We start from the raw sequence: 55,629 nt of genomic DNA, 5'->3' as shown, positions 1-55,629 counted from the left end.
CGCCGACCAGACATCGGACTGCACGCCCCACTCCTCGGCGAGGATCTGCTGGGCGCGCAGGCCGTCGGGCATGGTCACGCCCGAGACCAGGATCTGGGCTCGAACATCACCGGCATCGCCCTTCTTATAGAGGTAGAGGCCGCGGAGCAGACCTTCGACATCCAGGCCGTCCGGCTCGGCCGGCTGCGACTGCGGCTCGTTGTAGAGGGCGATGTAATAGAAGACGTCCTCGCCGCCGAACTCGTGATGCTGCGAATGCGTCTCGGGATCGGTGCCCGGCAGGGCCTCCTGGTACGTCGAGGTCGACGCGCCGCCGCCGTACATGCGACGCAGGCCGTCCCGCACGATGTGCGCGATCTCGAAGGAGAACGCCGGATCGTAGGGGACACACGCCGGGTTGGTCGATGCCAGCAGCATCGAGTGACCGTCGTTGTGCTGCAAGCCCTCACCGGTGAGCGTGGTTCGCCCGGCGGTTGCTCCGAGTACGAATCCGCGCGACATCTGATCCGCCGCGGCCCAGAGACCGTCGCCGGTGCGCTGGAAGCCGAACATCGAATAGAAGATGTAGAGCGGGATCATCGGCTCGCCGTGGGTGGCGTAGGAGGTGCCGACCGCGGTGAACGATGCGGTCGAACCGGCCTCATTGATGCCCTCGTGCAGGATCTGGCCTACCGAGCTCTCTTTGTAGGCAAGCATCAACTCGGCGTCGACCGATGTGTACAACTGGCCGTTGCGGTTGTAGATCTTCAACGAAGGGAACCACGAGTCCATACCGAAGGTGCGGGCCTCGTCGGGGATGATCGGCACGATCCGCTTGCCGATTTCCTTGTCGCGCAGCAGTTCCTTCATGAGGCGCACGAAGGCCATGGTGGTGGCCACGCTCTGCTTGCCCGAACCCTTGCGGACGGTGCGGTAGGCCTCATCGCCCGGAAGTTGCAGGGGCTTAGCCGAAGTGCGGCGTTCGGGGAGGAAACCGCCCAGATTGGCGCGGCGGCCCATCATGTACTGGATTTCCGGCGCGTCCATGCCCGGGTGGTAGTACGGGGGCAGGTAGGGGTTCTTCTCCAGCTCGGCATCGGTGATCGGGATGCGCTGGACATCGCGGAACGACTTGAGGTCGTCCAGCGTCATCTTCTTCATCTGGTGCGTGGCATTGCGGGCCTCGAAGTGCTTGCCCAGGCCGTAGCCCTTGATGGTCTTGGCCAGAATGACCGTCGGCTGGCCCTTATGCGCCATGGCGGCCGTATACGCCGCGTATATCTTGCGGTAGTCGTGGCCACCGCGCTTCAGGTTCCAGATGTCGCCATCGGAAAGGCCCTTGACCAGCTCCTTCGTCCGCGGATCGCGGCCGAAGAAGTGTTCGCGCACATATGCGCCATCATTGGCCTTGTAGGTCTGGTAATCGCCGTCCGGCGTGGTGTTCATCAGGTTGACGAGCGCGCCGTCGCGGTCGGCCTGCAGTAGCGAGTCCCACTCGCGACCCCAGACCACCTTGATGACATTCCAGCCCGCGCCGCGGAAGAACGACTCCAGCTCCTGAATGATCTTGCCGTTGCCGCGAACCGGGCCGTCCAGGCGCTGCAGGTTGCAGTTGACGACGAAGGTCAGGTTGTCCAGGCCCTCGTTCGCGGCGACCTGGATCAGGCCGCGCGATTCCGGCTCGTCCATCTCGCCGTCGCCGAGGAACGCCCACACATGCTGGTCGGACGTGTCTTTAATGCCGCGATCGTGCAGGTAGTGGTTGAACCGCGCCTGGTAGATGGCGTTCATCGGGCCCAGACCCATGGAGACCGTGGGGAACTCCCAGAAGTCCGGCATGAGGCGCGGGTGCGGGTAGGACGAGAGGCCCTTGCCCGGGCCGCCGTGGCTGTACTCCTGGCGGAAGCCGTCCAGCTGGTCTTCGGTCAGGCGGCCTTCCATGAAGGCGCGCGCGTACACGCCGGGGGAGGCGTGACCCTGGATGAAGATCTGGTCGCCACCGCCCGCGTGATCCTTACCGCGGAAGAAGTGGTTGAAGCCGACCTCGTACAGCGCCGAAGACGAGGCGTAGGTCGAGATATGGCCGCCGACACCGATACCGGGACGCTGCGCGCGGTGCACCATGACCGCGGCGTTCCAGCGGATGTAGGCGCGGAAACGGCGCTCGGTTTCCTCGTCACCGGGGAACCAGGGTTCATTCTCGGTGGGGATGGTGTTGACGTAATCCGTCGAGGTCAGCGCCGGAATCGCGACGTGGCGTTCGCCGGCGCGCTCGAGCAGCCGCAGCATGAGGTACCGGGCGCGGCCCGGGCCTTCGCGGTCCAGCATCTCGTCGAACGAGTCGAGCCATTCGCTGGTTTCCTCCGGATCTATGTCCGGAAGGTATGACGCCACCCCCTCGCGAATCACTCGTACCCGGCCCCCCGCCGGGCGGTTTTTTGCCGTGCCGTTTGTGGGACTCGACGAAGAAATCGGGTGCATCAGGTCGGTCAAGACGTTTGCTCCTCGTACATGGGGTGGGACATCTGATGAGCGTCATTACCCCGGGCATCCGCTGGTTCGCGGTGTACCCGTAACGATTGGTTCTGCGGCGCACCTCACATCCTTGTCGATGGTGCGTCACAGGTCATCATGTCAGCCGGAAATCCAGTACCGTTCTCCAGGGAACCGGCCGAGGCAGGAACGGGGAGGAAGATGAGACTGAACCCGCGTGGGTTCGGACTGGTGTGCGCTACTGCGGCGGTCGGCGCGGGACTTGTGCTAGCGGGTTGCGCCAACACGGTCGAGGGTACTCCGACCGTTGATCAGGCCCAGGTCACTTCGTATCGCGCGGAAGCGACCTCCGCTGCGGCGGCGGCCTCGGCTTCGAAGGCCGCGGCGGCGCAGACGAAGGCGATCGCCGACAACTGCGATCCGTTCCGCACCACCACCGGTACCGCGGTGGATCGCTACAACGATTTTGTGGACGCCCACGATGCCAACGCCGGCGATCAGTCTGCTAAGCGCGACGGCGCCGCCAACGCGCTCGATGACGCGGCGAAGGCGGTCGAGACTCGGGTGAGCGCCTCCGGAACCGACCTGCCGGCCGATCTCGGGTGGAAGCTGACCGATTATGTGTCGGCGGCGCGCGGGTTGGCGGGCGAGGTGCGCAAAACGACAAGCAACTCGTCTGTCGCGGTGCTGAACGACGCGAGTCGCAAGGTCAACGACGCGTTGAACGCCGCGCGAAGCGCTTGTCCGGCTCGTTGATCCGGTCTCACATACGACATTTAGGGTGCGAATTAGGCCGATCGGCTTGCGCTATGGGCTTTTACCATGTTCGCTTGCATCTACCTATTGTCTGGAGTTGAGGAGGAAACCACCGTGGTCGCCGCGGCGGACGCGCAGAACTACGCTCAGAAGCTTGGTATTGCACATGGAATGGCCGTTCAAGAACTGGGCTGGGACGAGGACACCGACGACGAACTGCGGGGCTCGGTGGAGGATGCCATCGGTTCCGACATGCTCGATGAGGAAACCGACGAGGTCGTCGACGTAGTGCTGCTGTGGTGGCGTGACGGCGACGGGGACCTGGTGGATGAACTCCTGACCGTGATCACTCCTCTTGCCGAGGATGGCTACGTCTGGGTCCTGACCCCGAAGACGGGCCATTCCGGGCATGTCGATCCGGCCGAGATCGCCGAGTCCGCCACCCCGGCGGGCCTCACTCACACCTCGTCCGTCAGTCTCGGGGACTGGTCCGGCTCACGCCTGACTCAGCCCAAGACGCCCTCGAAGCAGCGCTGAGGCACTCTTCGCTAAGGTTTTCGTTCGGGCGGCGTTTCACGCTGTTCTTCGCTCGCGCAAGTACTGCGCGAGCGAAGCGATGCGCCGCCCGCGAACGCCGGACAGGATGGAGGGTTTCCGCATGCCGCTCGAAGTCGGCACGGTCGCACCGGACTTCACGTTGAAGGACCAGAACAACCAGGAAGTCACCCTGTCGTCCTTCCGGGGCGTCAAAAACGTCCTCATAGTCTTCTACCCCCTCGCCTTCACCGGCATCTGCCAGGGCGAGCTCTGCAAGGTCCGAGACGAACTCCCCAAGTTCCAAAACGACAACGCAGAAATCCTGGCCATCTCCGTAGGCCCCCCGCCCACCCACAAAATCTGGGCAGCCGAACAGGGCTACACCTTCCCCCTCCTCTCCGACTTCTGGCCCCACGGCTCGGTAGCCCAGTCCTACGGCGTCTTCAACGCCAAATCCGGCTACCCCAACCGAGGCACCTTCGTCGTAGACAAGGACGGAATCATCCGTTTCTCCGAAATGAACGGCCCCGGAGAGCCCCGTGACCAGCAGGCTTGGGAGAAAGCCCTCGCCACGCTAGATTCATAACCCGTTGCCCCGGATCTCCTCCGGATCGACACCGGATCCCGGTCTCCCACCGGGTGACTCCGGGCGTATAGCTCAGCGGTAGAGCACTGGTTTTACACACCAGCGGTCGGGGGTTCGATCCCCTCTGCGCCCACCCTTGAAAACCCAGGTTGCGCCTGGGTTTTCGTGTATCAGCTCCGTTTTGGAAGCAATGCGCGCAGCTACATCTGGTCAGATAGCAGCCCATCAAGCCTTTAAGATAGTCGGACTTTTACGCTGATGCTGTAGATTTGTCAAACAAGCGTACGGCGTCTAGCTCTTGTAAGCTTGTTTGACATTGCTTATCGCAACAGCGAAGAAGGCGGCTTCTGTAGTGGAACGAGACATGCTCGCTCAACTGCTACCGCTCCTGATGCGCGCCGGAATTTACGTCGCTGCTGGGACGCAGAAAGATCTTGTGCTGAAGATGCCAGGGCAGGGATCTACTCGAGTGGATCTGAAGGCGGTTCGGCAAAGGCTTTCCTCGAGCCTGACCAACCAGGTCTCAGCCTCGGGCCGTCGAACCTTGTACGTGGCACCGTCGGCCACTCCCGATGTGATCGCTGCCGCAGCAGCGGGAGCATTCGATTTGGTCACCGACGAACCTGAACAGGTGATTGTCGGCGGGCAGGTACTGCTGCAAGCGGGCAAACATGCGCACCCTTTCGCCGATCGCAGACCCGCGTGGGGACGACGCGCCGTTCAGCGTGTCCTTGCGCTTACCTCCAGGCCCCTGCAGCAGTTCGAACTCGCAACAACAGTTGGGGTCAGTCAGCAAGCCGTTTCCCTTGCCTTGCATAGGCTTTCAACCCATGTCGATCGCACTGCGCGAGGTTGGGTCGCAACCGAGGGCGAACTTGATAGATGGGTACGTGACTACCCGGGTGCCGGCGGGACGGTCAGCTATTGGTACGGACTGGATGATCCTGCGACACAAGCAGCGACTGCCCTGCAGCTATTGGACGAACTGGGGCTAGTCGCTGTCGTGTCAGGCGATCTCGCCGCTGATCAGTACGCACCTTGGCAACTGCCCTCCACCGTTCGCATGTACCTTTCTGAAATCGTCGACTTCACTGTTGTCGGGTTCTCCCCGGCTGAACCCGATGATGCGACGATGACGGTCGTGGTCCCCGAAGATCCCACGGTTGCGCGCGTGGCCGACGCACTCGGCGTCCACTACAACAATCACCAACTCGCCGACGCGGCCATCACGCTGTGGGACCTGCTCAATACAAGCACCGCGCCCACGGCGGGCGAAGCAGCCGATCGATTGCGTACGGCGATCGGCACCGGAGCGTTCGGTGCCTGAACATCGTCGCGCCCAACTCCATATCGCCTCGACGTCCAATGCTGCGGATCGCGGCTTCCTTGCTCTGGCTGACCTTGCTACAGCCACCGTCGAACTACCCGAGGACTGCTACCGCGTCATAGGCGGTCACATGGTGCAGTTGCTGCAGCATGTGTACCCGCTGGACGGTTGGCGATTGCGTGGCACGGCCGACGCGGACGCTGGTATGGATAAGGAGGCGCTCATCGCTGTGGAGCGGCAACTGCATGAGCAGATGCTTGCCCTGGGCTATGAAGCCGAATCTGGCAATCGGTATACCAAGGTCACCGAAAGAGGGCAGCTCGACGTCGACATTCTGGTCGCTTCGTTCGGCGGCTCCAGTCCGAGCGAGGTCGCCGGCCGAGCATTCGATTCGGCGCCCGGCTTGCACTTGGCTGTAGCGGCCGACGCGGTGATTGCCCACGCTACTGTTCAACTGTTGACCGGCGGCACCCTCGAATTCACCGTGCCGGTCCCCGATATCGAGTCCGCAGTCATCCTCAAAGCCCTCGCTTGGCGTAATCGGTTCACAGACAAGGACGTAACCGATCTGGCCACCCTGTTCGAGATCGTTCACCAGCACCGAGACCAGATCCGGACATGGAAGCTGGCGGACCCCAGGCTCACCGGCGCGCGCAAGGAAACAGCCGCAGCGCTCATGATGCTCATCTCCAACATCGACCACGGCAAATGGCGGAGCGCGTTCACTGGATCCGCCAACTACGCGCGCTTCACCGCCCTCGTTCGCCGCCACGTAAAAGTCTGAACCGCCGACCGATCTCGGGCTTGGTTTTACACACCAGCGGTCCGCGGTTTGATCCGACGTGCGCCCACTCCGAAAACCCAGGTCACACCTGGGTTTTCGCGTATCAGCTCTGATCTTGGATCGGATTCAGGTCGGCCGGCAGCCCAGATTATTGCGGGTACCGAGGTTTCGTCGCGTACGCGTAGGCGCAGGGCGGAGAAGGCTCTACCGGGGCGATCCGTCGGGGGGAATGACGGTGTCGCGGGCGGGGAAACGGGCGTCGGCGCGGCGGCCGTGAGCCGCGTGTCAGCGAGTAAGCCGGTTGCAGGACGACTATTCCGTGAACGAGACTCGGAGCCCCGCTTCGGATTTCATCGATAAGGCCGAATCGCCCCGTGGATTGCAGTCCCCGCGGTCAGATGACCGCATACGGGTAGGCTGCGGCGCGGCCTTGGAAGGAGAGGATCCGGAGGTTCTGGACCCGGCCGTCGCGGATCTCGATCGCTCGCCGGATGGTTTCGCTGCCTTCCCAGGCCTCGGGGCCGGCCATCACGATCGGCAGGTACTCCAGCAATGCCTCGGAGTTCTCCCAGGTGGCGGAGTTCCACAGGTATGAGGGGCTGTGGTCGACGGCGTAGTAGTGCAGGTCGTCTCCGATGCTGAGCATCGGGTCGGCGAACGAGGTCGGGCGGGCCCACTCGAAACCCATGCCCTCATCGCAGGAGACGTCGATGAACAGGGTTCCGCGCGCGAACAGCTTCAGATCCTCGTTCTGTACGAACATCAATGGCTCCTCGGTGTCCTGGAGGATGCAGTTGACGACCACGTCGTACTGGGCCAGCATCTCCGCCAGCGGTCCCGGCTCCGGCGCTTTCAGGGCAAGGGTCCGGCTGGGGTTGGCCGGGTCGCGCTGGAAATGCTGCATCCGCACCGACGCGAACGGTGAGGCGACCGCGGAGACGCTGCGCTGGGTCAACACCGTGACGTCACTGATCCCGAGCGCCGAGAGCCCGCGCACCGCGCCGCGGGCGGTGGCGCCGAAGCTGATCACCGCCGCCCGCATCCGCCGCCCGTAGTCACCGCTGGACCCGCGCAGTTGCAGCGCATGCAGGACCGAGCAGTAGCCAGCCAGCTCGTTGTTCTTGTGGAAGACGTGGACACTGAAGTTGCCCTCCTTAGTCCAGTGATTCATTGCCTCCCAAGCGATCAGAGTCAGGCCGCGGTCGATGGCCAGCTGGGTCATCCGCTCGTCCTGCACGCAGTGCGGCCACCCCCAGACGACCTGGCCGGAGCGCAGGTTCTCGAGATCCTCGGCCAGGGGCTTCGGCAGTAGCAGCACATCGCATTCGGCGAAAAGCTGTTCGCGCGTGCGCAGTCCGCCGATCAGCGGCGCAAGGTCCTCGTCGGAGTAGCCGAATCGGTCACCATAGCCGCGCTCGAGAAAGACGCGGTTGCGAAGCGAGGGGTCGATCCGGTCGAGGTGTGCGGGGTGGATCGCCAGTCGGTGCTCGTCCTCTTTGCGGGAGGTCGCGACTACACCGACGGTTAGTTGCTTCACCAAACAAGCTTACGCGTGTATTTGCAGCCTGCTTGCAATAGTTAGCGGTCGCTCAGGACCGCGGGCGTTACTGGGCGGGTTGCCGTGTGCGAATGGTTGCTGGTGCGAGATCAACATCGTTGTAGGCTCGGGCGAAGTGCTGCTCGCTGGGGGAATTGCCTATAGGGGGTGCGATGACATCTGATGACGGTCGAGCGGGGTTGCGATCGGAGATCGGGGCGTTCTACGCCGGGTTCGGGCAGCCGGAGCTGCTGCGGCGTGCGTTCGAGGACGCCGCGCTGGTGGTGGGGTTGGTGGGTGAGGACCGGATTCCCATGTTTCGGGTGCGGGGTATCGACTGGATTTGTGCGTTCACCAGTGTGGAGGAATACGCGCGCTACATGGTTGCTCGCGGTGAGGTCGCTGCTGAGAATGAGTATCGCTATCAGGTGTTGCTCGGCAGCCGGTTGATCGATTATGCGGTGTCGCGATCGGAGTCGACCGGGGTGTCGGTGGATTGTGTGGGTGCGCAGCCGTTCGCGTTTCCGCCCGTGGTGGCGGACCGTGCCGATGAGTTGGGGGTGGGTGCGTGAGTGAGGATTTGAAGGTCGATCCGGCGGTATTGAAGCAGGCCGAGGCCGGGATCACCGCGATTATCGGGGACCTGTCGGATCTGGGGGTCAAGGAGACCGGGTCGATGGGGCGTGGGTTCGCGTTATTGGCGTTGTCGCCGTTGCAGGCGGGGAAGGCGTCGGTGCAGTCGGCGTTCGAGACGTTTTGTGAGCGGTGGTCGTGGGGCGTGCGGTCGCTGGTGCAGGCGGCGAATTCGATGGCGCAGTCGGTGGGGTTGGCGGCGGGGCGGTATCACATGATGGATCAGGCGAACGAGAACACGTTGAAAGAGGTGTATTCGCATCTGTTCTCGGATCCGACATTGACGAAGGAGAAGATCGACGAGCGGTCCTGGGGAGCTACGTTCGCCGACAACGGGTTCAACGCGTTGATGCATCCGGATTACAGCGGGCAGTCGTTTCAGGACATGGTCTACAAAATGAACACCGACGCCCAGGTCATCAAGGCGGTGGGGCCGCAGGCATTGGCGAACGGGCAAGCAGTCATGTCGTCGCCGAACGAGGGCATGGGCTGGAATACCGGTGCCGCGCAACAGGCCGCGCAGATCATGCAGGAGCGGAATCCGGGTGTGGAGGGGGCGGGGCGGTAGATGGGGATCGGGGATTTCATCGACAAGGTCGGTGATGCGATCGAGAACGCGGTCGAGGATGTCGAGACCAAGGCGGGGTCGATCCTGGACAAGGGCGCGCACACGGTCGGGGAGTTGGTGCGCGATGCCGGTGCCGACGGGCTGGCCGATGCCATCGAGGACATCGGCGATCAGATTGCCGATGTGCTGGGCGGGGAGATCACCGAGAAGGAACTCGGGCAAACCAAGGACAAGACGGAACTGATTCGCGGCGAACCGTCGGCGATCCATGATGTGATCGAGAAGCTGCATTCGATGTCGGGCTCGATCGAGTCGACCGGTGATGCGCTCAAGACCATCGATGTGGCCGACTGGACGGGCCGGGGTGCGAGTGCGTTCCACACCGCGTTCGATAAGCAGCCGAAGCTGTGGTGGACGGCAGGGGACGCATTCACGAAAGCTGCTGCACACCTGGACAACTGGTATTGGGCGGTGCAGACCGGGCAGGCCAAGGCGCAGGAGGCGATCGACAAGTGGGAGGCCGCCGACCGGGAGGAGAAGTCCAAGAAGGACGCCTGGAACGCGTTGCCCGCCAAGGACAAGAAGAACAAGTCCCTCACCGATTCCTGGTCCTCGATCCGTGACGAGGCCCGCGCGATCCTCAAAGCCGCTCGCGCCCAACGTGATAGCATCGCCGCCCAGATCGCATCCGGGATCGAGGCGGAAACATCAGAAGCTCCCACCGAGCCGCCGTTCACGCAACGAATGATCGACGATGTCGAAGACCTCAAGGGCGTCTACGACTACGGCAAGGTCAGCTTCAACTCCGGTTTGATCACCAGCTTCTCCTCGATCGTGCAGTTCGCCCGCTCGACCAACATCCTCGACCCGTACAACATGTCGCACCCGGCCGCCTACTTCGGGCACATGGCCGACCTCGGGACCGGCCTGGTCACCGCGGCCGCGGACCCCGGGGCGACGGTCAGCGCGGTGCTTTCCGACGCTCGCAAGAACCCCTTCGAGGCCGGTGGCGCGATCACCGGCAACATCCTCCTGACCGTGGCCACCGGCGGTGCGGGCGGCGCGGCCAAGATGGGCGCCCAAGCTGTCGACGAGATCAACACAGCCACCCGGCTCGCGAAAACGACCACCAGCCTCCTTGAAGACACCCCGGGGCTCACGCCGCGTGCGGTGCCGAAGGTGGAAGCGCCGTCCCTGCCCGGGCGGACAGCACCGGGTCCTGGGCAAACTCTGGACACGGGCGCCGGACTGGAAACCCGTGGTGGATCAGCCCTTCCCGGCGATGCCCGCGCCGGGTCCGCGGTTCCGGCGGATACCCGGGCGGGGGCAGGAGTACCGGGCGAGACCCGCGCGGGAGCTGGAGTACCGGGCGAGACCCGAGCGGGTTCCGGACTTCCCGCGGACACCCGTGCCGGCCCAGCCGCTGCCCCGGAGGGCGGTCCGGCCGCCGGTCCGCACCCGGATGGCGCTGCCCCGCAGGCCAATCCCGGAGACGGGTCAGCAGCACCTCACCAACAGGCCGACAACGTGCACGGTGACTCAGCGCCATCCCACGCCCGACCTGACAGCGATTCCGGTGTGCCGCATCAGGAGAAGCCGGGCGGTTCTTCACCGGATCAACCGCGTGAACAGGTGGATCCGCGACCGCACCCCGCGTCGGACCCTGCCTCGGCACCTCACAATGATCCCAATACGGCTGCACCCCACAATGATTCACCCGGTGAACCGCATGGTTCAGGCGACCCGAACGGGACTGGGGTCGATCACGACCCTGCCCATCCCGGCGATCACAACGGCACCGATCCCGCACAGCCTGAACATAATCCGACGTTCGAGCACAACGCATCGGCAGACCATCAGGCTCCCGACCACGCCCGCTCCGGTCATCCGGAAGACACCAGCGATATCCCCGACAAAACGACCTGCGGCGACCCCGTCGACGTCGCCACTGGTGCGTTCCTGCTCCCCGAAACCGATATCGACCTCCCGGGCGTATTGAGCTTGGTGTTGCGCCGAACCCACCGCTCCAGCTACCGCTTCGGTCGCTGGTTCGGCCCGTCCTGGTCGGCCACCCTCGACATGCGCCTGATTGTCGATTCCGGCGGAGTGACCTTCCTCGGCGAGGAGGGCCTGATGCTGGCCTTCCCGCACGCGGAAGTCGATATCGCCGCGAAACCGGAAGCGGGAGGCCGCAATTGGACGCTGACCCGCACCGAATCCGGCTTCTACCAGGTCCGCGACCCCCGGCGCGAACTCATCTTCCACTTCGCGCCCGAAGCAGATCTCGGCGGCCTCGACGCCCGCCTGGGCAACCTGGCGATCTCCGCCATCACCGACCGTCACCACAACCGCGTCCGCTTCCACTACAGCCCCGAGGGCGCGCCGACCGCGGTCACTCACTCCGGCGGCTACCGTGTCGTCATCACCACCGCCGCTGGCCGAATCACCGCCCTCTCGGTCATCACAGAGCACAACGGCCACCAGACCCCCACACGAATCCGCGAATTCACTTACGCGGCAGGAAATCTGGTCGCCGTCACCAATGCCGTCGACGCGACCACAAGCTACACCTACGATGTTGCGGGCCGCATGCTGTCATGGACGGACTCCAATAACAACAGCATGGTCAACACCTACGACGAGGCCGGTCGAGTGGTCCGCCAGCGCGGCACCTCCGGGGTGCTGAACTGCGACCTGTCCTACCAGGACTTCCCCGACGGCACCGGCCTCCTCACCACCGTCACCAACTCCCTCGGCGCGGTCACCGCCCACGGTTTCGACCGCGACCTGCGCCTCCGCGACCTGGTCAACCCGGTCGGCGCGCACACCCATTTCGACTACAACGCCGAACGTGAACCGTTGAAAGTCATTGCCCCCGATGGGGCGATCACCCGCTACGCCTACACCGGCTCAGGCGATGTCGCCCGCATCGTGCGCCCGGACGGATCCGCGATCGACATCGCCTACTCCTCCCGCAACCGCCCGATAGCGGTCACAGACGCCGATGGTGCCGTTCGTCATCAGGAATGGGACGCCCAAGGCAATCTCACCGCGTCCATCGACGCGGCCGATGTGCGTACCGAGTACCGCCATCACCCCGGTGGATCGGTCGCCGAAATCCTCGAATCAACGGGCGCACGAACTATTGTCGACATCGATGCGGCGGGCCTGCCGATCCGTGTCGCCGATCCCACCGGCGCTACCACGCAGGTCGAGCGCGATGGTTTCGGCCGACCCCTCCAAGTCACAGATCCAGTGGGTGCGGTAACTCGTTTCGAGTGGTCACATGCGGGAAAGCTGCTGCGCCGCACCGATCCTGACGGTTTCGCCGAATCATGGACCTGGGACGGCGAGGGCAACCTGCTCACCCACACCGATCGCGCCGACCACCTCACCGTTCTCACCTACGGCGCGTTCGACCTGCTCGCCTCGCGCACTGACCCCGACGGATCGATCACCCGCTACCGCTGGGATAGCGAACGCCGCTTGACCGCCGTCATCAACCCGCTCGGCCATACCTGGACCTACGAATACGACCAGGCCGGTCGACTGGCGAGTGAAACCGACTACAACGAAGCCACAACCAGTTACACCCATGACCGTGTCGGCCGCATCGCAAGCGTCACCACCGCAAACGGCGAAACCCGCCACCACACCCACGATGTGCTGGGGCGAGTGACCGAAATCGTCGCAGACAGCGACGACTGGCTGCGCTACCGCCACGATCCCGCAGGGCGAGTCATCGCCGCATCCTCCGGAAACGGTGAAACAGCTTTCCACACAATAGATTTCACCTACACCGCAACCGGGCACCTGGCCTCCCAGCGGCTCGACGACCAGGCCGCGATGGAATTCGCCTACGACGCGCATGGTCGCCGCATCGCACGCACCACACCGAACGGTGCCACGACCGCATGGCAGTGGAACCACACCGGACGCGTCCAAGGTATGACCGCCGACAGCCACCACATCTCCTTCGCCTACGACGCGGTCGGCCGACCGACCGGGTGGCGGGTCGGCGAAATCGCTGTCAACCGCGACCTGTCCGAAATCGGCCGTGTCACCGCACAACAGGTCATCGGATTCCCCGCCTCCACCCTCAACCTCGCCCCGACCTCGTCACCCCGCCCGAACCCGCGAGACCTGCGACTCGACACCTACGCCTACCGCCCCGACGGCTACCTCACCACCCACACCATCAGCAATACAGAGGGTCCAGCGCAGCAACGGGACTACACGCTCGACGCGATCGGCAGAGTCACAGCACTCGCCAACAACGGTTCACTGACGACCGCATACTCCTACGACCCGCTGAGCAACATCACCAGCGTCGAATCACCCGGCACCTCGAGAACATCCGACGCGGACGCAACCGACGTGCCCGCCACCAAATCCTCAGTCGAACAGCGAAACTCGGCAACCAACCGCCGCGAGTACCACCGAAACCTACTGATCAGAGACGGCCGCACCCGCTACCACTACGACCCCGCAGGCCGACTCGTCCGCAAGGTCACCACCCGCCTCTCCCGCAAACCCGACACCTGGCACTACACCTACAACGCCTTCGACCAACTCACCGAAGTCCGCACCCCAGACGGACAACGCTGGCACTACACCTGCGACCCCGCAGGCCGCCGAACCACCAAACAACGCCTCGACTCCGACGACGCAGTCCTGGAACGCATTGACTACACCTGGGACGGCACGTATCTGGTCGAACAGACCGTCAACGAGTCGACCACCCGATGGCACTACCAACCCACCTCCCGCGCCCCGATCACCCAAACCACCGACCAGACATCGATCGACCGCGCGTTCCACGCCATCATCACCGACCTGGTCGGTACGCCGATCGACCTCGTCGATCCTGAAACCGCCGAACCCGTCGCCACGGCAACGGTCGATCTGTGGGGCGCGACCTCCTGGCACGGCAGCGCCGACACGCCTCTCCGTTTCCCCGGCCAGTTCCACGACCCGGAATCGGGACTGCACTACAACCTGAACCGCATCTACGATCCCAGCACAGGGCGCTTCCTTACCCAGGACCCTCTTGGCTTGAGTCCAGCTCCCAATCCTGGCGCGTATCCGCATAACCCCACCGTCTGGAGCGATCCGCTCGGGCTCATGCCTGAAGGTTGCCATCAAAGCTCGTCAAGTCCCGATCAGGGCGCGCAACGGGACCCGACGTACGGCAACGGTGGTCACATAGATAACATTTCCCCAAATGATGCGCGTCGCATTCAAAATGCTGCCAACGCTAGAGGTGTGGAAATTCACGTGGTTGGTAGCCGAGCATCGGGAAATTCTCATGCGTTCTCGGACTGGGACTACTTAATACCTGACAGTAATTCGCGCCTACGGAGCAGGATAAAGAGCTCTCTTCCTATGGGGCCTGTCGAACTTGGTTATGGCAGGCGAATAGACGTGCTCACGCATCCGCCAACCGAAGGTCTGCCCTACATAACCTTCTATCCGAACTGAGATGAACTGAGAGGATCGATAATGGAGTATGAGGCAAAAATACTAGACGTATTGGGAAATTATTCCTTGGTTAAGTGGGAAGGGCGCAGGTTTCCTGGCTTGACAATTCAAGGTGACAGTCTTCACGTGTTGCGAGAGGTTCTGGAAGAGGCGGAATTGGAGCTAACTCGCGAAAACGCCGAAGATGCACTCTTCGCTATCCGGGAAGCGCTGGAAACAGTAACCGGAATGGATATTTCATACCGTGAAATGATGGAAAAGAGGGGCTTGGACCTTCCTTATTGATGACTTCGGTATTCAAGTTCAAGGCTTGATTGTCTTAGTTGGAGATTTTGGCGGTCGAACCTGGTGGGTTGTCTTTCCAGAAGATAAAATAAAGAGGTGTGGTCGATAGGATGACTGAAATTAGAGCGGCGATTCCAGAGATATCGTCCAGAGAAGAGTTGGCCCGTTACATCCATGATCTAGCGGCTCGTGTGGAGAACGGATCGATGCCCCTGGAGAACGAGTCTGCGATCGGCTACATGAAGGCTGCTGCTTATTGGATTGAAGCTTGCCCGGGATTCTTTGAGAATTTCGGGATGGAGACTCCCGACAATCCAGATTGGGCGCTCATTGGCATGATCTTCAGTGCCGCCTGCGTCTACGAATGATGTTGCGGTTGTAGAAAATGAGGGCGCATTGTGGAGTATGAGGCAAAGGGGATTTAGTGCCGCGCAACCCTGCGCGATTACCCCGTCCGAAGAACTATCGTGGATAAGTGTCTCGCATGCTGGCACGGTATTTGCCGCGGTGCGATGGCGACTGTTGTGACTTTTCCGTCAGCTGGGTCAGAGCAGCGTGACGCTTACATTGGGTACCGTTTGTTCGGGCGCCTTGGCGAGGCGGGCGTCGAAGGTGATGAGAGCGGCGTCGTGCACGGCTGCGATGGCCAGGTGGGCGGCGTCGTGGACCGAGGCATTGTGGTGCATTGCCCAAACCGACTGCAGCAGAGTGAGATCGGTTCCGACGTATTCGATCTGCATGGCGGTGAGGGCTCCGAACGCCGCGTCGGCATCCTTGGCGGTGAGCCGGTCGCCGAGGACGGCCTTATGCAGGGTGCGCAGCACCTTCAGGGGCATGCGCATGGCATGCACATGTAGAGCAGGCGGATTCGGATTCCTCAGATCAGCGCGGTTCGACCCGGCACTCGGCCGACATTGACCGAGCGGAGGGTCTACTTTTCGGTGGCGATTCACCGGGTACTCGAGCGGTGTGGCGCGCCGGGCTTCGCGGGCGTCCGTAGCAGGAGGTGAGGCGTCGAATGACATATGCGCACACGATGACTGCGCCGTGGTGGCGTTGGAAATGGTTACGGGCGACGGTGCCGCCCATTCCGGTGCCCGATCCGGCACCGACGCCGCCGGGTCCGCCGCCGCGGCCCGACCCGGAACCCGTACCGCCGGAGCCGGATCGGCCGCCGTACCCGTATCCGAGCCCGCCACCGGAGCCGCCGCCGACTCCGCCGTGTCCGCCCGGTCCCGAACCTCTGCCGGATCCGCTGCGACCGCCGGCACCCGATCCCGTGCCACCGCCAGATCCCGTGCCACCGCTGCCGAATGCGCCGAGGGCGCGGTGATGCGGCTGGCATGACCGCGGTGTGAATCTACGATTCGTATTCAGTTGGCACCTACGGTGACCGAGCTGCCGCAGCTGCGGGCGATCCCTATCGGCCTAGGTCGTCGAGGGTGTGGGGTGGCCATGACTGCCACAGTTGTCTTGCCTGGGGGTGGCCGTGGGTCGAGGCTTGCTGCATCCAGTAGCTGGCGAGGTGGAACATCGAGGCTGGGTCGCCGTGCGTAGCGCCGCGACGGAGGAGCTCTTCGCCCTCGGATGGTCTGTCTGTCTCGATGTGGAGCTGGCCGAGGAGGGCGAAGGCCTCGTTCAGGCCGTGGTTGGCGGCCTCGGTCGCCAATTCGATGGGGTAGCCTCGCGTTCCGCCGCTGTTTCTCAGGAGTACGGCGAGTCTGAGCATGGCGTGGGGGTTGCCGCCGTCGGCGGCGCGTGTGTACCAGAGTTGGGCCTCTGCGTGCCGGTTGTGGGCCTCGGCCATCTGGGCTACGCGGAATTGGGCGGAGGTGTCGGCCTGCTCGTGGGTGGGGCAGAGCCAGCGTTCGGCTGCGGCGGTGTCGCCGGCCTGCCAGTAGAGGATGCCCAGCCGTGCGCTCGCCCCCTCGCAGCCGCAGGCGGCCGCGGCCTCCATCCATCCGGTGGCTTCGGTGAAACGCTCTTGCGTGCCCAGTAATTCGGCGAGATCGCTCATTGCGGTGGGGCTGCCTTGTTCGGCTGCTCGCTGCAGCCAGCGTTCGGCTTCGACGGGATCATTGTCCCTGAGTCGGCGTCGGTCGAGTGCTTCCATCGATTCGACGTCGCCGTCCTCGGCGCGGGTGCGCAACTCGAGTAGGGGATTCGGTGCAGTGACCGATGCCGCGATCGATTCCAGTTCCGGCCACAAGGCAGGCTCGTTCGTGAGTGCCATTGCGTGGACCAGCCCGCATCCATTCGGCAGCGCAACGATGAGTTCTCGTTTTTCGCCGGGATCGGAAGGGTTTTCGCGTCGTTGCACCCAAGCGTGACGTTCCCCGAACAGTGGCATGACGGGGCCGTCCGGTTGCGGCGGTGGCAGCACACGGGGGTGATTGCCTACATAGAAGTCGAATATCGTTGTGGTGCCGTTGAACGGGCTCATTCGATGGAGCCGGTATACCAGGAAGTCGGGTCCTGTCTGCAGGGTCGCCACCCATCCGATGGGAACTGTCATCCGTAATTCGAAGGGGTCGTCCGGTTCGGCGAGCGCTCGCACGCCTGCGGAAGTGTCGAGCCGTCGCGGTCCGGGGGCGAGTGTGGCGAGGATCCCGAGTACCAGTAGTCGAACGCCGTCGAAGTCGTGAGCCGTATTCGGCGACACGAGGAAACTCACAGTTTGAATGGTGGTATCCGGTTGCCGTACATACGCGGTCGCGACTTGAACGGCATCGGTGGTATCGATAGGCCGGTCGAGAATCCCGACCACCAACTCGACGCCGGCCTGCCCACGAACCGTTGAAATGGAAACCGGCGGATCCCAATAGCGCATGATCGAATGCGAGTCCGACACGAAATCCTCCGTGTAGTACTCGCAATCTTCCTTCGCGATCACCACCAACCGTTCGTCTCCGCTGTCGAGGACGGCGGTCGATGTCAGTTCCAGTGGTTCGGGACCATGCATCAGCGATTTGGGCCCTACCTGTCCGGCACCTGTTCCCAATGGCATGGCGGCCGTGAGACGCCCCGCCAGGAAGTCGATCGGGACCAGCCTCTGAACATTGTGGCCGTGGTACTTTCGGCCCAGCCCGCCGATCCCCTCCGCGTCGGACATGTACTCGATACTACGCGCCGGTCACCGGCGAGTTCGCTGATTCCGGTGTGCCGCAACCGAGCTCAGCGTTTGATCACGATTCGCGGGTTCACTGTGCGCATGTGTTCGATGGCTCTGTCCGGGATGAGGGCTCGGGGGCATACCGTCGGGCTCGTTGTGGTGACGACGGCGATGGGGCCTCGGATGTTTATCGAGCGGATTATCGAGTAGGGGGTTCGGCTGCGGGAATTCGTGAGTTGGAGTTCGACGGCGTCCGGGCCGTAGCGGACGGTCATGGGGTGGTGGGGTGGGACGGCGACGGCATAGCCTGCGGACATCTGCTTGATAGTCATGATCGACACGAGCGCCAGGAATGCGGCGACCACCGCTGTGAGGGAGAGAGCGAGCGCTAGCGCCTGTCCGGTGCGCCAGACCAGCGCGATGATGGCGAACGCGACGATGAGCATGCTGACGCCGGGGAGGAGGGGGCGTAGGGACTGCCGGGTGTAGGCGCGGGCCATTGCGCGGGCCGTGTCGGGTTCGGCGATGAAGGTGGCGGTTGGGTTCGCGATGCCTGGGATCGGCGGCAGCTCAGTGATATTCGGTGCGGGGGCCGGAGCGTTGCCGCGTGTCGCTGCGGTGATGAGGGCGATGCTCCAGTCCGGGAACAGTTCTCGTGGGAATCCACCTAGCGCGTTCCCTACGCGCAAGATCACGGTATCCGGACGGTCGTTGAAGACGGCCCGGATGCGCGTGTAATGGAACCGTGCCCGGCCCCGTTCGGTGCTCAAGTCGAAGGCCTCGGGGCCGAAACGAACGGCCAGCACTGTGCCGGGTATGTAACTGGCCCGAGCTGTCAGCGCGTACTTCCGCGCTCGGCGTGCGTGGCTCAGCAGCAAGGAAACCCATGCCGACCCGATGACCGCCACGCCCAGCGCGGCACCCTTTCCGCCCAGGAAGAGTGTCAGCACCCCTGCTATTCCGCCCCACAACAGGGCGAACCACAACCAGGTCCACGCACTGCGGAGCATCCGTCCCGCCAGTGCGTCGCCAATCCGCAGGGCCGTGTCCTCGCCAACGGTGAACACCGCATGCGGTTGCTCCAATGCCGGGATCGGCGGCAGCGGGCCGAATTCCGCCACGGCGGTCCCGCCCGAATACTCCGACGGCCGCAGGTTCTGCTCCCAGCCCGGGTACTGCTCAGGGCTGTTTTCACCTTCACTCACGCGCCGAGCCTAATGACACGTCCGCCGAATTGCTGGCCAGGCGGATGGCACACGCGGTGAACCGGACCACGACCTCGGGGGTGCTGTCACCAGTGCACCCGCGCTTCGCGCTAGTCCTGCTCCGTCTCCGCCGAGCCGCCGACTAGTCCCGCCGACGCTCCGGCAGTGCCGGTCTTACAAGTCGGTGCGGCCGGGGGTGTCCAGCGCTGCCAGTGCGGCCCGGCGTAGTTGAGCGACCTGCACGTCGAATCGTGAGTGCCCCCACATGGAGCGCTCTCGGCGTGCGGGCTTGGTGAGAACTGCGGACTCCCCGACCATGGTCGAGTGGAATCCGATCGGGTTCGTCGACATGTGCTTGCCTCCCGGCTTCAGCCCGATTCCACAATGGCCCGCTTGGCGGGAGTACCCACAATCGGCCGAGCCGAATCCGGCCGATCTGTCAGAGCTCTCGTGACAACCGGCCGGTAGCGAGCTCGGGCTGGGTTCGAGTGGGCAGCGGCGCGAGTGCTGACGGCGCGCTGACGGGGCTGGCATGATCGCGGTGTGAATCTACGATTCGGTATTCAGTTGGCCCCGACGGTGACCGAGCTGCCGCAGCTGCGCGCGATGGCCGAGGTGGCGGACCGGGAGGGGCTGGATCTGCTCGGGATTCAGGATCATCCGTATGCGGGTGGGCTGGCTGATACGTTTGCGGTGATTGCCACGGTGTTGGCGGAAACTGAACGGTTGCGGGTGTTTCCGGATGTGGCGAGCCTGCCGTTGCGGGGGCCTGCGATGTTGGGGAAGCAGGCTGCGACATTGGATCTGCTCAGTGGTGGGCGGTTCGAGCTTGCTTTGGGGGCGGGGGCGTTTTGGCCTGCGATCGGTGCCATGGGTGGGCCGGTGCGGTCGAATCCTGAAGCGCTGCAAGCGCTCGAGGAGGCCACCGCGATTATCCGGGCCATGTGGCTGCCGGGGACGAAGGTGAAAGTCGAAGGCGCGCAGTACATCGTGAAGGGTGTGCAGGCCGGGCCCGCGCCCGCGCATCCGGTCGGGATCTGGTTCGGCAGCGTTGGGCCGAAGGCTAATGCGCTCACCGGGCGGATTGCCGACGGGTGGGCCGCGCCGATTCCGCATTATCTGCCGTATGAGAAATGGCAAGGGACGCAGGAGATCATCTCTGCTGCCGCGATCGATGCGGGACGTAAGCCGACCGATATCACCCGGATGGCGCAACTCGTCGGAACGATCACCGATACTCCGGGACCGGTTACGTTGCGTGGCGAGGAACCGATCCGCACCGATGCTGTGGGCTGGGCCCGCATTCTGGCCGATCTCGCCATGGAGACCGGCTTCGACACCTTCGTATACTGGCCGGAATCCGCCGACGACACGCAGCTTCGCCGGTGGATCGGTGACGTCGTTCCCGCCACCCGGGCCTTGTGCGACTGACCATCCCGAATGCCCATTCGCTGTCGATTCCTGCACCGTCACGGCGGCGGCACCTGCCGTAAGCTCGTAAGGTGCAGGAAAGGGTGACACCTCGGAAGGCCGGGCGCGATGACCGCGGCGCGTGAAGTTCCCGATCCGTGGTCGGCCACTCGCGGCACCGTGCACTGGGTTCCCGCCCGTGGATTGGCCAACGGGCTGAACGCCCGTGCTTGGGGAGTTCTCGCCGATCTCACCGAATCACAGGTCTACAGAGTGCTTTTCGCGCTGACCGATGCGGGAATCGCGGGCTACGTCGTACCGGTGCGCGCGACCATCCTCGAGCCTGGCGATCCGGATGTAGCTTGGCGTCTCTGGGTCGATCTCCCGCAGTTCCGCGCGGCGGAAGACTTATTGATGGAGTTGCTGCGCTACGGCCGCCCGCGCCGCCCGCCGAACCCGGCGCAGCGTCGCCGCCGTCGAGTGCCCCTGGTCCGCAAGTCACGGTGAGTGGAGTTCGCGCAGGACACGAGGCCCGGGGGCGCATCGACAGCGGCGGTGAGTTCGGTCAGACGGTGCCGGTCACGGTTTGCTGGGGTGTGGGTTGGGTGCGGCGGGCGGTTCGGGCCAAAAGGTAGGCGGCTGCGGCGGCGGGGATATTCATGAGGACGCCGTAGACGGCGCCGGGGACGGCCATGGTGTCGTTGTGGAGGACCGAGGCGGCTACCGCTATCGCGATGGCGCCGTTGTGGACGCCGATTTCCATGGCTGAGGCTATGGCTTGGTCGGTGTCCACGTTGAGGAGCCTGGGGGCGAAATAGCCTACGGTCAGGCTGATTACGGCAAAGAGCAGGCAGATCGAGGCCAGTTTGCCGATGTTGTCGGTGAGGGCGTCGAAGTTTTTCGCTATGGCTGCCGTGACCACCAAGGCCAGGACTGCGATCGACAGGATTTTCACGTTGCCGCGCATGCGTTCCGACCAGGCGGGGTAGCGGCGGTGGACGTACATGCCGATGGCGACGGGGACCAGGACGATCGCGAAGACCTGGGCAAACTTGTCGGGGCGGATACCGATGGAGTCGGCGTCGTCCAGGAACAAGCCGAATGAGATGGCCAGGACCAAGGGCAGAGTGAAGACCGCGAGCACCGAATTCACCGCTGTCAGAGTGATATTGAGTGCGACATTGCCACCGGCTATGTGGCTGAACAGGTTTGCCGAGGGGCCGCCCGGCGAGGCCGCGAGCAACATCATTCCAGCGGCGAGAGCTCCGGTGAGCCCGAACAGGTAGATGAGACCGAGGCAGACCGCCGGGAGTAGCAGCATCTGGCATACCAGGGCGATCACCGCCGCCTTGGGATAGCGCAGGACACGCGCGAAATCGTCCACGGTCAGCGTCAAGCCGAGTCCGAACATGATCAACCCCAGGGCGATTGGCAGTAGTACCGCGAAAACCGTTGAACCCATGTGGATCTCCTCTTCCGTGCCGCATCAACCCCGGATGAAGACGTTAGTCATCGCCACGGCCGAGCGCGAGCCCGGAGAGATGGTGGCTCTGCGATCCGATAGGTCGTCAACTCGAGTGCGTGCTCTGGCTGACAGAAGTCAAGATGGGACGGCAGCAACCTCCCTGGTTCGCAGACGGACCAATGGTGGGCGGACGCCGCACAGCGGATCATCGCCAATTCATCCGAACTGCCTGCGCTTGGCTGCCAGTGCTGAACGTCCGCGGGCGCTGATCTGCCAACGGCTGCGGTTCAGAGTGGGCACAACCAATCCGCGGGCCATCAACTGGCCCAGAGCATTACGGGTGCTCCAGCCGGTGAGTACGGCCTCATGCTGGATCTGCGTGGCTGACAGCGGTTCGGAGGAGGCCAGCACTCTCAGCACTGCGAACTCTGCGGTCTTCATGCCCCGGCTCCCGTTGCTACATTGCGAGTGAAAGACATTCGTGGACAAACTGTTTCGATATCGGCTAGGTGTTTCATTCGATCGAGGGTCGGAGCATCGAGGTGGGTCGGCGCGGGCGTGATTACGGCGTCCACGTCGGCGGTGCGCGTCGTGTCGATCACGCCGACTGCGGTGTTGTCCGGTGGCCAAACCAGCGCATAGCCAAGAGATCGAGCCAGTCGCCGGACTTGGGCGCTGTCCCATTCCGGTGCGGTGCTGATGTCGTAGTCGATCCATCCGAGTGCGGTCGGTCGGTATCTCATGGTTCGCCCTCCTTGAAATGCAGAACGACCGCCGGAGGCGCTGCGTCGCGAACAATCGACCTGGCGGCGGTGCTGGAGATAGCCTGGCAGTGCAATCAGCGGAAACTGTCCCGTAGCGGGACACATGTCGGACTGAGCCGAAGGCACCGGCGAGGAAATGCGGATGAGCGAAAGTCACGGCTATGACGAAGGCCGATACGTCGGCCGACAGGTTCGCATCATCCGTGCTCGGCGCGGGATTTCCCAACAGGTACTAGCGGACCGGATCGGCGTCAGTCGAGGCGCTATTGCGAAGTACGAGAACGGCGAGCGGCCGGTGGATTCCCGCAAGGTTCTCTACGCCCTGGCGCAAGCTCTCGGGGTCACTGTTGGCGACTTGACCGGACAGGAGCAGGATCGTCTCGACCCATGTGCGAAGGGGTTCCATGCCGCGGTGCCGGCAATTGAACTCGCGCTGTGGACACATGGAAATACGACGCCGACTGGTGATCCGCGCACACTGGGAGAACTTGCCGGGCTGGCACACCAGGCAGCTGAGTTACGCCACGCCTGCGACTACGCGTCGCTCGGCCCCATGCTCGCTCCGATGCTCACCGACTGCTATCGGCATATTGATGGCAAGACAGAGGCAGAGTGCGAGAGGGCTTGGGATGCATTGGCGGCCATAGCGTTCACGACAGCGGCAGCGCTGAAGGCGCGCGGATACGCCGCGCTCGCCTGGACTGCGGTGCAAGAGGTCGAGCGAGCGGCTCAAAACCTCGGCGGCACAGCTGCGGTCGCTGCGGCAGGATTCACCCGCAGTCAGATTCTGCTTTCGCGTCCCGGCTCGTTGCCAGCTGCACTCGAGATCGCTGAACGCGCAGCAGCCCTGCTCGAGCCGCAGGTGAGGACGCGCGGCGAGGTCGAGACCTACGGAATGCTGCACCTCCAATCAGCACTTGTCTCGGCCGCGCTCGGCGGCGATCCCAATGCGCACCTCCACGAAGCAGCCGAACAGGCGGCTCGGCTCGACCACGTACCGGCAGGCGGATCACTCGTCCGCAATGTCACCTTCGGACCGGAAAACGTCGGGCTGTGGCGCATGTCTGTAGCGATGGAACGCCGTGAGTCGGGCAAAGTGCTGGAGTTGGCCTCAGAACTCGACTCCGAATCCATTTCCGTGCAGGGTCGGCGGGCACAGTACTTCGTAGAAATCGGTCGCGCCCATGCTCTGGAGCGTGACTACAAGCAGTCGCTCTACGCATTATTACGGGCCGAATACGCTGCACCGCAGCAGGTTCGAAGCATGAACGTGGTACGCGAACTGGTCGGTCATATGATGCGTACCGCTCGGCGTGACTTGACGACAGGCGATCTCGGACGGCTCGCGAAACGAGTAGGCGTCGCGCCGGCGTAGCTCGCTGAAACCGCCGATACAAGAGCGAACCTGACACCATTGGTGCATGAACGATCAGGGACAGCCAGTCCTGTATGCCGTCGTGACCGGCGCACCCGTCGCTCGCGACGTCGGCACGCTCGTGGACCTGGCGCAGGCTGCCGGATGGGATGTCTGCGTGGTGGCGTCGCCGAACGGTCTCCGCTTCATCGACGCCGACAGGCTGAGCGCCAAGACCGGATATCCGGTGCGCAGCCAGTACAAGGAACCCGACGCACCCGACATGCTTCCGTCAGCCGATGGAATGATCGTCGCGCCGATAACGTCGAATTCACTCGCCAAGTGGGCCGTGGGCATCTCCGACACATTGCCGCTCGGCCTGCTGGTCGAGGCCGTCGGCTGGGGGCTGCCCGTGGTGGCGGTGCCGTTCGTCAACCGAGCACTCTTCGACTTTCCTCCGGTAGGGCAAGCTGCTCAGAAGCTTTCGGAGTGGGGCGTGACTGTTCTAACCGAAGATCCGCCCCACGAGCCGCGTACCGGAGGTGCTTACCGCGAACGGTTTCCGTGGTCGGATGCCTGGCAAGCGCTCCTCGACCATCCCGGACTCACGGCGCGAAAAGTACGCAATGAGGACCAGCCCTGGCAACCGTCCTAGGTTCGGTCTGCTCTGCGGTCCAGTCGTCGAGCGTGGCGTGGCGATAGCCTTGTGGCCCAGCCGAATAGATAGTGATAGCGGTTGGTCGGTTGTGCGGCCAGCAGTTCCTCGATTCGAGCCCACGGGATGACGGCACGGAAGGCTCCGCACTGGCTGGCCAGGTTCTGCCCGGCCGCCTCGACACGAGTCATGGCCTCCTGTAGGCGGATTGGGTCCTCACCCAATGCTTCCGCCAGCCAGAGCAGCCCGGGCGCGCACTTGAACTGGGTGTAGAAGGTTCTTGCATCTTGGCCGGGGTTCGTGCGTTCGTAGTAGCCGGGGCCGTCGTAGTCAGCCAGCCAGCCCAAGAGGTGGTCACGTTGGCTCGGCCACTTCGACTGGGGTCCGGGGTGCGCGTGTTCGTATGCGTCGGTGATCGGTTGTCGCGCCGGGAATCTCTTTATCACTGCTCGAAGTTCTTGTGCCGAAATCGACATTCTGCATCCACTCTGGCCGCTGACGGCGTCCGTTAATAATCCAGGGCGTGTTCTGGTTGGCAGACATCCAGGGGGGACGGCAGATAGCGGACGATGGCGTCCAGGAGTGGGGTCGGGTCGTCGCTTCCGGGGGCTGCGCCGCAGAGGACGGGGACGACCTCACCGATGCGGGTGAGGGTGCGGATGCGGCGGTGTAGTTGAGCGGGTGGGATGTCCCGCAACGGGCCTGCGGGGGTCTGGTCCAGCACGGTGTCGATGAGCGTGCGGTACCAGTGTTCGGCGACTATCCAATGGGGGCCGAAGAACTCGGCGGCGAGCTCCTCGAGGGACCACATGGGGATGAGGTCGATGCTGCCGTCGAAGTCGGGGCCGGTGCCGAGGGGGATGTGGAGCGGCAATGGCACCGCGCCGCGAGTCTCGGCGATGGTGCGGATGCAGCGATCGAAGTCGGCGGCGGGGTGATCGAGGGAGGTGATCACGCACAGCCGGGCGACCTGGTGATCGTCGGCAACGCTCAGCATGGTGTCGAGTCTCGGAGTGCTGTTCGCGGCGTTCACGACTGCGATCAGCCCGTCGGCCACCCGGATGGATCGTTCCAGATCGGCCATGGGGGCGTGGCTCGAGAGCTCGGCCACCCGAATCGTGTGCTCGACACGATCTGTTGCCCAGCGCAGCGACGTGGTGCCGGAACCGTGGAGGAGTCGCTGGGCCAGCCGGGCCGTGTCGGTGGGATGCCCGATGATCGTGACATTGCGGATCGACTGCGGGTCAATAGCTTTGGTGCCCATGGGGTGCGGTGCTCCTCGTTCCGCCCTCACCGTACCTCCGGGTGCGCGGCGAGGGAGCAGATTTCCGCCCCAAAATAGAACGTGTTCCTATAGCGTCGGGGTGTGCAGAAAGAACAACGCCCCGCTGTGGCCGACTGGTTCACCGCGGATGACGGTGTGGTGCGTCTCAAGGGAAGTCGCTGCAATGACTGCGGCACACCGTACTTCCCGAAGAACACGCTGGCCTGCCGTAATCCGCAGTGCGACGGCGCGAAGGACGGGTCCGAGCTCGCCGAGTACCTGTTCTCCACGCGTGGACGGATCTGGTCGTACGCGGATGCGCGGTACAAGCCGCCACCGCCGTACGTGTCGCCGGATCCGTTCGTGCCGTATGTGGTCGCGGCCGTGGAGCTCGAGGTCGAGCAGATGGTGATTCTCGGGCAGGTCGTGCGGGAATTCACCGTGGATGACCTGGCCGTGGGGATGCCGGTCGAGCTCACCGTGGGCACGCTGTTCGAGGACGAGGAAGCCGAGCACACGGTGTGGATGTGGAGGCCGGTCAATGACTGAGACGAATCGCGATATCGCCGTCCTCGGCGCGGGCATGCACCCGTGGGGCAAGTGGGGGCGGAACTTCGTCGAATACGGGCTGGTCGCGGCGCGCGCGGCGCTGGCCGACGCGGGGGTGGACCACCGCGATGTCGGCTATATCGCGGGCGCGGACACCATCCGCAATGGCTATCCCGGGTTCGTCTCCGGTGCGACGTTCGCTCAGGCGCTGGGGTGGTCCGGTGCGCGGATCTCGAGCAGCTACGCCGCCTGTGCCTCCGGCGCGCAGGCCATTGCCAATGCCCGCGCGCAGATTCTGGCCGGGTTGTGCGAGGTGGCGCTGGTGGTCGGCGCGGATACCACTCCGAAGGGCTTCTTCCAGCCGGTCGGCGGTGAGCGGCGCGACGATCCGGACTGGCTGCGATTCCATCTGCTCGGTGCGACCAACCCCATCTACTTCGCGCTGTACGCGCGCCGCCGGATGGCATTGCACGGTGCCACGCTCGATGATTTCGCCGCGGTCAAGGTGAAGAACGCCAAGCATGGGTTGAACAACCCGAATGCGCGGTATCGCAAGGAGGTTTCGGCGGAGGAGATCGCCGCCTCGGCGATCGTGTCGGATCCGCTGCGGCTGCTCGACATCTGCGCGACCAGCGACGGCGGGGCCGCGCTCGTGCTCACGTCGATGGATTACGCACGCCGCCATGGCATTACCGACCCGGTGCGCATCAAGGCGTTGTCGACCGTCACGCCGACATTCCCGAAAACCGTTCTCGATCTGCCGGATTTCGCGACGGACTCCGCCGTGGCGGTCGAAACGCCTTCGCGCACATTCCGTTCCGCCATCGCCCACGCCGCGTACGAAGAGGCCGGGCTCGGACCCGATGACCTGTCCTTCGCGGAAGTCTATGACCTCTCCACCGCACTGGAATTGGACTGGTACGAGGACATCGGGCTTTGTGAAGTCGGCGGTGCGGAAGCGCTACTGCGCAGCGGTGCAACAACATTGGGTGGACGCATCCCGGTGAACCCCAGTGGTGGACTGGCCTGCTTCGGTGAGGCCATCCCCGCACAGGCCATCGCGCAGATCTGCGAGCTCACCTGGCAGTTGCGCGGTCAGGCCGACGGCCGTCAGGTCGACAATGCCCGCGCGGGCATCGCCGTGAACCAAGGCCTTTTCGGGCACGGATCGGCAACCATCGTCACGCGCTGATCCCTGGTTCCAGCGCTACTCTCCGAAAACCCAGGCCATGCCTGGGTTTTCGGCCATCTCCACCCTGATGTTCAGGGCAGATCGGGAGATCGCAGGGCGGAGGCTATGCGCCCGCGAAGGGTCGTCAGGGTGCCGATTTGGGTATCGATGGCGGTCAGGCGTCGCTCGAGGACCGTGCGCGCAGCCGGGCAGGACGGCGTGTCGGGCTGGTCGCCCAGGCAGGGCAGCAGGTCGGTGATCTGTGCGACGGTGAGGCCGAGGCCCAGCAGGGCTTGGATCTGCTGGACGCGCAGAACCTGTCCGAGATCGAAGTCCCTGTAGCCGTTGGTGTCTCGGGTGCTCGTCACGAGTCCGGCGTTCGCGTAATGGCGGACCATGCGCGGGGTTACCCCGGCGTGTTCGGCGATTTCCCCGATCAGCATTGGCTCACCCTTCGGCTTGACCTTGACACCAATGTCAAACCATATCGTCGCGGTATCGCTCCGAACAATCCCCCTGGAGGGCCCGTGACCATAGACATCCACGCCCACGTAACCGACGACCTCGAGCAGCGCCTGGCCGCCGATCAGCAAGCCGGAATAGACCTGACGGTCCTGCTGTCCACCCGGGTACATCCCGAACGCGCCCGCACCCCGGCCGAGGTGCGCGCCGAATTCGCGGCCTTGCAGAACGTGATCGCGGGTACTCCGGTGGATGCGACCGCGTTCACCGGTCCCGCCGAGGAACTGCGCGCCGCACTCGACGCACACCCGGGCCGAGTGGTGGGGATGGCCGCGGCACCACTGAGCCTGGATGCGCAAACCCTCATCGCCTTCGTCGACGAGCAGCTACGGCACCCCGCGATGGTCGGAATCGGCGAGCTCACACCCGCTCCCGGTGCGGGCCAGGCGATTCTCCCCATCGTCCGGCTCGCCGATGACCACGGCGGATTGCCGGTGCTCACCCACGGTTTCGCCCCCAATACCGATGCCGATCTGCGCGCCTACGCCGACATCGCCCGGCGGCATCCCCGTGTCCCGGTCATTATCGGCGCATTCGGCGGACTGCACGCCATGCTCGCGATCGACCTCGCCCGCGAGGTGGACAATCTCTACCTCGACCTGTCCAGCGCCCTGCAAGCATTCGTGCTCGGGGCCGCGATCCGCGAGCTTCCGACCAAATGCCTGTTCGGCTCCAACACTCCCTACGGCGTGCCGACCGCCTCGCTGGCCACCATCCACAGCGTCATCGATGACCGGAGCCTCCTCGCCGCGGTACTGCACGACAATGCCGCCGGATTGTTGAAGCGCTGAACGCGGGCGTCAGGGACTGACGAAATCGGCCGGGTGGCTGACGGTCTCGGCCTTCGCTATCGGCCACGGGGAGTTCTCGGCGTTCAATTTCAGCAGGTCGCAGGTGCGGCTGACTTCGCTGGAAGGGAATGACAATGACCGAGTATGTGACGCTCGAGCATGGACGGCTGGCTTGCGATGTGGTGGGGGAGGGGCCGCTGGTGGTGTTGTCGCACGGGATGGGGACCATGCGGCAGGAGTTCCGGCATCTGGTCGGGCCGTTGGTCGCGGCCGGGTATCGGGTGGTGAATGTGGATATGCGCGGGCATGGGGAATCCAGTCTCGACTGGCCTTCGGAGACGGGGAAGGCGGCTATCAGTCGGACCGATGTGGCGCGGGACTTGATCGGTGTCATAAGGCATTTCGGCGGTCCGGCCGTGATTGTCGGGCATTCGCTGTCGGGTGGGGCGGCGACCATTGCGGCGGCTGAGGCCCCGGAATTGGTGAGTGCGATCGTCGAGATCGATCCTTTCACGCTGGCGCAGAGTTTCCATGTTGGAGCCTTGTTCACCAGTCGCCGGTACCGGCGCGGGATGGTGCGGCTGGGGCTCACCCTGACGATGAAGACCTTCCCCTGGTGGCGGCGGTATCTGGACGTGGCGTACCCGACCAAGCCCGCCGACTACGACGCGTACATCGCCGGACTCGGGGACAAGCTTGCCGAGCCCGGGCGCTGGGCGGAATTCATGAAGACCGGGGAGACCACCCCGGTGGACGCACATGCCCGGCTGGCGGATGTGCATTGCCCGGCGCTGGTGATCTTCGGTGCCGAGGACCCGGATTTCGCCGATCCCGAAGCCGAGGCGAATGCCATCGTGGCTGCGATGCCGCACGGCTTGGGTCGCGTCGAGATGGTCGACAATGGCGGGCATTACCCCCACGCACAGTACGCGGATCGTGTTGCCGTGGTGCTGATTCCGTTCCTGGAACAGCATGTGGCGCGCAACAGGAAGTCCGAGATCGGGCGCGTCGGCTGATGTGGGCGCCGGGACGGGCCGGTCGATCACCGCGGCGCGAGGCGATCGACCAGCCCGTCTGCCGTCACGGTTACCCGTTGACTGTGGCGGCCATGATCGTCGACTGCGATGATGGCGGAATGCCCACGCCGCGCACCATTGTCTTCGTCGCCTACGAGGGCATGCAGCTGGTCGAATTGGCCGGGCCGATGGATGTTTTCGGGTTCGTCAACGCGCTCGCCGCGCAACCGGTGTACCGGCTGGTGACGGCCTCACCGGAGGGGCGTTCGATCAAGGTCGACGGCGGTTTGACCATTGCGGTCGAGCATTCCCTGCAGGATCTGGCGGCCTCCGAGGAGGAGATCGACACGCTCTTGGTCGTGGGTGGCTGGATCTCCGGGCCGGTGTCGGCCGAGGTGGTGCGCGAATTGCCTGCTCTGGCTCGCAAATCCCGTCGAGTGACGTCGGTGTGCTCCGGTGCTTTGCTGCTCGCGGCCGCCGGTTTGCTCGACGGTTACCGGGCAACCACCCACTGGGGTACGACCGATCGGCTGGCGCGCACCTATCCGCGCGTGACCGTCGAGCCCGACCGCATTTATGTCCACGATCGCAATCGCTGGACGTCAGCGGGCGTCGCCGCCGGTATCGATCTCGCCCTGGCCTTGGTCGAGGACGATCTCGGCCGCGAAATGGCTCAGCAGGTCGCGCGCGCATTCGTCGTCTTCACCCGTCGCTCCGGCGGGCAGGCCCAATTCAGCGCTCAACTTCGCGCACAGCCCGCCCGGACTCCGGCCATTCGCGCCGTCCAGCAATGGCTGCCCGACCACCTCGACGGCGATCTGGCGATCTCGGCTCTGGCCGAACGCGCGGGCATGAGCGAACGCAATTTCGCCCGCGCCTTCCGCGCCGAAACCGGAAGCACCCCAGCCGCATTCGTCGAAGACCTCCGTATCGAGGCCGCCCGCCGGCTACTGGAATCCACCGAACTCACCATTACCGCCATTGCCCGCGCGGTCGGCTACCGGCACGGCGAAACTCTCCATCGAGTCTTCACCCGCCGACTCTCCACCACCCCCGAGCGCTACCGCCAAAACTTCGCGGCGGCCCACTAGCGCTCAGCCCTTCATTCGGTGATCTGGATCAGATTGCCGCTGGTGATCTGGAGGGTGTCGTCGCCCAGCGGGTTCCGATGACCCGCATACCCATAAGAGCGATCAACCGGGAAAAGGATTCGCGGACTCGGCCACCTGTTAAGCGGATCGCAAGCCCAGCGGAGGGCGTCGCCGCCATTATCGATTCGGGTGGTGGGATTCCGCCGCCGGTCTGCGCGTGAGGGAGGAAGCTCGGATGGCGTCATTCAGGTTGGCCGTGTGCGGGCTGGTGCTCGGGGCGGCGGTGATCGCGAGTTGTTCGACCGATAGCGCGGAAAAGGTCGATCCCGCAACGAAAATCGCCGCGACCATTCCGATCGAGGGGACGATTCGGCAGGTTGCGGTCGATCCGGAGTCGCATTCGCTGTTCGTCAGCGATTTCGAGGGGCTGGTGTGGGTTGTCGATACGCAGACCGACAAGGTGACCGGCAAGATCGAGACCGGGGACGGGGCACAGGGATTGGCGATGGATCTCGGGTCGCACACCCTGTATGTAGCCAACTATCAGGTCGGGACCGTCTCGGTGATCGACACCATCGACAAGAAGGTCACCGGCACCCTCGACGCCGGTGCCCACCCGGACCGGCTGGCGTTCGACTCGGGGACGCACACTCTCTACGCCAGCCATTTCGGCGGTGAAGACCTCACGGCCGTCGACACACTCACCAAGCAGGTCAAGGCCACCATTCCGCTCGGGGACTACACCAACGATCTGGCGATCGATCCCGGTTCGCACCGGTTGTACGTGGCGAACTTCAATACGGCGAAGCTGAGCGTGATCGACACCCAGAGCAACAGGATCGATTCCACGATCGAATACGGTGGCCAGCCCCGGGGCGTGGCCGTAGCCCCGGATACGCAGCGGTTGTACACCGCGAACGCGAATGGCTCGGTGACGGTGCTCGACGCGAAGACGAAACAGTCGATCGCCACCATGCCGGTCGGCGAGGAACCCGTCCACCTGGCGATCGACGCCGCGGCGCACGCGGCCTATGTGGTCAACAATGACGGCCTCGCGAAAGAGAACGGCGGCGACGGCGGCCCGATCTCAGTGATCGACACCGACAAGAATGCCTCGATCGCAACAGTTCTGGTCGGCGACAGCCCCCAAGCCGTAGCCATTGACCCGACCTCCCACAAGGTCTACATCCTCGTCTTCCTGACCGGCAATGTGACGGTGCTGGAACCGGCCTGAAGAGTAGGGCTTCGGGGGGATTGACAGGAATATGTAGGTCGGTCTACTTTTTCTGACATGGGACAGAAGGGTGCCGAGACGCGGGATCGGTTGCTGGACGCGACGCAGGAGCTGGTTGAGGTCGGTGGATATTTCGGGGCCGGGCTCAATCAGGTGGTTGCGGTCAGCGGTGCGCCGCGGGGGTCCCTGTACTTCCACTTTCCCGGGGGGAAGGACCAGCTGGTCGGGGAATCCGTGCGGCGGGGCGGGCGGGCGATCGGCGATTCCCTTGGGGCGCTTGCTGATTCCGATGTCTCGGCGGCGGAGTTGGTAGCGGCGATACTGCGGTATCTGGGCGATCGGCTGGAGGAGTCGGACTGGCGGAAGGGCTGCCCGGTGGCGACGGTGGCGCTCGAAACGGCCGCTACCAATGACTCGCTTCAGGCGGCGTGCTCCGAGGTTTACACCTCGTGGGAGGACGCCCTGCGGGCCGGGCTGGCTGATCGGCGGGACGCCGAGGATCTTGCCGTCACCATCCTCGCCCTGATCGAAGGGGCACTGCTGCTGGCCAGGGTGCATCGCAGTCGGGAACCGCTGACCCGTGTCGCGCGGCAGATCGCTGTGTGGCTGCACTGACCTGAGCTTCGGCGATTTTGCCGGGCTCTTCTTGTCCTAAGAATATGTAGACCGATCTATTTAGGAGTGGCTATGGACGCGATCGTTTTCGGCGCGACGGGATTCATCGGACGGTCCCTGGTGGCCGAGCTGCTGGGTCGGGGACAGCGAGTGGTGGCCGCTGTTCGGAAGGACACGCTCACTTCGTGGCTCGTCGCCCAAGGCATCGACACGAGCGGGCTGACGATCATTACCGCCGACATCACCGAACCACTCACGGGGTTGCCCGAAGTGCGGGATGTGTACAACACCGCGGCGCGGTACGCGTTCGGGCTGGAAGCGCGAGAAGCGAAGGCCACCAACGTAACCGGGGCCATCAATGTGCTCGAATGGGCCGGAACCCTGCCCGGGCTGCGGCGACTGGTGCATGTGAGCGGGTATCGGGTGAGCGGGCAGAGTGGCGAACCCGACTATGCCGGGCTGGGTGCCTACGAGGCGTCGAAATTCGAGGGCGATCTCGCGGTGCGGTCGCTCGCGCAGGAGCGCGGAATTCCATTGACCATCGCGAATCCCAGCACGGTGATCGGGCCGGGACAGCACATCGGATTGGCCGGTCTGGTCGAGGATCTGTGGGAGGGGCGGCTGCCCGCGCTCCCCGGCGGGCCGGAGGTCTTCGTGCCGATCGTGACGATCGACTATTTCTCGAAGTTCTTGGCGGAGATTCCGGAATCGCCTGCAGGGGAGCACTATTGGGTACTGGATGACGCTACTCCTCGGCTACCCGAATTGGTTCGCACGATCGCCGATCACGTAGGGGTGCGGGCACCTCGGCGCAGCATTCCCGTCGGGCTGCTGCGGCACTTGCCGCGCAAGCTCACCGGCGCGGACCCGGAAACACTGTCCTTCCTCTCGACCGACCGCTACCCGACGGCATCCGCCCAAGCCCTGGCGGCGACTGCCGGTTTGGCGATGCCACCGGCCGCGGATGCCTTGCGGTCCTGGGCCGATGACCTGGTGGCAGCACGCTTCGGCGCTGCACAACCCTGGTTGAGCCCCTCCGGATTCCACACCGTGGCAGGCAGCCGCACCTGGATATCCGGCGACCGACACACCCCCGATCATGTTCTACTGCACGGACTTCCGATGAACGCCGACCTGTGGGCCCCGCTCGCCGCCCACCTCCCCGGCCCGATCCTGGCCCCGGACCTGCCCGGCCTCGGCCGCTCTGCAGCATCCGATCAGCCGATGGACGCATGGCTGGCCGACCTCCTACGCCCGGTCCGCACTCGTCCAGTGCTGGTTGCCCACTCACTGGCCTGCGGTCCCGCGCTTCGCTACGCAGTCCAACATCCGGAGTCCATCAGCAAACTGATCCTGGTATCCCCACCCTTCCTGCAGCCCACCAGTTCTCGGCTATCCCGTTCCCCGCTCGCCATCCCGATCCTGCGTCGCATGTCCCCCGACCGCCTCGCGAACACCCTGGGCCTGCCTCCCGGCACGGAAATCGCCAGCGCCGCAGCCGATCTGCGCCGCCCCGGCGTGGCACGCCGAGTAGTCAAGGCCCTGCGAACTACTCACGCCGACCGTAAACACCTACGCGCCTTACTGAATCAGCTACGCGTACCAGTCGAAATCATCACAGGCTCGGCCGACCCGGTGACCGACCCCATCGACCACCCGATAACCGAGATCACCGCCGCAGGCCACTATCCACAACTAACTCACCCCTCCGAACTCGCCCAACACCTAACCGCCACATTCCAGTTCGCCTGATAACCAACCACCTAGCCCGGCCTGCCCGACACCTGACAGTCGCACCAAACCGCGACCGCAACACGTTCAGGGGGACATGAGGCTGGAAGATCCGGACAAAACCCCGGCTCATGTCCCCCTCGGTGGAAGGGGACGCCGAGCTAGCTGTCACAGGCGGCGGAAGCGAGCTAGCCAGGCGGGCAGGTTGATGGGGTCCGGTTGGAAGGGGAGGTGGGCGCGCAGGGTGGTTTCGGTGAGGGATTCGGTGGCCCAGTCGTCGGCGAAGCCAGTGCGTAGCTGGTGTGCGGTCAAGGACGGCAGCATCTCGTTCAGGTCGAGGTTGCCGTCGGAGAGTTGGGCTTCCATCTGTTCGGCGAGTTCGGCGTGGCCGGTCCGGATGAAGGCGGTCGCCCGATCGCTGATCGCCAGGACGTGGACCGTCGCTCCGGGGCGGCAGGCGCGATGCAGGGCCGCGGCGTAGCGGGTGAGCTCGTCGGTGGTGAACAGGTGGGCCAGGGCCGAGTCGATGACGGTGTCGAATTGTGCGTGGTAGCCGGGCAATTCGAGGGCATCGGCGGTGTCGAAGGTGGCCGGGAGTCCGCGTTCGGCGGCCTTGCACCGGGCGATATCGATCGCGGTGGGGGCCGAGTCGATGCCCGTCACCGGGTGGCCCTTGCTGGCGAGGTAGAGGGCGTTATCGCCGGTGCCGCAACCAGAGTCGAGGACGTCGCCGGTGATTAGACCGGCCGCCTCCAGGGCCACGTAGCTGGGCTGCGGGCCGTCGATGTCCCAGGGGGCGTGGTCGCCGAAGGGGCTGTCGCCACGGTAGATGGCGTCGAAGCTGAAGTCCGTATTGTCGCCGCTGAGGGTGGGATCGTTCATTCCCCCACCATGGCAAGGGTTTTCGTGCGCTCGCAAGGCTAATGTCGCGCAATGATTTCTTGACGCCGGTGAAGGCCCCGCACGGAATCATGCGGGGCGCACCGGGTTTCGCCTCGACTGTTCGGGTGGATCGTGTGCGATATCGAGGTCAAGGTGTCGGGCAGAGAAATCCTGCTGCTGGTGGGGGTACGGGCATGAGTTTCTCAGGGACTGGGACGGGGCGTTCGGGGATTGCGCCGGCTCCGGCGGGGGCTGAGTGCGGGCTCGGCGCGGGAGGTGATCCCACGTCGCCGGAACCCCAGGCCGCGGATGGGTTCAAGGTGAAGATGGCGGCACAAACGAACGCACCGCCAAGCAGGCCGATGAGCTTCTTTTGCGTCATGGGCTACGACGGTACAACCAGCTCAACGCAATTCGAGGAAACTGGAATCAAGATCAGAATGTCAGGAATTGGAAATCCAATGTTTCGGAACGAATTCCACGGGGGCGCAAGGGAATACGTGGTCGGAATAGCGCTATTTCACATGGACGCGCCGAGGAGTTGTGAGGAGATGTGCGAGTACACGATTCGGTAATGGTCCGGCGTGTCGGCTTCACCTGAGCGTGCTCGAGCTGTTCAGTTGTGGTGCGAACACGACCAGGAGGGATGGGTATGACCGCTGCGCCGGGCTCGAAGATCCCAGTGCTTGCCGCGCTCATCATCCTGGCGTCCGCCGCCGTGACAGCGGCCGCCCCGACCGGCAACGCCGCCGGATGCGGCACCGATTTCGCCGACTTTCACGGGGAGTTCACGGCGCAGGAAGACGCGCAGAACTCCCTGCGATTCGACGATGACGGCGGCATCACCTTCCGCAGTCCGCGATACGGCGTAGGGGACGGCATCTACGCGCTGGTGCCCTCCGGCGGGTTCTCGGCCGCCATCAGGATGACCGAGATCGGGGCCGACGACGCGCGCGCGGGCAATGTGACGGGCATGGTCAAGAGCACGACACTCGCCTGCGGGGCACCCAGTTCGCAGGTCACCTCGTTCACCTCGCTCGACCAGAGCAGCAGGCGATTCAACTACACCCGGCAGGGCTGACTCCCACGGTTTCGAGGGCAGAGGAATCCGGGGGTCGCGAATCCTTCCGGCGCGGGCAGGATGATGCATACACTCACGCCCGTTGAAGAATTCGCGTTTCAGATAGTTGGTCGGCGTGCGTATGAAGTCTTGGATGGTTGCGGTGACGCTGGCGATCGCCGCGTCGGTGTCCGGCTCCGGAGTGGGTGCGGCGGACACGGCGCAGGGCAAAGAGCTTGTGGTACTAGGAGATTCGTTCAGCGCGAACGCCTGGGTGCTCCAGGCTCAGACATCCGAATGCCGCCACGGCGACACCTCATGGCCCACACAATTGAGCCGTTTGATGGGTGTTGCGGGCACCGACGACTACCTGGACATGTCGTGCCCCGGAGCCTCGCTCGACACCCCGCCGAACTACACCGCCTCATGGGAGGCCAAGCAGGCGGCTCAGGTCAGCGCCTTCGGCCCGCGCACCAAGGTGGTCGCCCTGCAATTCGGTATCAATGACCGCTGGGGCACACAGGAGACCACCGCCTGGTACGCCCTCCAGCAATGCGTCCTGAACCTGATCCAAGGCTGCGGCACCGACGCCACCACCCAAGGCCGTCTCCCCGATGCGAGCACCATGACCGGAGCGGCCTACGCCGCCCGTATCCGCAACGTGATCGACTACGTCAAGTACTACGCCCCGAACGCACACATAGTCCTGGTCGGCTACCCAGAACTCTTCAGCACCGGCCAGCCCGTCTGCTTCGGCGCCTTCGGCCTCACCCAATTCGTGCAACCCCGAGGCCAAGCCATCCCCGACCTCCTCGACCGCCTCGACACCGCCCAACGCGACGCAGCCCGCCAACTCGCCATCGACTTCTACGACGCCCGCACCGCCACCACCGGCCACGGCCTCTGCACCGACCAGCCCTGGATCAACGACTACCAAAACCCCCAACACCCCACCGCCATACCCTTCCACCCCTCCGAACAAGGCGACGCGGTCCTGGCGAACGGGATCTACGCACAAGCGGGGCACTGACGGTCTGGGCGGCAGGGACGTGATCCGGTGGGTGGGGTGCCTCCGGGGCGGATGGGGTGGGGCAGAATGTTGCTCTGAGATTGCTGATTGATGGTGGGGATGCGGTTGTGGATTCGGGTGAGCTGATGTTGCCTTTGCCGTCGCTGGGGGATTACATCGAGTTTCATCGGAAGCGGCTGGGGTTGACTCGGGAGGGGTTGGGGCGGCGGGCGCATTTGTCGCCTCGGACCATTCAGAAGTTGGAGAGCGGGGAGCGGACGGGGCTCAGCGCGGGGTCGCTGGGGTCGTTGGGGGAGGGGCTGGCGTTGCTGGCCGAGTTGCAGCATGATGCGGACTTCGCGCGGCTTTGGCTGGAGCGGCGGGTGGCCTTCGATCGGTCGGTGGATGAGCCGCAGTACATCTACACCGGGTCGGGGGCGGTGAGTGTGACCATGCAATTGCAGTCGCTGCCGTCGCGAGCGGATCGGCTGCATTTGTGTGTGGGGGTGGTGCGGCCGCTCACGGATGCAGACGTCGCAGGTATTCGTGGTAGAGGGTGACGTAGCCGTCAAGGTCGAAATCCATGTCGGCTTCGTAGGTTCCGGAGATGAAGGTGACGGTGCTGGCCGTGCGGGGGACGTAGCGCTGCGGGGTGAGGGTGGCGGTCAGGGTGGGGACCGCGACGAAGCGCATGGTGTAGTCGCGGGGTGCGGACCCGGGCGGCAGAAGGCCATCGGTGAGAACCGGTAGGGAGTTGAAGAACGCCGAATGCTGTAGGTCGAAGTAGTCCGCGCCGTCGAGGTGATGGTGGATCGGGCCGTCACCGATATCGACGGTGAGGGTGGAACCGGTTAGCTGCCAACGTAGTTCGTAGGCCAGGCCGATCTGGGTGCCGTGGGCGTCGTCGAGGGATTCCACGTAGGCGATCTCCATACGTGGTTCATCGATTCCCTGCCAGATGAAGGTGTGCACGAGATCAGGGTAGGCCCGCGTGCACGGCCTGGTCGGGAGACGGGGAAGCCCCGAGGCCTAGCCTGCCTCGGGGCTTCAGGGTCCGCCCATTTGCGGCACACCGACACGTTTAAGAACGGGTTGAGTTTGAAGTTACGCAGCGCTCTACGTTTGAGCTACGGCCCATCGGTGGCTGGGCCGGCGGGAGTTGAACCCGCAACCTCTACGTGACAATCCGTTCCTTCGATTCGGCGTTCGGCGGTGAATGCTGAAACTGGAGCGATAATGTGAGTTTGAGGGCGCGGTGCCTCTGCCGATTGGGCTACCCCGCCGCGAATGGCGGGGGGAGGATTTGAACCTCCACTGTGCCGCTTGCCTGTCACATTGAACTTCTGATTCAGCTTGCGCTCTTGCGCACCAACGACATTAGTCGCTGTCGCCACCGTCAGCCAAACAAATATCCGAAGACGTTCTCGCCCAGCTTGCGCTGCGTGATTTCGGCATTATTGGCCTCCTCGCGCGCGAACTTCACTGCCTGCTGCAGCTTTTCGATGCGCTCGGTCAGCTCGTTCACCCGCTTGGCGGGCAGCGCGCCGGAGAACTTGATGGTGCGCCAGTAGCCGACCACCACATCCTCGTGATACACCTCGACCTGCGCCGGATGCTTCTCCGTCGCTTCGGCTTTCACGTGATTGCGCGGAATCTTCTTGGTGCGCACCGTCTGCACCGGCTCGGTGGCGTAGCAGTCGGCGGCGGAGTCGTACTCCCAGGATTCCGAGGCGTCCAGCACCGGCAGTTTGCGCACGAAGGTGTGCAGGTCCACCAGCTGCTTTTCCAGGAACAGCAGGTAGGTGACCGGCGCCTCCGGGACCAGGGTGCGCCCGTCCACCACCACATCGGCCTTGGCGGTGCAGTTCGCCCAATCCTTGGTGGCGACCACATCGAACAGTTTGGTCAGAATGTCGGCCGTGGTCGTGAGGACTTCCTCCGACTTCACCTGTACGCGCGTCGATTCGGGCGGCAGCTGCTCACCCTCCTCATCCTTGGGACGATAGGTGCGCGAAATACCGCTCAGCAGCGGGTTTTTGGCCAGCTTATGATGGGCCTCGGTGAGCTCGGAGAAGGTCCGGGACTTGATCCCTTTCTCGACGGCGACAATCTGATTCAAACGTGTCATGCGGGCACTGTATCGGCGATTACTGCACGCAACCAATGGTTTTCGGCCGCTGAAGGCGCTCAGCTCACCGTGAAGGACAGGGTGGGTGCTACGACGCCCGCCTCCTTGCTGGCGTTGTAGGTCAATACATAGGTGCCGGTGCCGGGGGAGGGGACCACGAAGATCGCATTGTTCTTCGGGTTGTCGATGGTTTGATTGCGGTCCAGCAGTTCATTGATCGTGCCGCGGCCATCGGCCACAACCAGTGCGCCATCAGGGGTTTTGACGGTGAAGTAGTCCTCGAAGATATTGAGCCCGCCCTCGGAGATGCCCGCACCGCCGATAATCTTGACGTGCAGGGCCAGCTCCATCTTGCCGTGCTCGTTCTTGGTGTAGCTGGGTTGCAGTGTGGCCCCGGTGATCTGGATGGTGGTCTGATCCTGCACCAGCGTGCCGGTGATGTTCAGCGTCCGCGGCTGCACGCTGGCCACCTTGCCGGAGGCATCTAGCGGGATGGTCGTCTGATTGTCGGAGGCCTGCCCGAACACGACGGCGACGGTGTCCAGCCAGTGCTCGGCATTGTCGAGCGAGTGGATGGAAGTGGTGATCTTGCCGGTGGCCGAACCCTTTCCGGGCACCGCGGGGTTGTCGAAGCTCGCGGCCTCGTCGACGCTCCCGCCGACCTGCAAGTAGCTATTGGTGCTCAGCGTTTTGTTGTCCGTGGTCGTGTTCTTGTAGGTGAGGTCGATCGTGAGCTTGCCCCCACCGAGCTCATCGGGCACCACCGTGGCCTTGTCGACCGTGATGTCGAAGCCCTCGAACCAGCCGGTCTTGCCGATCGTCCGCACGGTCGACTGCTTCTGCTTCCCGCTCGGCTGCGAGGCGCCGCTGTGCCCGGCACTCTGCTGCCCGGCGGGCTGTTGATCGACCGAAGTACTGGTCGCTGCGGGACTCCCGGTCTTACCGCCGCATGCGGTGCCGAGTACGGCCACCGCCACGATCGCGACCGCGCCGACGGCGGTCCGGCTGTGGTTGATCAAAGATCGACGTGGCTTGAACGGTTGTGCGCTCTCGAACTGATACATGATGACGCTGCCTCCCCGAAGTTCGCGCATCTTCAGCGCGGATTCGCAGGAAAATCGCTGGCGGCAGCGACAGCGTTATCCTGCGGAGGTAACTGTCCTCGCCGTGCCGGTTGCCGTCAATCGTTCCCGGCCAGTACCTCGCGAAGTTTGCGAGAGAAGGGCTCGGGCTGCCCCGGATAGCCGAAATCGCCGCCGAGGAATCCGCCGTGGTGGCTGGGGAATACGGCCGCCTTCTGCCCGAGCAGTTCGGCGGTGGCCACGGCCGTGCGGCCGGTGAAGGTGTCGCCGGTTTCCTCGCCCACGCCGATCACGATGCGGGTAGGGGCCGCGGCCAGCGCGGTGAAATCGGGGCGATAGCTGCTGACCGCCCAGGATCGATCGGACAGCAACGGGTCGTCGCGGGAACCGTCGTCCTCGGTGGGCATTCCGAACTGCGCCGGATTCGCTGCGGGCTGGGCGAAATAGGCCTCGGTGTATTCGCCCTCCCAGGACGTCATGGCGATGAAGGCCGCCATTCCGGCATGGAACCCCTTGGCCTGATACGCATCCCGGACGGCGGCGCGGGCACGCTCGGAGGCCTCGGCATCGGGCACGACCGGGATGAGCGGCGGCTCATGCGCCACCAGTGTTCGCACATCGCCCCGATGCGCCGCGACCAGGGCGAGCGCCGTGACCGCACCGCCACTGCTGGCGAACATATCCACCGGGCCCGCGCCGAGCGCCTCGATGAGGGCGTGCACATCCTCGGCCTGCGTGGTCGGCGAGTGGTCGAACCGCCCGTCCTTGCGGACGCTCCGGCCGATACCGCGCGGATCGTAGGTGACCACGGTGCGATCGGGAAAATACGACGCCAAGGTGGCGAAACCGGCTGCCGCCATGGGCTGGCCGATCATGACCAGCGGGGGCAGCCCGGCGGTGGGCAGGGGACCGAGCACGTCGTAGACGAGATCGGCTTCGGCCGTCTCGAGCGTATGAGTCGTCATGACAGTACTGACGAGGTTCGCCTCGGAAACTCATCGGTTCCCCCGCTCGAGACGGCCGATCGAAGCCCCGCGGTTCCGGCTCAGTCGACTTCGACGACCACCGTGTAGATCGCGGCATTTGGAGTGGCGTGCGCCCGCGCCGCGGTGGCCGAGGCCGCCATGGCGGGCTGCTGGGTCGCCGCCTGCCACTGTTCGATGCTGTCCCAATGCGCCACATTGACGAGCTGGAAACGGGTGTCGGTGGACCGCGCGCGATGCAGCAGGACATCCCGGAAGCCCGGCGCGGCCTGCATGAGTTTCGCCCGCTCCGCCCAGTTTTCGGCGAACTCGTCCACTCCGGCGGGGTCGATTTCGAACACATTCATGAAGGTGACGCCGGGCCCGTCCCACTCGCGGTCGGTCGGCGAGGCGAAGTCGTGCACGATGTCGTACAGACCCGTGTTGGGGCGCACGCCCGCCGGAATATCGCGCAATGTCCGCTGCCAATCCGGATTGTCCTGCGACGCGGCGGCCTGTTCGGGGCTGTCCCAGTGTGAGACATTCACGAGCGGGAATCGGGTGACGGGTCGCACGGCGCGGTGCAGCCGGGCATCCCGGAACCCCGGCGCGGTGCGCATATGCTCCACCACCCGCGAGCGCCAGGCCGCGGCGAACTCGTCCCTATCGATCTCGTCGGGCAGTTCGAAAACATTGATGAAAGTGACTGCGGTATCGGTCATGGCTTCGAGTCTTCTCTCTCAACCTTGCTGTAGGTCAATGACTTCCGAGGTTATGGATCGGGGTGTATCGGCTGTTCGCCTCGGCTTCTGATGCGGGCGGCCGATGTGTGTGATCAGGCCTTCGAGGGGCGCAGCGCCCAAGAACCGAGGCCCGCGGCGAAGAACGTCAGTGGTGCCACCGTGGACTTCGCGTCCTTGATGGCGAAGTGGGAGGCCGCCGCCCCGCCGTAGACGAAGATGAGTCCGGCGTACGCCCACTCCTTGAGTCGCGGCGTGCCGGGCGTCACCAGCGTCGCCACGGCCGCGACCTTCGCCGCGCCCATGATGGTGGCGAAGTATTCCGGATAGCCCAGGCGGCCGAGAACATCACGGATGTAGTCGTTTCGGCTGAGATCCCACTGTGCGCCGACGGCCGTCTCGGTGAGCAGTGCGGCCGTCGTGAGCCAGTAGGCGGTCCGGCGGGTCCGGGAACCGACGATCGATTTCGTTGTCATGGGGTGCTCCTGAAGAATTCCGGCGCGAATTGATGTCCATCCCTATGACGGACGGCCCGCCGCAAACGTGACCGGCGGCCGTCCAGCCCCCTGCCGCCGCCGTGCTCGTCGGCGACCTACGCGCGCATCGATCTGACCGGACGCCGCCCGAATGGGTTGCGCTGTCACATTCCGCCCGCGCGCTTCGTCAATGAGGTTGAAGACATCGAGCGTGTGGAGAGGGATGCGATGACCGAGCACGAGGTGCTGGCCCGGATGTTCGAAGACAAGCGCGGCCATCTGAAGTCGGTGGCCTATCGGATGCTCGGCTCACTGACCGAGGCCGAGGACGCCGTACAGGAGTCCTGGCTGCGGCTGGCACGCACGGAGTCCGACGGCATCGACAATCTCGGCGGCTGGCTGACCACCGTGGTCGGCCGGGTGTGCCTGGATATGTTGCGGGCGCGCAAGTCCCGGCCGGAGGATTCCATCGAAGACCATCATCTGCCCGACCCGCTCATCTCATTCGAGGACGAGACCGACCCGGAAAGGCAAGTGCTGCTGGCGGATTCGGTGGGACTGGCCTTGCTGGTGGTGCTGGAATCGCTGAGCCCGGCCGAGCGACTGTCGTTCGTGCTGCACGATATGTTCGCGGTGCCGTATGAGCAGATCGCGCCGATTGTGGGCCGGACGCCGCAGACGGCCCGCAAGCTGGCCAGCCAGGCGCGGCGGCGGGTTCAGGGGCAGGCCCAGGTGTCCGATGCCGATCCGCACCAGCAGCGGCGGGTCGTGGACGCATTCCTGGCGGCGGCCCATGACGGCGATTTCGACGAGCTGCTGCGGATTCTCGATCCGGACGTGGTGTTGCGCGCCGATGCCGGTGCGGACGGAATGCGCGTCTTCCGTGGTTCGCACGCCGTGGCCGGGCTGGCGACCACCTTCCAGCGCATGGCGCGGCTATACGCGGCGCATCATGCGGTGGTCAATGGCGCTGCGGGACTGGTCAATACGTCATCCGACGGGGTGGTGCGGTCGGTATTCGCCTTCACGATCGTGAATGGCCGGATCACCACCATGGATCTGCTCTCGGATCCCGCGCGCCTCGAGGGCATCGACGCGTCGGCGGCGCGGAACTGACGGCCCTTCGCCTGCGGCTACCCCGGGTTTGCGGCCATGGCGTCGCGGACCGAGGTTTCCTGGCGGCCAAGGTATTTCGGGTCGGGTTGGACGATGATCGAATACATGGCCTTGGTGGCGGCGAGTTGATCGCGCAGCCAGCACTTGCGGTAGACGTTCTCGTGCGGCTGGGTGGCGTCGCCGACGCCGGTGGCGTCGATGCCGACCGAACGGCACAGGGCGACGGTGCGCGGCAGACTGAAATCCTGGGTCACAGCAATGGCCTTGCGGACGCCGAAGATCTCGTAGGCACGGGCGCAGGATTCGTATGTGCTGAAACCCGCGTAGTCGAGCGCGATCCTCGCCTCGGGGACACCATGTTTGACCAGGTAGTTACGCATGACCGTGGGTTCGTCATGGGAGGTGCGGCCATTGTCGCCGGTGAGCAGGATGGCCTTCACCTTGCCGGACTCCAGGAGTTGGCGGCCGAGGTCGAGGCGGGCGGCCAGGTAGGGCGAGGGCTCGCCATTGGCGTAGATCTCCGCGCCGAAGACGATGGCGACATCGGAGCCGGGGACGGTGTCTACCGTGTATTCGAAGTTGCTGGTGGTGAAGCGGATCCAGAGGATCGAGCTCAGGCCCACGAGCAGCGCGGCGGCGAGGGCGGCGGCCAGGAGTTTCGCGATGCGGCGCGGCGGGAACCAGTCGAGGGCGCGGGTTCCGGCAGTGCGGGCGCGGGTTCCGGTGGCCCGGGCTCGGCTTGCGGCGGTGCGCACGGCGTCGCGTAATGGCATGGGGTCAGTCTGCTGCAAACTGGCCGTTCAGCTGCTTAAGATCGGCTTGCATTCGAGGTCGGCCGAAGGCTGCCCCGGTAATTCGGGGCATTCGGATTACTCGAATCCGGGTGAGTGTTGCGGGGTTGTTTGTAGACTCGCGCTGAAGTGAACAGATGGCACTTCAGTTCCTGATTCGAGGTATCCATGAAGTCCTGTACCCCAGGTGTATTCGCCGTGCGCGCCGCAACCGCCCTGGTCGGAGGGGTCTTGCTGATCGGCGGGGTCGCGGCCTGCGGGAGCGACAAGGCCTCCGACGGGTCGCAGGGCAGCACGAGCAGCAGCGTTGTCAGCCCGGCCGCCCCGGTCAGCAGTGTGGCGGCACCGGCCGTCACCGTCGCGCCGACCACCACGGTCGCACCCGCACCCGCCGAGGCTCCGGCCGTGCAAACGGCCGCACCCGCACCCGAACCCGTCGCCACCCAACCGGTCGTCAAACCCGCGCCGCAAACCCAGCCCGCGGAGAAACCCGCCGCACCGCCGACGCTCGACGCGCCCGGATTCGAACCGCGCGCGGGGTACTGAGGAAACCGGAGAATTCAGGTGTTCGGCAACAGCGGACGGTGGCTGTGTGCTGCCGCGGTGGCGGTCGCGGCCTCGATGACCGGGGCCGGTGGAGCGGGAGCGGACAACGCCCCCGAGGGTAAAGAGCTGGTGATACTGGGCGATTCGTTCACCGCGAACGCCTGGGACTTCCTGTCCACGGAACTCGAGTGCGTGCACGGAACCACGGCCTGGCCCGCACAATTGAGTGGGCTGATGGGAATCCAAGGGACCGACCAAGTCGTGAACCCGTCGTGCCCGGGTGCGTCCATCGACAGCGGGCCCGGATACACCCTCGCCCTGGAGGCGCGCGACGCCGACAAGGCCGGGGCCTTCGGGCCGCGCACCAAACTGGTGACCCTGCAATTCGGATTCAACGACCACTGGGGCAATTCCGACCAGACGCTGTGGGATTCCTTGCGGGAGTGCATATTCAACCTCGTCGACGGCTGCGGACCCGAAGCCGTTGCCCAAGGCCGCATGACCGACTACACCGGCGTCTCCGGCCCGGCCTACGCCGCCCGCATCCGCAATGCGGTCACCTACATTCGCTACTACGCGCCCAATGCCCGCATAGTCCTGGTCGGCTACCCGGAACTGTTCCCCTCCGGCCAAGACACCGTATGCCTCAACTTCTTCGGCGCGATCCCCTTCATCCAGCCCCGAGGCCGAGCCGTCATCGAATACTTCGACCGCATCGACCAGGCCCAGCGCGAAGCCGCCCAAGAACTGAAACTCGACTACCTGGACGCCCGCACCCTGACCGCCGGTCACGGCCTCTGCTCGGCACAACCCTGGATGAACGGCGTCTTCGATCCCCGCGCCGACATCAACGGCCTACTGTTCCACCCCTCCACCGTGGGTGACCGCGTCGTCGCGAATGCCTTGTACGACAGGTACACCCGATGACCCGCGTCGTCCCGGCGCGCACGAGCACCGCGGAGGGTGCGCTCGCGGGCAATGACCCCGGCCTCGACGCCGCACCGAGCCGCTCCGGCAGCGACCTACCAGCTGAGGCATCCGCGCTCGGTGCGATTGCAAGCGAAAAGGCGGCGCAGGCTGTGGTTGCCGAGGCGCTGCCGAAACATGATGGGCCTGCCACGAATAGCGGACGCGCCGCCGACCGGTCAGCGAGTACAGCCGAGCGGACTGCGAGCACGGCCGAGCGGGTAGCGCGGGGGAGGCCTGCGCTGCCGTCTCTGACTGGCGCGCGGTGGTGGGCGGCGTTCGCGGTGTTCGTCTTGCACGCCTTGGTGTTTCTTCCGGTCTACCCGTTTCAGAAGTCCGAGTTGTTCCGGCATATTCACCAGTGGGTGCCGATGCAATTGGGGGCCGCCGGGGTCACGTTTTTCTTCGTGTTGTCTGGGTTCATCATCTATTGGTCGTTCCGGCCGGGGATGTCGGTGCGCGGGTTCTATCGGCGGCGGGTGCTGAAGATCTATCCGACGCATCTGTTGGCGGCGGTGGCGTTCATTGTGGTTGCGAGCGTGCCGTTGTCGCGGCTGGTGGTGTGGGTGCCGAACCTGCTGCTGGTGCACACCTGGGTGCCGAAATCGACCACGGTGGGTGGGTTGAATGTGCCTGCCTGGTCGCTGGCGGCGGAAATGCTGTTCTACCTGAGCTTTCCGCTGGTGCTGCCGCTGATCCGGCGGATTCCCACGCGGCGGTTATTGCTGGCCATGGGCTTGCTCATGCTCGGCATCGTCGCGCTGCATACGGCGTACTACCTGTGGGTGCCCGGTCCGAAGGGCATTGCGAATGCCTTTGCGCCACGGCTGGTTCCGGGCGATACGTCGCCGTACTTCGAGCTGCATGCCTCACCGGCTTGGTTCGCGCAGCCGGATATCCCGGTGTCGCCGTCGTATTGGCTGAGCTACACCTTCCCGGGCTCGCGATTGCCCGAGTTCTTCCTGGGTGTGCTGGCCGCCCGCATGGTGCTCGAAGGGCGTTGGCGCAATACGCGTCTCACTTTGCCGCTGCTGGCCCTGGTTGCGGCCTATGGGGCGACCTGGGTGGTGCCGGTGAACTACAAGATGTCGGTGCTGCTGCTCGCACCCATGACCGCGGTGGTGGCCACCCTTGCCGCCCGGGATCTGGCGGGGATACGCGGGCTCAATTCGCATCCGCGCATGGTGTGGCTGGGGAATGTGTCCTTCGCCTTCTATCTGATCCAGTTCCCGGTGATGGTGCTCATCACGCGGAACCTGATCGGCGGCAAGCAATTCGGGATACTCGGCTGGGCCGGGTTCGCCGCACTGAGCTTGGTGGTGGCGACGGCCATCGCGGCGGTGCTCTACCACTGGGTGGATCTACCGCTCATGCGGCGGTTCGCCGGTCGCTCGAAACGCGTCGAGCAGGCACCGGCGACCACCTGAGCCCTCAGGCCTGCTGCAAGCCGATCATGGGAAGCATGGTGCGCCGCGCGAATTCGCGGGCGGCCTGCTCATCGCCGAGCGGGATGAGACCCTCGGGCGTGAGCACCAGCGACTGAGCCAGGCGCGCAAAGACTTCCGCGACCAGATCGGCATCGAAGTCGGGGACATTCGCGGATTCCTGGAGTGCGCGCAGCTTTTCGGCGATATAGGCGCGGCCCACGGCGAGAATCGGTCCGGCCTGCGTGGTGAGCTGGGGCAGAATGGTGTCCGGCTCGGTGCGCAGAAGTCGTTGCAACAGTTGGTTGTTCGCCAGATTGATGATGAAGGCGACGAAGATCTCGACCAGCTGGTCGTTCCCGGCCCCGTCATTGCGGGACACTTCCTGCACCCGCTTGTCGATCTCCGCGATGAACTGCTGCGCCTCGCGCACGCTCACGGCCTCGACCAGATCGTTCTTGGATTCGAAGCGCCGATACAGCGTGGCCGGACTGATCCCGGCGCGACGGGCGATCTCCCCCATGCTGGTTCGCTTGATGCCGAAGTCCAGGAAGGCCGACAGCGCGCTCTCCAGGAGCTGTTCACCTTCCGCCCGTGGCTTTTCCAGAATGCGTTGCAGGATGGCGGGCACGGACGGCATCGAGTCTCCAGTCGATCGGTTGGCACTCCGCGACGTTGCGGCGACAGCGCCATCATCATCTCATCGGCTGGACTCTGTTGACGCGTCGGCCATCCGGTGTAGTCCACCGTGCGGTCGCGGGCGGCCGATCAGTGGACGTTCAATGCCGCCATTTCGCGCTCTATCGCATTGGCCGCGAAATCGATGCCGTTGGAACGCAATTCGTGAACCCGACGCTGCAGCGCCTCCATGCCCCCCGGCTGGGCCGCGATATCGGCCACGCTGACCCGCCGTCGGTGCATACCGTCCTGCTCGTACGACACCGTATGAAACCTCCTGCTAGCCCCAGCGCGCACCCCGGCTAGCGGCGGCACAGCCCGGGCCGCCGGGAACGCTTCGCACGATGCTAACAGCGGGTTATATGGTCGCTTGTTCAGTGTGCGTAAGATCACACACCCCCTCGAGTCACACCTCTTGACCCGTCCGATGCATGTTCATGTTGTGCAGGTACACAGCCGCATTCAGCCGAATCCGATCCAACTCGGCTTCGCCCAGCTCACGCCGCACCTTCCCCGGCACACCCGCCACCAGAGACCCCGGCGGAATCACCGCCCCCTCCGGAACCAGCGCATTGGCCGCGATCAAACTCCCCGCCCCGATCACCGCCCCATTCAGCACGGTAGCCCCCATTCCCACCAGCACATCGTCCCCAATCGTGCACCCATGCAGAATCGCGTTGTGCCCCACCGAAACCCCCGCCCCCACGGTGCACGCGAACCCCGGATCGGCATGCAACACACACCCATCCTGAATATTGGTCCGCTCCCCAACCCTGATGTCCTCCAAATCCCCCCGCAACACCGCCGAATACCAAACACTCACCTCGGCCCCCAACGTCACCCGCCCGATCACAGTGGCATTTGGCGCAATCCACGCACTCTCATCAACCTCCGGCACATTCTCACCAAGCTGAATCCTCATCCCCGAAACCTAGCGCCCCCTCACCCACCCCCCCCACACCCACCCCCCCCACACCCACCTCATCACCAAGGGCAATCCGGTGAGCATGCAATGGTCCACGTCGGAGTAGGGCACGGGCGAGCTGGCGGCCAGCCCTTGCCGCTTGATTGCACCGATGCGGCGGATCGGCTTCAAGAGCAGCTGCCCACGGAGTATGTGCGGCGTTGAGGATGCAATGGTGCTGGTGAATCGCGAGTAGGTGGCTGCATGCTCGGCGGGGATGGCTATGCCGCGCGGCGGAATTGGGTGCGGTGGGCTGCGGGGCTGGTGCCTAGGAGGCGGTGGAAGTGGTGGCGGAGGTTTACGGCGGTGCCCAGGCCTGAGGCGGTGGCTACGCGGTCCATGGGGTCGTCGGTGGATTCGAGGAGGAGGCGGGCTCGGTCTATGCGTTGGTGGAGGAGCCATTGTTGGGGGCTGGAGCCGGTGCGGTCGCGGAAGTGGCGGGTGAAGGTGCGGCGGGACATGAGGGCGGTGCGGGCCCAGGTGTCGAGGTCGATGGGGGTGTCGAGATGGGTTCTGGCCCAGAGCATTGCGTGTTCCATGGGGTCGTCTTCCAGGGCGTCGGGGACGGCCACGGGGATGTATTGGGCTTGGGAGCCGCTGCGGTGGGGAGCCAGGACCAGGGCTCGGGCCAACTCGGTGGCGGTGCGGCTGCCCAGGTCGGTGCGGACCAGGTGCAGGCAGCAATCCAGGGCGGCGGCCACACCGGCGGAGGTGATGAGGTCGCCGTGATCGGACCAGAGGGTGTCGGAGCGGACCTGGACGGCGGGGTAGGCGCGGGCCAGATCGGCGGCGGCCGACCAGTGGGTGGTGATCTCGCGGCCGTCGGCCAGGCCGCTGGCGGCTATGGCCCAGGAACCCAGGCAGAGGCCGACCATGCGAGCGCCGCGATCGTGGGCGCGGTGCAGGGCCGCGCGGGTGGGGTCGGAGAGCGGGAGGTCGCGACGCCAGCTCGGGATGACCACGGTGTCCGCATCGTCCATGGCCTCCAGGCCGTGCCGCACCATGATGTCGAATCCCGCTGGGGTGGAGATGATTCCGGGGTCCTCGGCGCAGGTCAGCACGTTGTACGGCGCGGTGCTCTCGGTGCCCGTGCCCATCCGGCCGAACACCAGGCCGGGCACCGACAGGTGAAAGGGGCTGATCCCATCGAAGGCCAGCACGGTCACGGTCTGCATGGCCCGATCTTAGCGATACGAGGCCTTCGGGCCACTATCGCGGGGATGGTCTGCGGGGCAAGCTCATTCCCATGACGAACACGATCGACACCGCCGCTTCGACCTCCACCGTCGAAATCCTGCACATCGGCGGGCCCACGGTGCGCTTCCGCTACGGCAACCTCACCTGGCTGACCGATCCCACGTTCGACGAGCCCGGCGACTACCCGGGGCCGGTCACGCTGCACAAGCTGACCGGGCCCGCCATCCCCTCGGCCGAGGTCGGGCCGGTGGACGCGGTGCTGCTCTCGCATGATCAGCACGCCGATAATCTCGACACGAGCGGGCGGGCATTCCTGGCCGGTGTCGAGCGGGTGTTGTCCACTCCCGATGCGGCCGGGCGCATGGAAGGTGTTCAGGGGCTGGAGAACTGGGAGTCCGTACGGATCGGCGACGTGACCGTGATCGGTGTGCCCGCGCTGCACGGGCCGGAGGGTGCGGAGAAGGTCACCGGCGTGGTCACCGGATTCGTTTTGCAGGGCGAGGGGCTGCCGACGGTGTACGTGTCGGGCGACAATGCCTCGGTCGCGTTGGTCGAGCAGATCGCCGAGCGCATCGGGCGGATCGACATCGCCATCCTGTTCGTGGGCGCGGCCAATGTGGAGCGGTTCGGCGATATCGACCTGACGTTGAATGGGCGCAGTGCGGTCCGGGCCGCCGCGGCGTTGGGGGACGCGGTCATCGTTCCCGTGCACGGTGAGGGCTGGGCGCACTTCTCCGAGACCTTCGAATACCTGTCCCGCAACTTCGAATACGCGGGTCGCGGCGACCAGTTGAGCATCCCGACGCCGGGCGTGCCGCTTGCCATTGCTGCCAAGTAGCCGATGATCGCCGAGGCGGCTCCGCCGGAGCTGTTCACCTCTGCTGCATCCGAGTCCTCTTTCGGCATCCTTCGTGGCGATCATGCTCCCGCTAGGGCTTCGGCTCGAGCGGGAGCCCTGGTCGTTGCTATTGATTCGCTGAATTCGAAGTAGGGTCGTGGCGCTCATGGCGGCGGCGGGGTCGGTGGTCCACGATGGCGGTATGAGGATCGGGGTTCCACGGGAGGTCAAGCAGCAGGAGTATCGGGTCGCGCTCACGCCGGCGGGAGCCGGGGAGCTGGTCCGGCACGGGCACGAGGTGCTGATCGAGGCGGGTGCGGGCATCGGGTCCGGATTCGCCGATGACGGCTATCGCGCCGCCGGGGCCTGGATCGCACCCAGCGCCGGGGAGGTGTGGGACGCGGCCGGGCTGGTGCTCAAGGTGAAAGAGCCCATCGCCGAGGAATATCCGCGCCTGCGGGCGGGACAGGTGCTGTTCACGTTCCTGCACCTGGCTGCCTCGCGGGAATGCAGCGACGCGATTCTGAGCTCCGGGACCACCGCCATCGCCTATGAGACCGTGCGCGGGCGGGACGGGTCGTTGCCGCTGCTCGCGCCCATGAGTGAGGTGGCGGGCAAGCTCGGGACGCAGGTCGGGGCGGTGCATCTGATGTCGCCGCAAGGTGGTGAAGGCGTGCTGCTGGGCGGGGTGCCCGGGGTGCGGCCCGCCGATGTGGTGGTGCTCGGAGGTGGGGTGGCGGGGAGCAATGCGGCGGCCGTCGCGGTCGGCATGGGTGCGCGAGTCACGGTGCTGGACACCAATATCGCGCGATTGCGGGAGCTGGATGACCGGTTCGGGGGACGCATCACCACCATCGGATCCAATGCGGCGGAGGTCGAAAGGTCGGTGCTCGCAGCGGATCTGGTGATCGGCTCGGTGCTGGTGCCGGGTGCTCGCGCCCCGAAACTGGTGCCCGACAGTCTGGTTGCCCGCATGCGGCCTGGTTCGGTGCTGGTGGACATTGCCATCGATCAGGGTGGCTGCTTCCAGAGCTCGCATCCCACCACGCATGCGAAACCCACCTTCCGGGTGGCGGATTCGCTGTTCTATTGCGTCGCGAACATGCCCGGCGCGGTGCCGCACACCTCCACCGTGGCGCTCACCAATGTGACGCTGCCGTACGCCCTCGCCATCGCGGATCTGGGCTGGCAGGCCGCCTGCGACGCCGATCACGGCCTGGCTCAGGGGCTTACCGCAGACGCCGGTCAGCTTTACTCACCAGAGGTGGCAGCGGCCCACGGCTTGCACCCGATCGGCCACGCCGCATCCTGAGCTCGGATCCGAATCGGGCGACGTCCGACGCGGAACGGCGAGCCTGCGACCGGAGTGGATCCGGGTTGCAGGCCCGCCGATTCGAGTGAGTCGCGTTGCGGGTCAGTCGTTGTCGACGTTCTCGCCCAGCGGCCAGTCGGGCTCACCCTCGCTCGGCAGGTTGCGCAGCTTGTCCGGGTTGCGCACCACATCGATATTGGTAATGCGGCCATTGTCGATGGTGAACGAGAAGACGCCGGTGTTCTCACCGTCGAAAATGACCAGGCCGGGGTGGCCATTTACGAGCACCGAACGGCCCCACGCCCCACCGACTTCCGACGAGTACCGCAGGAAACCGAGCAGCGTGTTGGCGACCGTCTCCGCGCCATGCAGTGGATGCCGGAACGCATTGACCTTGCCGCCGCCATCGGAGGTGAAGGTGACATTCGAATCCAGCACGCCCAGTAGGGCACTCAGGTCGCCGGAGCGCCACGCCAGGGCGAAGGCCGACACCATCTTCTCGTGCTCATCCGGGGTGGCCGGGAAGCGCGGCGTGCCGGTCTCCACATGCTTGCGCGCACGAGATGCCAACTGGCGCACCGCAGCCGGTGTCCGGCCGACCACCTCGGCAACCTCCGGCCCGGTCATCCCGAACACATCCTGCAATACGAACGCGGTGCGCTCAGCCGGAGAAAGCGACTCCAACACCACCAGCAGCGCCGTCGTAACCCGCTCGTCCTGCGAAACGCGATCAGCCGGATCATCCCACGTGGTGATCTCCGGCTCCGGAAGCCATTCGCCCACATACTGTTCCCGGCGAGCCCGCGCCGACCCCAAATGATCCAGCGCCAGCCGCCCTGTCACCGTGGTCAGCCAGGCTCGCAGATTCTCGATCGCAGCCCCCTCCGGGCTGGTCTCGTAATACCGCTGCAACCGCAGCCAAGCGTCCTGAACCACATCATCGGCATCGCTCAAACTGCCCAGCGTGCTGTAAGCAACCCGCCGCAAATACCCGCGATGCTCCTCGAACTGCCGCGCCAGCTCAACCTGATCAGGCACACCATTCCGTTCGTCGCCGCTCATACCCGCCTCACTGCTCATCCCACTCGCCCATCCGGACAAGCACCGTCTCACCCAACCGACGAAACCAATCGCCCAACTGTGACATCCTGCCCATCGAACCAGCCCCAGCACCCTGTCGCCCATCGAATGCGATGGCACGCGAGTGTCAGCCGATGCGGAAGCAATGCCAGGCGAGGGGGTACTCATGTCGGCGCGTGACGGCCAAACCCGTGGCGGCGAGAGGCCGAAGTAATACCAACGGCGGGGCGTGAGTACTCAGCGGTGGCGGGCAGTACTCAGCGGTGGCGGGCGAAGCCCAAGATTGCGGCGGCGGGGAGGGCGGTCAGCGGCGGCGGGCGAAGGCCACGACTGCGGCGGCGAGGACCGTGGTCAGCTGGACTGCCTCGGAGAGGTTGACCGCGCGCCGCAGGTCGCGGACGCGAGGTGAAGGCCCGTCACCGAGGGTGGGCCGAATCTCGATCCCGTGCCGGTATTCGGTGCGCCCGCCGAGGGAGATGCCGAGCGCCCCCGCCATGGAAGCTTCCGCCACACCGGCATTCGGGCTCGGATGCTTGCCCGCATCCCGCCGCCACGCCCGCCACGCATCCCGCGGCCGCCCGCCGACCACCGGAGCCAGCACCGTGGTGACCGCCCCCGCGATCCGCGCCGGCACCAGATTCGCCACATCATCGGTCCGCGCCGCAGCCCACCCGAACCGCTCATACTGCGCATTCCGATACCCCACCATCGCATCCAGGGTGTTCACCGCCCGATACCCCAGCAACCCCGGCACCCCCGCCACCGCACCCCAAAACAGCGGAGCCACAGTCGCATCCGAGGTGTTCTCCGCAATCGACTCCAACGCCGCCCGAGCCAGCCCATCCGCGTCCAACACCTCCGGATCCCGCCCACACAGCGAAGGCAACAACTCCCGAGCCCCCACCAAATCCCCCGCCTCCAGCCGATCCGCCATCTCCCGCCCCGTCCGAGCCAACGTCGTCCCCCCCAACACAGTCCAGGTAGCGACGGCAGTCAACAACACCTCACCCACACCCACACCACGGCCGCCCCACCTGCCCCGAAGCCCCTCGGCCCCTGCCCCGAATCCCCGCCCTGGGCCACGCGTCAACCCCGAAACGATCCGCCCAACCCCGACCCCGCCCCCGAGAACTGCCCCGACCAACACGATTTCATGCAGAACCCCGGCAACCCGGCTATCCCGATAACTAACCTTCTCCACCGCCATAGCCACAGCCCCGAACCCCGCCACCGGATGCCCCCGCCGCGGATCCCCCACCACCCGATCCAGCACAAACCCCAGCACCAGCCCAGCCGCAGCAGAAGTCCCCGTACGCATCCGGCGAGGCTAACCGACCCCACCCCCCACCCCCACAATCCGGTACCACCCTCGACCGCCGAGGGAGCTCTGGTGGCGGGAATGCGCGCCGGTTTACCGCCCCACCGCTGCCGGACCGTGGTGGGCCACGGTGGGGCGAGGGGGT

58 protein-coding genes and 1 tRNA gene (1 of these 59 running past the window's edge) are annotated in these 55,629 nt (G+C 65.0%); 33 read left to right on the top strand and 26 right to left on the bottom strand.

Annotation, left to right across the window (positions count from 1 at the left end):
- On the bottom strand, positions 1–2,460 hold the 5' portion of the coding sequence (gene aceE, locus AB0N05_RS14565) for a pyruvate dehydrogenase (acetyl-transferring), homodimeric type (RefSeq protein WP_364694565.1). It extends 414 nt beyond the left edge of the window; only the first 2,460 of its 2,874 coding nucleotides appear in the window; the start codon lies at positions 2,458–2,460; its stop codon lies off the left edge, out of view.
- 213 nt (positions 2,461–2,673) lie between these two features.
- Here aceE and AB0N05_RS14560 point away from each other — a divergent pair, with 213 nt between their 5' ends.
- The 6 genes from AB0N05_RS14560 (at position 2,674) to AB0N05_RS14535 (ending at position 6,462) form a co-directional block, all read left to right on the top strand.
- On the top strand, positions 2,674–3,228 hold the full coding sequence (locus tag AB0N05_RS14560; RefSeq protein WP_364692867.1) for a hypothetical protein: 555 nt from the start codon (positions 2,674–2,676) through the stop codon (positions 3,226–3,228).
- A gap of 114 nt (positions 3,229–3,342) precedes the next feature.
- Entirely contained in the window at positions 3,343–3,765 is a 423-nt protein-coding gene (locus AB0N05_RS14555) for a DUF3052 domain-containing protein (protein ID WP_364694562.1), read from the top strand.
- Positions 3,766–3,886: 121 nt separating this feature from the next.
- On the top strand, positions 3,887–4,351 hold the full coding sequence (locus AB0N05_RS14550; protein WP_364692864.1) for a peroxiredoxin: 465 nt from the start codon (positions 3,887–3,889) through the stop codon (positions 4,349–4,351).
- A 61-nt stretch (positions 4,352–4,412) separates the two neighbouring features.
- Positions 4,413–4,484, top strand: a tRNA-Val gene (locus AB0N05_RS14545).
- A gap of 231 nt (positions 4,485–4,715) precedes the next feature.
- The gene (locus AB0N05_RS14540) at positions 4,716–5,678 is read left to right on the top strand and encodes a hypothetical protein (protein WP_364692861.1); all 963 of its coding nucleotides are present in this window, start codon (positions 4,716–4,718) and stop codon (positions 5,676–5,678) included.
- Between the two features lie 130 nt (positions 5,679–5,808).
- A complete protein-coding gene (locus AB0N05_RS14535) occupies positions 5,809–6,462 on the top strand; it encodes a hypothetical protein (RefSeq protein WP_364692858.1) in 654 nt (217 codons plus the stop codon).
- A 394-nt stretch (positions 6,463–6,856) separates the two neighbouring features.
- Here AB0N05_RS14535 and AB0N05_RS14530 read toward each other — a convergent pair whose 3' ends face one another.
- A complete protein-coding gene (locus AB0N05_RS14530) occupies positions 6,857–7,999 on the bottom strand; it encodes a N(5)-(carboxyethyl)ornithine synthase (RefSeq protein WP_364692855.1) in 1,143 nt (380 codons plus the stop codon).
- Between the two features lie 173 nt (positions 8,000–8,172).
- Here AB0N05_RS14530 and AB0N05_RS14525 point away from each other — a divergent pair, with 173 nt between their 5' ends.
- The 5 genes from AB0N05_RS14525 (at position 8,173) to AB0N05_RS14505 (ending at position 15,334) form a co-directional block, all read left to right on the top strand.
- Positions 8,173–8,571 carry a hypothetical protein gene (locus AB0N05_RS14525; RefSeq protein WP_364692852.1) on the top strand — a complete coding sequence of 133 codons (399 nt, stop codon included), beginning with the start codon at positions 8,173–8,175 and terminating at the stop codon, positions 8,569–8,571.
- Positions 8,568–9,200 carry a hypothetical protein gene (locus AB0N05_RS14520; protein WP_364692849.1) on the top strand — a complete coding sequence of 211 codons (633 nt, stop codon included), beginning with the start codon at positions 8,568–8,570 and terminating at the stop codon, positions 9,198–9,200. The genes AB0N05_RS14525 and AB0N05_RS14520 overlap by 4 nt, the downstream gene beginning before the upstream one ends.
- Complete coding sequence (locus AB0N05_RS14515) at positions 9,201–14,681, top strand: putative T7SS-secreted protein (RefSeq protein ID WP_364692846.1); 5,481 nt, start codon at positions 9,201–9,203, stop codon at positions 14,679–14,681. It begins immediately after the preceding gene.
- 21 nt (positions 14,682–14,702) lie between these two features.
- A complete protein-coding gene (locus AB0N05_RS14510) occupies positions 14,703–14,966 on the top strand; it encodes a hypothetical protein (protein WP_364692843.1) in 264 nt (87 codons plus the stop codon).
- Between the two features lie 110 nt (positions 14,967–15,076).
- Positions 15,077–15,334, top strand: coding sequence for a hypothetical protein (locus AB0N05_RS14505; protein WP_364692840.1), 258 nt, complete (start codon positions 15,077–15,079; stop codon positions 15,332–15,334).
- Between the two features lie 177 nt (positions 15,335–15,511).
- Here the strand turns inward: AB0N05_RS14505 and AB0N05_RS14500 are convergent, their stop codons facing one another.
- Complete coding sequence (locus tag AB0N05_RS14500; RefSeq protein ID WP_364692837.1) at positions 15,512–15,808, bottom strand: type II toxin-antitoxin system VapC family toxin; 297 nt, start codon at positions 15,806–15,808, stop codon at positions 15,512–15,514.
- Positions 15,809–16,028: 220 nt separating this feature from the next.
- On the opposite strand from AB0N05_RS14500, the gene AB0N05_RS14495 reads away from it, so the two are divergent.
- Complete coding sequence (locus tag AB0N05_RS14495; RefSeq protein ID WP_364692834.1) at positions 16,029–16,313, top strand: hypothetical protein; 285 nt, start codon at positions 16,029–16,031, stop codon at positions 16,311–16,313.
- A gap of 73 nt (positions 16,314–16,386) precedes the next feature.
- Here the strand turns inward: AB0N05_RS14495 and AB0N05_RS14490 are convergent, their stop codons facing one another.
- The 3 genes from AB0N05_RS14490 to AB0N05_RS14480 all read right to left on the bottom strand — a co-directional run bounded on the left by AB0N05_RS14490 (position 16,387) and on the right by AB0N05_RS14480 (position 19,634).
- A complete protein-coding gene (locus AB0N05_RS14490) occupies positions 16,387–18,078 on the bottom strand; it encodes a tetratricopeptide repeat protein (RefSeq protein WP_364692831.1) in 1,692 nt (563 codons plus the stop codon).
- Between the two features lie 62 nt (positions 18,079–18,140).
- Positions 18,141–19,283: a hypothetical protein gene (locus AB0N05_RS14485; RefSeq protein WP_364692828.1), complete on the bottom strand. Its 1,143-nt coding sequence runs from the start codon at positions 19,281–19,283 to the stop codon at positions 18,141–18,143.
- Positions 19,284–19,457: 174 nt separating this feature from the next.
- Positions 19,458–19,634 carry a hypothetical protein gene (locus AB0N05_RS14480; RefSeq protein WP_364692825.1) on the bottom strand — a complete coding sequence of 59 codons (177 nt, stop codon included), beginning with the start codon at positions 19,632–19,634 and terminating at the stop codon, positions 19,458–19,460.
- 192 nt (positions 19,635–19,826) lie between these two features.
- On the opposite strand from AB0N05_RS14480, the gene AB0N05_RS14475 reads away from it, so the two are divergent.
- Both AB0N05_RS14475 and AB0N05_RS14470 read left to right on the top strand, forming a co-directional pair.
- Complete coding sequence (locus tag AB0N05_RS14475; protein WP_364692822.1) at positions 19,827–20,714, top strand: LLM class flavin-dependent oxidoreductase; 888 nt, start codon at positions 19,827–19,829, stop codon at positions 20,712–20,714.
- Positions 20,715–20,822: 108 nt separating this feature from the next.
- Entirely contained in the window at positions 20,823–21,200 is a 378-nt protein-coding gene (locus AB0N05_RS14470) for a hypothetical protein (protein WP_364692819.1), read from the top strand.
- 58 nt (positions 21,201–21,258) lie between these two features.
- Here the strand turns inward: AB0N05_RS14470 and AB0N05_RS14465 are convergent, their stop codons facing one another.
- The 3 genes from AB0N05_RS14465 to AB0N05_RS14455 form a co-directional block, all read right to left on the bottom strand.
- Positions 21,259–22,155 (bottom strand): bile acid:sodium symporter family protein, encoded by an 897-nt coding sequence (locus tag AB0N05_RS14465; protein WP_364692816.1) that lies wholly within the window; start codon positions 22,153–22,155, stop codon positions 21,259–21,261.
- 219 nt (positions 22,156–22,374) lie between these two features.
- A complete protein-coding gene (locus tag AB0N05_RS14460; RefSeq protein WP_364692813.1) occupies positions 22,375–22,599 on the bottom strand; it encodes a hypothetical protein in 225 nt (74 codons plus the stop codon).
- On the bottom strand, positions 22,596–22,901 hold the full coding sequence (locus AB0N05_RS14455; RefSeq protein WP_364692810.1) for a hypothetical protein: 306 nt from the start codon (positions 22,899–22,901) through the stop codon (positions 22,596–22,598). The genes AB0N05_RS14460 and AB0N05_RS14455 overlap by 4 nt, the downstream gene beginning before the upstream one ends.
- A gap of 163 nt (positions 22,902–23,064) precedes the next feature.
- Here AB0N05_RS14455 and AB0N05_RS14450 point away from each other — a divergent pair, with 163 nt between their 5' ends.
- The gene (locus AB0N05_RS14450) at positions 23,065–24,297 is read left to right on the top strand and encodes a helix-turn-helix transcriptional regulator (RefSeq protein WP_364692807.1); all 1,233 of its coding nucleotides are present in this window, start codon (positions 23,065–23,067) and stop codon (positions 24,295–24,297) included.
- Between the two features lie 46 nt (positions 24,298–24,343).
- Positions 24,344–24,931 carry a flavoprotein gene (locus AB0N05_RS14445; RefSeq protein ID WP_364692804.1) on the top strand — a complete coding sequence of 196 codons (588 nt, stop codon included), beginning with the start codon at positions 24,344–24,346 and terminating at the stop codon, positions 24,929–24,931.
- On the opposite strand, the gene AB0N05_RS14440 is transcribed toward AB0N05_RS14445, so the two are convergent.
- The gene (locus tag AB0N05_RS14440; RefSeq protein WP_364692801.1) at positions 24,928–25,278 is read right to left on the bottom strand and encodes a hypothetical protein; all 351 of its coding nucleotides are present in this window, start codon (positions 25,276–25,278) and stop codon (positions 24,928–24,930) included. The two genes, AB0N05_RS14445 and AB0N05_RS14440, sit on opposite strands and share 4 nt — an antisense overlap.
- Positions 25,279–25,439: 161 nt before the next feature.
- Positions 25,440–26,195 carry a GTP-binding protein gene (locus tag AB0N05_RS14435; protein ID WP_364692798.1) on the bottom strand — a complete coding sequence of 252 codons (756 nt, stop codon included), beginning with the start codon at positions 26,193–26,195 and terminating at the stop codon, positions 25,440–25,442.
- 126 nt (positions 26,196–26,321) lie between these two features.
- Between AB0N05_RS14435 and AB0N05_RS14430 the strand changes: the two genes are divergently transcribed.
- Entirely contained in the window at positions 26,322–26,744 is a 423-nt protein-coding gene (locus AB0N05_RS14430; RefSeq protein WP_364694559.1) for an OB-fold domain-containing protein, read from the top strand.
- Positions 26,737–27,936 (top strand): lipid-transfer protein, encoded by a 1,200-nt coding sequence (locus AB0N05_RS14425; protein WP_364692795.1) that lies wholly within the window; start codon positions 26,737–26,739, stop codon positions 27,934–27,936. Before AB0N05_RS14430 ends, AB0N05_RS14425 begins: the two co-directional genes overlap by 8 nt.
- A gap of 71 nt (positions 27,937–28,007) precedes the next feature.
- On the opposite strand, the gene AB0N05_RS14420 is transcribed toward AB0N05_RS14425, so the two are convergent.
- Positions 28,008–28,358 carry a MerR family transcriptional regulator gene (locus AB0N05_RS14420; RefSeq protein WP_364692792.1) on the bottom strand — a complete coding sequence of 117 codons (351 nt, stop codon included), beginning with the start codon at positions 28,356–28,358 and terminating at the stop codon, positions 28,008–28,010.
- Between the two features lie 84 nt (positions 28,359–28,442).
- Between AB0N05_RS14420 and AB0N05_RS14415 the strand changes: the two genes are divergently transcribed.
- From AB0N05_RS14415 to AB0N05_RS14390, 6 genes are all read left to right on the top strand, one after another.
- A complete protein-coding gene (locus tag AB0N05_RS14415; protein ID WP_364692789.1) occupies positions 28,443–29,228 on the top strand; it encodes an amidohydrolase family protein in 786 nt (261 codons plus the stop codon).
- A gap of 134 nt (positions 29,229–29,362) precedes the next feature.
- The gene (locus tag AB0N05_RS14410) at positions 29,363–30,244 is read left to right on the top strand and encodes an alpha/beta hydrolase (RefSeq protein ID WP_364692786.1); all 882 of its coding nucleotides are present in this window, start codon (positions 29,363–29,365) and stop codon (positions 30,242–30,244) included.
- 83 nt (positions 30,245–30,327) lie between these two features.
- Complete coding sequence (locus tag AB0N05_RS14405; RefSeq protein ID WP_364694556.1) at positions 30,328–31,335, top strand: helix-turn-helix domain-containing protein; 1,008 nt, start codon at positions 30,328–30,330, stop codon at positions 31,333–31,335.
- A 235-nt stretch (positions 31,336–31,570) separates the two neighbouring features.
- Positions 31,571–32,569, top strand: a complete 999-nt coding sequence (locus tag AB0N05_RS14400) for a YncE family protein (protein WP_364692784.1) — start codon at positions 31,571–31,573, stop codon at positions 32,567–32,569.
- Positions 32,570–32,626: 57 nt separating this feature from the next.
- Positions 32,627–33,184, top strand: coding sequence for a TetR/AcrR family transcriptional regulator (locus AB0N05_RS14395; protein WP_364692781.1), 558 nt, complete (start codon positions 32,627–32,629; stop codon positions 33,182–33,184).
- A 72-nt stretch (positions 33,185–33,256) separates the two neighbouring features.
- On the top strand, positions 33,257–34,936 hold the full coding sequence (locus tag AB0N05_RS14390) for an alpha/beta fold hydrolase (RefSeq protein WP_364692778.1): 1,680 nt from the start codon (positions 33,257–33,259) through the stop codon (positions 34,934–34,936).
- Positions 34,937–35,083: 147 nt separating this feature from the next.
- Here the strand turns inward: AB0N05_RS14390 and AB0N05_RS14385 are convergent, their stop codons facing one another.
- Positions 35,084–35,797 carry a class I SAM-dependent methyltransferase gene (locus tag AB0N05_RS14385; protein ID WP_364692775.1) on the bottom strand — a complete coding sequence of 238 codons (714 nt, stop codon included), beginning with the start codon at positions 35,795–35,797 and terminating at the stop codon, positions 35,084–35,086.
- 652 nt (positions 35,798–36,449) lie between these two features.
- Here AB0N05_RS14385 and AB0N05_RS14380 point away from each other — a divergent pair.
- The 3 genes from AB0N05_RS14380 to AB0N05_RS14370 all read left to right on the top strand — a co-directional run bounded on the left by AB0N05_RS14380 (position 36,450) and on the right by AB0N05_RS14370 (position 38,426).
- Positions 36,450–36,878 carry a hypothetical protein gene (locus AB0N05_RS14380; protein WP_364692772.1) on the top strand — a complete coding sequence of 143 codons (429 nt, stop codon included), beginning with the start codon at positions 36,450–36,452 and terminating at the stop codon, positions 36,876–36,878.
- A gap of 121 nt (positions 36,879–36,999) precedes the next feature.
- Entirely contained in the window at positions 37,000–37,887 is an 888-nt protein-coding gene (locus tag AB0N05_RS14375; RefSeq protein ID WP_364694553.1) for an SGNH/GDSL hydrolase family protein, read from the top strand.
- A gap of 107 nt (positions 37,888–37,994) precedes the next feature.
- Positions 37,995–38,426: a helix-turn-helix transcriptional regulator gene (locus AB0N05_RS14370; RefSeq protein WP_364692769.1), complete on the top strand. Its 432-nt coding sequence runs from the start codon at positions 37,995–37,997 to the stop codon at positions 38,424–38,426.
- On the opposite strand, the gene AB0N05_RS14365 is transcribed toward AB0N05_RS14370, so the two are convergent.
- The 6 genes from AB0N05_RS14365 to AB0N05_RS14340 form a co-directional block, all read right to left on the bottom strand.
- Entirely contained in the window at positions 38,386–38,838 is a 453-nt protein-coding gene (locus AB0N05_RS14365) for a putative glycolipid-binding domain-containing protein (RefSeq protein WP_364692766.1), read from the bottom strand. The genes AB0N05_RS14370 and AB0N05_RS14365 overlap by 41 nt on opposite strands.
- A gap of 424 nt (positions 38,839–39,262) precedes the next feature.
- Positions 39,263–39,994, bottom strand: coding sequence for a hypothetical protein (locus AB0N05_RS14360; RefSeq protein ID WP_364692763.1), 732 nt, complete (start codon positions 39,992–39,994; stop codon positions 39,263–39,265).
- Positions 39,995–40,053: 59 nt separating this feature from the next.
- Complete coding sequence (locus AB0N05_RS14355; RefSeq protein WP_364692760.1) at positions 40,054–41,058, bottom strand: hypothetical protein; 1,005 nt, start codon at positions 41,056–41,058, stop codon at positions 40,054–40,056.
- Positions 41,059–41,174: 116 nt separating this feature from the next.
- Positions 41,175–42,041 (bottom strand): alpha/beta hydrolase, encoded by an 867-nt coding sequence (locus tag AB0N05_RS14350; protein ID WP_364692757.1) that lies wholly within the window; start codon positions 42,039–42,041, stop codon positions 41,175–41,177.
- Positions 42,042–42,121: 80 nt separating this feature from the next.
- Positions 42,122–42,760 (bottom strand): antibiotic biosynthesis monooxygenase family protein, encoded by a 639-nt coding sequence (locus AB0N05_RS14345; RefSeq protein WP_364692754.1) that lies wholly within the window; start codon positions 42,758–42,760, stop codon positions 42,122–42,124.
- Positions 42,761–42,873: 113 nt separating this feature from the next.
- Positions 42,874–43,254 carry a DoxX family protein gene (locus tag AB0N05_RS14340; RefSeq protein ID WP_364692751.1) on the bottom strand — a complete coding sequence of 127 codons (381 nt, stop codon included), beginning with the start codon at positions 43,252–43,254 and terminating at the stop codon, positions 42,874–42,876.
- A 228-nt stretch (positions 43,255–43,482) separates the two neighbouring features.
- Here AB0N05_RS14340 and AB0N05_RS14335 point away from each other — a divergent pair, with 228 nt between their 5' ends.
- Complete coding sequence (locus AB0N05_RS14335) at positions 43,483–44,370, top strand: sigma-70 family RNA polymerase sigma factor (RefSeq protein WP_364692748.1); 888 nt, start codon at positions 43,483–43,485, stop codon at positions 44,368–44,370.
- A gap of 17 nt (positions 44,371–44,387) precedes the next feature.
- Here the strand turns inward: AB0N05_RS14335 and AB0N05_RS14330 are convergent, their stop codons facing one another.
- On the bottom strand, positions 44,388–45,143 hold the full coding sequence (locus AB0N05_RS14330) for an ElyC/SanA/YdcF family protein (protein WP_364692745.1): 756 nt from the start codon (positions 45,141–45,143) through the stop codon (positions 44,388–44,390).
- Positions 45,144–45,359: 216 nt separating this feature from the next.
- On the opposite strand from AB0N05_RS14330, the gene AB0N05_RS14325 reads away from it, so the two are divergent.
- The 3 genes from AB0N05_RS14325 to AB0N05_RS14315 are packed head-to-tail and all read left to right on the top strand — an operon-like array spanning position 45,360 to position 48,100.
- Positions 45,360–45,707, top strand: a complete 348-nt coding sequence (locus AB0N05_RS14325) for a hypothetical protein (RefSeq protein WP_364692742.1) — start codon at positions 45,360–45,362, stop codon at positions 45,705–45,707.
- A gap of 18 nt (positions 45,708–45,725) precedes the next feature.
- Positions 45,726–46,634 (top strand): SGNH/GDSL hydrolase family protein, encoded by a 909-nt coding sequence (locus tag AB0N05_RS14320; protein ID WP_364692739.1) that lies wholly within the window; start codon positions 45,726–45,728, stop codon positions 46,632–46,634.
- The gene (locus tag AB0N05_RS14315; RefSeq protein ID WP_364692736.1) at positions 46,631–48,100 is read left to right on the top strand and encodes an acyltransferase; all 1,470 of its coding nucleotides are present in this window, start codon (positions 46,631–46,633) and stop codon (positions 48,098–48,100) included. Before AB0N05_RS14320 ends, AB0N05_RS14315 begins: the two co-directional genes overlap by 4 nt.
- A gap of 4 nt (positions 48,101–48,104) precedes the next feature.
- On the opposite strand, the gene AB0N05_RS14310 is transcribed toward AB0N05_RS14315, so the two are convergent.
- The 4 genes from AB0N05_RS14310 to AB0N05_RS14295 all read right to left on the bottom strand — a co-directional run bounded on the left by AB0N05_RS14310 (position 48,105) and on the right by AB0N05_RS14295 (position 50,914).
- Positions 48,105–48,737, bottom strand: a complete 633-nt coding sequence (locus tag AB0N05_RS14310; protein ID WP_364692733.1) for a TetR/AcrR family transcriptional regulator — start codon at positions 48,735–48,737, stop codon at positions 48,105–48,107.
- Between the two features lie 128 nt (positions 48,738–48,865).
- On the bottom strand, positions 48,866–49,039 hold the full coding sequence (locus tag AB0N05_RS14305) for a hypothetical protein (RefSeq protein ID WP_364692730.1): 174 nt from the start codon (positions 49,037–49,039) through the stop codon (positions 48,866–48,868).
- Between the two features lie 142 nt (positions 49,040–49,181).
- The gene (locus AB0N05_RS14300; protein WP_364692727.1) at positions 49,182–49,697 is read right to left on the bottom strand and encodes a gamma carbonic anhydrase family protein; all 516 of its coding nucleotides are present in this window, start codon (positions 49,695–49,697) and stop codon (positions 49,182–49,184) included.
- Between the two features lie 263 nt (positions 49,698–49,960).
- Complete coding sequence (locus AB0N05_RS14295) at positions 49,961–50,914, bottom strand: helix-turn-helix domain-containing protein (protein ID WP_364692724.1); 954 nt, start codon at positions 50,912–50,914, stop codon at positions 49,961–49,963.
- Positions 50,915–50,985: 71 nt separating this feature from the next.
- On the opposite strand from AB0N05_RS14295, the gene AB0N05_RS14290 reads away from it, so the two are divergent.
- Together AB0N05_RS14290 and ald are read left to right on the top strand one after the other, a co-directional pair.
- Entirely contained in the window at positions 50,986–51,774 is a 789-nt protein-coding gene (locus tag AB0N05_RS14290) for an MBL fold metallo-hydrolase (RefSeq protein ID WP_364692721.1), read from the top strand.
- Between the two features lie 202 nt (positions 51,775–51,976).
- A complete protein-coding gene (gene ald, locus AB0N05_RS14285) occupies positions 51,977–53,086 on the top strand; it encodes an alanine dehydrogenase (protein ID WP_364692718.1) in 1,110 nt (369 codons plus the stop codon).
- 102 nt (positions 53,087–53,188) lie between these two features.
- On the opposite strand, the gene sigJ is transcribed toward ald, so the two are convergent.
- Together sigJ and AB0N05_RS14275 are read right to left on the bottom strand one after the other, a co-directional pair.
- Entirely contained in the window at positions 53,189–54,124 is a 936-nt protein-coding gene (gene sigJ / locus AB0N05_RS14280) for an RNA polymerase sigma factor SigJ (protein WP_364692715.1), read from the bottom strand.
- Between the two features lie 346 nt (positions 54,125–54,470).
- Entirely contained in the window at positions 54,471–55,484 is a 1,014-nt protein-coding gene (locus AB0N05_RS14275) for a cobalamin biosynthesis protein (RefSeq protein ID WP_364692712.1), read from the bottom strand.
- Positions 55,485–55,629 lie beyond the last annotated feature (145 nt).

Origin of the sequence: Nocardia sp. NPDC051030 (assembly GCF_040683015.1) — a bacterium.
Classification (GTDB): domain Bacteria; phylum Actinomycetota; class Actinomycetes; order Mycobacteriales; family Mycobacteriaceae; genus Nocardia.
Note: the sequence above shows the minus strand (reverse complement) of the source record. Positions and strands in the feature narration are given on the sequence as shown.

Coding starts and splice junctions, on each gene's coding strand:
- AB0N05_RS14560 (WP_364692867.1), top strand. CDS start 2,674: ATGAGACTGAACCCGCGTGGGTTCGGACTGGTGTGCGCTACTGCGGCG.
- AB0N05_RS14550 (WP_364692864.1), top strand. CDS start 3,887: ATGCCGCTCGAAGTCGGCACGGTCGCACCGGACTTCACGTTGAAGGAC.
- AB0N05_RS14425 (WP_364692795.1), top strand. CDS start 26,737: ATGACTGAGACGAATCGCGATATCGCCGTCCTCGGCGCGGGCATGCAC.
- AB0N05_RS14455 (WP_364692810.1), bottom strand. CDS start 22,901: ATGAGATACCGACCGACCGCACTCGGATGGATCGACTACGACATCAGC.
- AB0N05_RS14395 (WP_364692781.1), top strand. CDS start 32,627: ATGGGACAGAAGGGTGCCGAGACGCGGGATCGGTTGCTGGACGCGACG.
- AB0N05_RS14340 (WP_364692751.1), bottom strand. CDS start 43,254: ATGACAACGAAATCGATCGTCGGTTCCCGGACCCGCCGGACCGCCTAC.
- AB0N05_RS14460 (WP_364692813.1), bottom strand. CDS start 22,599: ATGAAGACCGCAGAGTTCGCAGTGCTGAGAGTGCTGGCCTCCTCCGAA.
- AB0N05_RS14355 (WP_364692760.1), bottom strand. CDS start 41,058: ATGTATCAGTTCGAGAGCGCACAACCGTTCAAGCCACGTCGATCTTTG.
- AB0N05_RS14345 (WP_364692754.1), bottom strand. CDS start 42,760: ATGACCGATACCGCAGTCACTTTCATCAATGTTTTCGAACTGCCCGAC.
- AB0N05_RS14435 (WP_364692798.1), bottom strand. CDS start 26,195: ATGGGCACCAAAGCTATTGACCCGCAGTCGATCCGCAATGTCACGATC.
- AB0N05_RS14380 (WP_364692772.1), top strand. CDS start 36,450: ATGACCGCTGCGCCGGGCTCGAAGATCCCAGTGCTTGCCGCGCTCATC.
- AB0N05_RS14400 (WP_364692784.1), top strand. CDS start 31,571: ATGGCGTCATTCAGGTTGGCCGTGTGCGGGCTGGTGCTCGGGGCGGCG.
- AB0N05_RS14450 (WP_364692807.1), top strand. CDS start 23,065: ATGAGCGAAAGTCACGGCTATGACGAAGGCCGATACGTCGGCCGACAG.
- AB0N05_RS14470 (WP_364692819.1), top strand. CDS start 20,823: ATGACCGCGGCGCGTGAAGTTCCCGATCCGTGGTCGGCCACTCGCGGC.
- AB0N05_RS14505 (WP_364692840.1), top strand. CDS start 15,077: ATGACTGAAATTAGAGCGGCGATTCCAGAGATATCGTCCAGAGAAGAG.
- AB0N05_RS14465 (WP_364692816.1), bottom strand. CDS start 22,155: ATGGGTTCAACGGTTTTCGCGGTACTACTGCCAATCGCCCTGGGGTTG.
- AB0N05_RS14490 (WP_364692831.1), bottom strand. CDS start 18,078: ATGTCCGACGCGGAGGGGATCGGCGGGCTGGGCCGAAAGTACCACGGC.
- AB0N05_RS14410 (WP_364692786.1), top strand. CDS start 29,363: ATGACCGAGTATGTGACGCTCGAGCATGGACGGCTGGCTTGCGATGTG.
- AB0N05_RS14330 (WP_364692745.1), bottom strand. CDS start 45,143: ATGCCATTACGCGACGCCGTGCGCACCGCCGCAAGCCGAGCCCGGGCC.
- AB0N05_RS14510 (WP_364692843.1), top strand. CDS start 14,703: ATGGAGTATGAGGCAAAAATACTAGACGTATTGGGAAATTATTCCTTG.
- ald (WP_364692718.1), top strand. CDS start 51,977: ATGAGGATCGGGGTTCCACGGGAGGTCAAGCAGCAGGAGTATCGGGTC.
- AB0N05_RS14420 (WP_364692792.1), bottom strand. CDS start 28,358: ATGCTGATCGGGGAAATCGCCGAACACGCCGGGGTAACCCCGCGCATG.
- AB0N05_RS14390 (WP_364692778.1), top strand. CDS start 33,257: ATGGACGCGATCGTTTTCGGCGCGACGGGATTCATCGGACGGTCCCTG.
- AB0N05_RS14290 (WP_364692721.1), top strand. CDS start 50,986: ATGACGAACACGATCGACACCGCCGCTTCGACCTCCACCGTCGAAATC.
- AB0N05_RS14335 (WP_364692748.1), top strand. CDS start 43,483: ATGACCGAGCACGAGGTGCTGGCCCGGATGTTCGAAGACAAGCGCGGC.
- AB0N05_RS14310 (WP_364692733.1), bottom strand. CDS start 48,737: ATGCCGTCCGTGCCCGCCATCCTGCAACGCATTCTGGAAAAGCCACGG.
- AB0N05_RS14350 (WP_364692757.1), bottom strand. CDS start 42,041: ATGACGACTCATACGCTCGAGACGGCCGAAGCCGATCTCGTCTACGAC.
- AB0N05_RS14500 (WP_364692837.1), bottom strand. CDS start 15,808: ATGCGCATGCCCCTGAAGGTGCTGCGCACCCTGCATAAGGCCGTCCTC.
- AB0N05_RS14300 (WP_364692727.1), bottom strand. CDS start 49,697: ATGAGGATTCAGCTTGGTGAGAATGTGCCGGAGGTTGATGAGAGTGCG.
- AB0N05_RS14495 (WP_364692834.1), top strand. CDS start 16,029: ATGGTTACGGGCGACGGTGCCGCCCATTCCGGTGCCCGATCCGGCACC.
- AB0N05_RS14515 (WP_364692846.1), top strand. CDS start 9,201: ATGGGGATCGGGGATTTCATCGACAAGGTCGGTGATGCGATCGAGAAC.
- AB0N05_RS14535 (WP_364692858.1), top strand. CDS start 5,809: ATGGTGCAGTTGCTGCAGCATGTGTACCCGCTGGACGGTTGGCGATTG.
- AB0N05_RS14315 (WP_364692736.1), top strand. CDS start 46,631: ATGACCCGCGTCGTCCCGGCGCGCACGAGCACCGCGGAGGGTGCGCTC.
- AB0N05_RS14540 (WP_364692861.1), top strand. CDS start 4,716: ATGCTCGCTCAACTGCTACCGCTCCTGATGCGCGCCGGAATTTACGTC.
- AB0N05_RS14385 (WP_364692775.1), bottom strand. CDS start 35,797: ATGAACGATCCCACCCTCAGCGGCGACAATACGGACTTCAGCTTCGAC.
- AB0N05_RS14525 (WP_364692852.1), top strand. CDS start 8,173: ATGACATCTGATGACGGTCGAGCGGGGTTGCGATCGGAGATCGGGGCG.
- AB0N05_RS14275 (WP_364692712.1), bottom strand. CDS start 55,484: ATGCGTACGGGGACTTCTGCTGCGGCTGGGCTGGTGCTGGGGTTTGTG.
- AB0N05_RS14295 (WP_364692724.1), bottom strand. CDS start 50,914: ATGCAGACCGTGACCGTGCTGGCCTTCGATGGGATCAGCCCCTTTCAC.
- AB0N05_RS14480 (WP_364692825.1), bottom strand. CDS start 19,634: ATGTCGACGAACCCGATCGGATTCCACTCGACCATGGTCGGGGAGTCC.
- AB0N05_RS14445 (WP_364692804.1), top strand. CDS start 24,344: ATGAACGATCAGGGACAGCCAGTCCTGTATGCCGTCGTGACCGGCGCA.
- AB0N05_RS14360 (WP_364692763.1), bottom strand. CDS start 39,994: ATGACACGTTTGAATCAGATTGTCGCCGTCGAGAAAGGGATCAAGTCC.
- AB0N05_RS14375 (WP_364694553.1), top strand. CDS start 37,000: ATGAAGTCTTGGATGGTTGCGGTGACGCTGGCGATCGCCGCGTCGGTG.